The organism is Paraburkholderia strydomiana, assembly GCF_031456815.1.
Lineage (GTDB): Bacteria > Pseudomonadota > Gammaproteobacteria > Burkholderiales > Burkholderiaceae > Paraburkholderia > Paraburkholderia caledonica.
Genome location: NZ_JAVDVL010000004.1, coordinates 230,686 through 288,356, shown reverse-complemented (window position 1 = coordinate 288,356; position 57,671 = coordinate 230,686). Strand labels below are relative to the sequence as shown.

42 protein-coding genes (2 of these 42 only partly in view) are annotated in these 57,671 nt (G+C 60.2%); 19 read left to right on the top strand and 23 right to left on the bottom strand.

Annotated elements, in window-relative coordinates:
- On the bottom strand, nt 1-331 hold the start of the coding sequence (locus J2W46_RS13725; protein ID WP_310354403.1) for an aspartate aminotransferase family protein. It extends 1,001 nt beyond the left edge of the window; 331 of the gene's 1,332 nt are visible here — the first part of the coding sequence; its start codon is at nt 329-331; its stop codon lies beyond the left edge, outside the window.
- Between the two features lie 405 nt (nt 332-736).
- Here J2W46_RS13725 and urtA point away from each other — a divergent pair, with 405 nt between their 5' ends.
- From urtA to ureG, 13 genes are all read left to right on the top strand, one after another.
- Nucleotides 737-2,035, top strand: a complete 1,299-nt coding sequence (urtA, locus tag J2W46_RS13720; RefSeq protein ID WP_020065123.1) for an urea ABC transporter substrate-binding protein — start codon at nt 737-739, stop codon at nt 2,033-2,035.
- Between the two features lie 356 nt (nt 2,036-2,391).
- Nucleotides 2,392-4,047, top strand: a complete 1,656-nt coding sequence (gene urtB / locus J2W46_RS13715; protein ID WP_310354401.1) for an urea ABC transporter permease subunit UrtB — start codon at nt 2,392-2,394, stop codon at nt 4,045-4,047.
- 1 nt (nt 4,048) lies between these two features.
- Complete coding sequence (urtC, locus tag J2W46_RS13710) at nt 4,049-5,254, top strand: urea ABC transporter permease subunit UrtC (RefSeq protein ID WP_310354399.1); 1,206 nt, start codon at nt 4,049-4,051, stop codon at nt 5,252-5,254.
- Nucleotides 5,251-6,114, top strand: a complete 864-nt coding sequence (urtD, locus tag J2W46_RS13705) for an urea ABC transporter ATP-binding protein UrtD (RefSeq protein ID WP_088172980.1) — start codon at nt 5,251-5,253, stop codon at nt 6,112-6,114. The genes urtC and urtD overlap by 4 nt, the downstream gene beginning before the upstream one ends.
- 31 nt (nt 6,115-6,145) lie before the next feature.
- Nucleotides 6,146-6,838 carry an urea ABC transporter ATP-binding subunit UrtE gene (urtE, locus tag J2W46_RS13700; RefSeq protein WP_128585061.1) on the top strand — a complete coding sequence of 231 codons (693 nt, stop codon included), beginning with the start codon at nt 6,146-6,148 and terminating at the stop codon, nt 6,836-6,838.
- A gap of 124 nt (nt 6,839-6,962) precedes the next feature.
- The gene (locus tag J2W46_RS13695) at nt 6,963-7,856 is read left to right on the top strand and encodes an urease accessory protein UreD (RefSeq protein WP_310354397.1); all 894 of its coding nucleotides are present in this window, start codon (nt 6,963-6,965) and stop codon (nt 7,854-7,856) included.
- A 271-nt stretch (nt 7,857-8,127) separates the two neighbouring features.
- A complete protein-coding gene (locus J2W46_RS13690; RefSeq protein ID WP_020065117.1) occupies nt 8,128-8,931 on the top strand; it encodes a transporter substrate-binding domain-containing protein in 804 nt (267 codons plus the stop codon).
- Between the two features lie 133 nt (nt 8,932-9,064).
- Entirely contained in the window at nt 9,065-9,367 is a 303-nt protein-coding gene (gene ureA / locus J2W46_RS13685; RefSeq protein WP_006048588.1) for an urease subunit gamma, read from the top strand.
- Between the two features lie 36 nt (nt 9,368-9,403).
- Nucleotides 9,404-9,709, top strand: coding sequence for an urease subunit beta (locus J2W46_RS13680; protein ID WP_020065115.1), 306 nt, complete (start codon nt 9,404-9,406; stop codon nt 9,707-9,709).
- Nucleotides 9,710-9,764: 55 nt separating this feature from the next.
- Nucleotides 9,765-11,471, top strand: coding sequence for an urease subunit alpha (gene ureC / locus J2W46_RS13675; RefSeq protein WP_020065114.1), 1,707 nt, complete (start codon nt 9,765-9,767; stop codon nt 11,469-11,471).
- Between the two features lie 2 nt (nt 11,472-11,473).
- Entirely contained in the window at nt 11,474-12,118 is a 645-nt protein-coding gene (ureE, locus tag J2W46_RS13670) for an urease accessory protein UreE (protein ID WP_310354396.1), read from the top strand.
- Complete coding sequence (locus J2W46_RS13665) at nt 12,105-12,785, top strand: urease accessory protein UreF (RefSeq protein ID WP_310354699.1); 681 nt, start codon at nt 12,105-12,107, stop codon at nt 12,783-12,785. The genes ureE and J2W46_RS13665 overlap by 14 nt, the downstream gene beginning before the upstream one ends.
- A gap of 11 nt (nt 12,786-12,796) precedes the next feature.
- Entirely contained in the window at nt 12,797-13,450 is a 654-nt protein-coding gene (ureG, locus tag J2W46_RS13660; RefSeq protein WP_020065111.1) for an urease accessory protein UreG, read from the top strand.
- A 36-nt stretch (nt 13,451-13,486) separates the two neighbouring features.
- Here the strand turns inward: ureG and waaA are convergent, their stop codons facing one another.
- The 4 genes from waaA to J2W46_RS13640 all read right to left on the bottom strand — a co-directional run bounded on the left by waaA (nt 13,487) and on the right by J2W46_RS13640 (nt 18,520).
- Nucleotides 13,487-14,794: a lipid IV(A) 3-deoxy-D-manno-octulosonic acid transferase gene (gene waaA, locus J2W46_RS13655; RefSeq protein ID WP_310354394.1), complete on the bottom strand. Its 1,308-nt coding sequence runs from the start codon at nt 14,792-14,794 to the stop codon at nt 13,487-13,489.
- Nucleotides 14,795-14,933: 139 nt separating this feature from the next.
- The gene (locus tag J2W46_RS13650; RefSeq protein ID WP_020065109.1) at nt 14,934-15,818 is read right to left on the bottom strand and encodes a Kdo hydroxylase family protein; all 885 of its coding nucleotides are present in this window, start codon (nt 15,816-15,818) and stop codon (nt 14,934-14,936) included.
- 49 nt (nt 15,819-15,867) lie between these two features.
- Nucleotides 15,868-16,869 carry a lipopolysaccharide heptosyltransferase I gene (gene waaC / locus J2W46_RS13645; RefSeq protein WP_020065108.1) on the bottom strand — a complete coding sequence of 334 codons (1,002 nt, stop codon included), beginning with the start codon at nt 16,867-16,869 and terminating at the stop codon, nt 15,868-15,870.
- Between the two features lie 256 nt (nt 16,870-17,125).
- Nucleotides 17,126-18,520, bottom strand: coding sequence for a phosphomannomutase/phosphoglucomutase (locus J2W46_RS13640; RefSeq protein ID WP_020065107.1), 1,395 nt, complete (start codon nt 18,518-18,520; stop codon nt 17,126-17,128).
- 260 nt (nt 18,521-18,780) lie between these two features.
- On the opposite strand from J2W46_RS13640, the gene J2W46_RS13635 reads away from it, so the two are divergent.
- The 4 genes from J2W46_RS13635 to galE are packed head-to-tail and all read left to right on the top strand — an operon-like array spanning nt 18,781 to nt 23,110.
- The gene (locus J2W46_RS13635) at nt 18,781-20,043 is read left to right on the top strand and encodes an oligosaccharide flippase family protein (RefSeq protein WP_087751399.1); all 1,263 of its coding nucleotides are present in this window, start codon (nt 18,781-18,783) and stop codon (nt 20,041-20,043) included.
- Nucleotides 20,040-20,873, top strand: a complete 834-nt coding sequence (locus J2W46_RS13630) for a glycosyltransferase (protein WP_131318428.1) — start codon at nt 20,040-20,042, stop codon at nt 20,871-20,873. Before J2W46_RS13635 ends, J2W46_RS13630 begins: the two co-directional genes overlap by 4 nt.
- A 53-nt stretch (nt 20,874-20,926) precedes the next feature.
- On the top strand, nt 20,927-22,075 hold the full coding sequence (locus J2W46_RS13625) for a glycosyltransferase family 4 protein (protein ID WP_310354391.1): 1,149 nt from the start codon (nt 20,927-20,929) through the stop codon (nt 22,073-22,075).
- 12 nt (nt 22,076-22,087) lie between these two features.
- Complete coding sequence (galE, locus tag J2W46_RS13620; RefSeq protein ID WP_310354389.1) at nt 22,088-23,110, top strand: UDP-glucose 4-epimerase GalE; 1,023 nt, start codon at nt 22,088-22,090, stop codon at nt 23,108-23,110.
- Between the two features lie 789 nt (nt 23,111-23,899).
- On the opposite strand, the gene J2W46_RS13615 is transcribed toward galE, so the two are convergent.
- The 4 genes from J2W46_RS13615 to J2W46_RS13600 form a co-directional block, all read right to left on the bottom strand.
- Nucleotides 23,900-25,576 (bottom strand): hypothetical protein, encoded by a 1,677-nt coding sequence (locus tag J2W46_RS13615; protein WP_310354387.1) that lies wholly within the window; start codon nt 25,574-25,576, stop codon nt 23,900-23,902.
- A gap of 20 nt (nt 25,577-25,596) precedes the next feature.
- Nucleotides 25,597-25,983, bottom strand: a complete 387-nt coding sequence (locus J2W46_RS13610) for a GtrA family protein (RefSeq protein WP_310354385.1) — start codon at nt 25,981-25,983, stop codon at nt 25,597-25,599.
- The gene (locus J2W46_RS13605) at nt 25,980-26,918 is read right to left on the bottom strand and encodes a glycosyltransferase family 2 protein (protein WP_310354384.1); all 939 of its coding nucleotides are present in this window, start codon (nt 26,916-26,918) and stop codon (nt 25,980-25,982) included. The genes J2W46_RS13610 and J2W46_RS13605 overlap by 4 nt, the downstream gene beginning before the upstream one ends.
- Before the next feature lie 800 nt (nt 26,919-27,718).
- Nucleotides 27,719-29,350, bottom strand: a complete 1,632-nt coding sequence (locus tag J2W46_RS13600) for a methyl-accepting chemotaxis protein (protein ID WP_310354382.1) — start codon at nt 29,348-29,350, stop codon at nt 27,719-27,721.
- 252 nt (nt 29,351-29,602) lie between these two features.
- Here J2W46_RS13600 and J2W46_RS13595 point away from each other — a divergent pair, with 252 nt between their 5' ends.
- Nucleotides 29,603-30,700 (top strand): MraY family glycosyltransferase, encoded by a 1,098-nt coding sequence (locus tag J2W46_RS13595; RefSeq protein WP_310354380.1) that lies wholly within the window; start codon nt 29,603-29,605, stop codon nt 30,698-30,700.
- A 1,673-nt stretch (nt 30,701-32,373) separates the two neighbouring features.
- On the opposite strand, the gene J2W46_RS13590 is transcribed toward J2W46_RS13595, so the two are convergent.
- The 9 genes from J2W46_RS13590 to J2W46_RS13550 all read right to left on the bottom strand — a co-directional run bounded on the left by J2W46_RS13590 (nt 32,374) and on the right by J2W46_RS13550 (nt 47,753).
- Entirely contained in the window at nt 32,374-33,249 is an 876-nt protein-coding gene (locus tag J2W46_RS13590) for a T6SS immunity protein Tli4 family protein (protein WP_310354378.1), read from the bottom strand.
- An 83-nt stretch (nt 33,250-33,332) separates the two neighbouring features.
- Nucleotides 33,333-35,045, bottom strand: a complete 1,713-nt coding sequence (locus J2W46_RS13585; protein WP_310354377.1) for an esterase/lipase family protein — start codon at nt 35,043-35,045, stop codon at nt 33,333-33,335.
- Nucleotides 35,045-37,726 (bottom strand): type VI secretion system Vgr family protein, encoded by a 2,682-nt coding sequence (locus J2W46_RS13580; RefSeq protein WP_310354375.1) that lies wholly within the window; start codon nt 37,724-37,726, stop codon nt 35,045-35,047. The genes J2W46_RS13585 and J2W46_RS13580 overlap by 1 nt, the downstream gene beginning before the upstream one ends.
- Nucleotides 37,727-39,241: 1,515 nt before the next feature.
- A complete protein-coding gene (locus J2W46_RS13575; protein WP_310354374.1) occupies nt 39,242-39,637 on the bottom strand; it encodes a hypothetical protein in 396 nt (131 codons plus the stop codon).
- A gap of 162 nt (nt 39,638-39,799) precedes the next feature.
- On the bottom strand, nt 39,800-40,981 hold the full coding sequence (locus J2W46_RS13570; protein ID WP_374726833.1) for an integrase domain-containing protein: 1,182 nt from the start codon (nt 40,979-40,981) through the stop codon (nt 39,800-39,802).
- 1,036 nt (nt 40,982-42,017) lie between these two features.
- Nucleotides 42,018-42,398 (bottom strand): hypothetical protein, encoded by a 381-nt coding sequence (locus J2W46_RS13565; protein WP_310354372.1) that lies wholly within the window; start codon nt 42,396-42,398, stop codon nt 42,018-42,020.
- Between the two features lie 2,248 nt (nt 42,399-44,646).
- The gene (locus J2W46_RS13560) at nt 44,647-44,865 is read right to left on the bottom strand and encodes a hypothetical protein (protein WP_310354370.1); all 219 of its coding nucleotides are present in this window, start codon (nt 44,863-44,865) and stop codon (nt 44,647-44,649) included.
- A 688-nt stretch (nt 44,866-45,553) separates the two neighbouring features.
- Entirely contained in the window at nt 45,554-46,216 is a 663-nt protein-coding gene (locus J2W46_RS13555; RefSeq protein ID WP_310354368.1) for an NERD domain-containing protein, read from the bottom strand.
- A 598-nt stretch (nt 46,217-46,814) separates the two neighbouring features.
- Nucleotides 46,815-47,753: a hypothetical protein gene (locus J2W46_RS13550; protein WP_310354367.1), complete on the bottom strand. Its 939-nt coding sequence runs from the start codon at nt 47,751-47,753 to the stop codon at nt 46,815-46,817.
- A gap of 1,619 nt (nt 47,754-49,372) precedes the next feature.
- Between J2W46_RS13550 and J2W46_RS13545 the strand changes: the two genes are divergently transcribed.
- The gene (locus J2W46_RS13545) at nt 49,373-50,389 is read left to right on the top strand and encodes a PRTRC system protein D (protein WP_310354366.1); all 1,017 of its coding nucleotides are present in this window, start codon (nt 49,373-49,375) and stop codon (nt 50,387-50,389) included.
- Nucleotides 50,390-52,417: 2,028 nt separating this feature from the next.
- Here J2W46_RS13545 and J2W46_RS13540 read toward each other — a convergent pair.
- The 5 genes from J2W46_RS13540 to J2W46_RS13520 all read right to left on the bottom strand — a co-directional run.
- Nucleotides 52,418-54,301, bottom strand: a complete 1,884-nt coding sequence (locus J2W46_RS13540) for a polysaccharide biosynthesis protein (protein ID WP_310354364.1) — start codon at nt 54,299-54,301, stop codon at nt 52,418-52,420.
- Nucleotides 54,302-54,313: 12 nt separating this feature from the next.
- A complete protein-coding gene (locus J2W46_RS13535; RefSeq protein ID WP_310354363.1) occupies nt 54,314-55,336 on the bottom strand; it encodes an MraY family glycosyltransferase in 1,023 nt (340 codons plus the stop codon).
- Complete coding sequence (locus J2W46_RS13530; RefSeq protein WP_310354361.1) at nt 55,330-56,301, bottom strand: UDP-glucose 4-epimerase family protein; 972 nt, start codon at nt 56,299-56,301, stop codon at nt 55,330-55,332. Before J2W46_RS13530 ends, J2W46_RS13535 begins: the two co-directional genes overlap by 7 nt.
- The gene (locus tag J2W46_RS13525) at nt 56,298-57,143 is read right to left on the bottom strand and encodes a glycosyltransferase family 2 protein (protein ID WP_310354359.1); all 846 of its coding nucleotides are present in this window, start codon (nt 57,141-57,143) and stop codon (nt 56,298-56,300) included. Before J2W46_RS13525 ends, J2W46_RS13530 begins: the two co-directional genes overlap by 4 nt.
- 223 nt (nt 57,144-57,366) lie before the next feature.
- A protein-coding gene (locus J2W46_RS13520; RefSeq protein WP_310354357.1) for an FAD/NAD(P)-binding protein crosses the window boundary here: on the bottom strand, nt 57,367-57,671 show its final stretch. It continues 1,111 nt past the right edge of the window; 305 of the gene's 1,416 nt are visible here — the last part of the coding sequence; its start codon lies beyond the right edge, outside the window; it ends in the stop codon at nt 57,367-57,369.

The window sequence follows — 57,671 nt, the reverse complement described above, 5'->3', positions numbered from 1 at the left end:
AGAAGATGTGCTTCAGATCGCCCGGCGTGTGTCGCGCGATTTTCGTCGCGGCTTCGAATGCTTTCGGGTGGCCCATCTGGAACGTGGGCGCGAAATCCATCTCAGCAGCCTGAGCCTGCACGGCGGCCACGATTTCATCGCGGCAGTGCCCTGCGTTCACGCACCACAGGCCCGCGGTGCCGTCGAGAATGCGCCGCCCATCATGCGAGGTGTAGTACATGCCCTTCGCGCTCGCGAGCAGACGCGGCGCGCTCTTGAACTGGCGATTGGCGGTGAAGGGCATCCAGAACGCGGACATATCGGGTTGATTGGCGCCGGCGGATTCAGTCATCTCATATCTCCATGCAGAACTGTCGACAGGAATTAGCGCTTCAGCGCTTAGTCCCGTCCCATGCAAAGGCCAGTAAGCGGTCTTTCAGTGTAGGCACAACACAGCGCATGCACAAAGCAGCGGCGCATGTGCACCGCCAAAGCCCGCTGGCCGATCGTCACGCTTCGTCGCGGCGCGGCGCGCACCTGAACGAGGCGCATCGAAGCCATGTGCACCAGATTCGTACGCCAAGCAGCATAAGCCCGCTCGCATGGAGGCGCGCCGCAGCGCGCGAAGCCGCGGAGCGCCCCGCATCCCTCACATGGCATGTGCCTTGCAGTACACGAGCGGCAAGTCATGCGGGGCAAGCCCCGTGGCTGAAATCGACGCCCATAAACATTCATCATCAATGGCAAGGGGATACACATGAAACGTCGCAGTCTGTTGAAGTTCGGCTCCATGTCCGGCGCGCTCGCGCTTGCAGGTCGCGCGCCGTTCGCGCACGCACAGTCCGCGAGCGGCCCGATCAAGGTTGGCATCCTGCATTCCCTGTCCGGCACGATGGCGATCTCCGAGACATCGCTGAAAGACACCGCGCTGATGACGATCGCTGACATCAACAAGAACGGCGGCGTGATGGGCCGTCAGCTTCAGCCGGTGGTGGTCGACCCCGCTTCGAACTGGCCGCTCTTCGCCGAAAAAGCGCGTCAATTGATCACGCAGGAAAAGTGCGCGGTGGTGTTCGGCTGCTGGACGTCGGTGTCGCGCAAGTCGGTGCTGCCGGTGTTCGAGGAACTCAACGGGCTGCTCTTCTACCCGGTCCAGTACGAAGGTGAAGAGATGTCGCGCAACGTGTTTTACACGGGCGCTGCGCCGAACCAGCAGGCGATCCCTGCAACCGAATATCTGATGAGCGCGGAAGGCGGCGGCGCGAAGCGCTTCTTCCTGCTCGGCACCGACTACGTGTATCCGCGCACGACCAACAAGATTCTGCGCGCGTTCCTGAAGTCGAAGGGCGTGCAGGAGGCCGACATCCAGGAGGTCTATACGCCGTTCGGCCACAGCGACTACCAGACCATCGTCGCGAACATCAAGACCTTCTCGCAAGGCGGCAAGACGGCTGTGATCTCGACGGTGAACGGCGACTCCAACGTGCCGTTCTATAAGGAACTCGGCAACCAGGGGCTGAAGGCTTCCGATGTGCCGGTCGTCGCGTTCTCGGTCGGCGAGGAAGAACTGCGCGGCATCGACACGAAGCCGCTGGTGGGCAACCTCGCGGCATGGAACTACTTCATGTCCGTGCGCAACCCGGCCAACGAGAAGTTCAAGAAACAATGGGCCGCGTGGGTCAAGGAGAACAATCTGCCTGGCGGCACCAAGCGCGTGACGAACGACCCGATGGAAGCGACTTTCGTCGGCATCCACATGTGGAAGCAGGCTGTCGAGAAGGCGAAGAGCACCGAAGTCGACAAGGTGCGCGTGGCGATGATCGGCCAGCAGTTTGCAGCGCCGTCGGGCTTCACGCTCGAAATGGACGGCAACCACCATCTGCACAAGCCGGTGATGATCGGCGAAGTGCGCGCAGACGGTCAGTTCAACGTGGTGTGGCGCACCAAGACCGCGGTTCGCGCGCAGCCGTGGAGCCCGTTCATCGCAGGCAATGCAGGCAAGCCGGATGTGGTCAGCTCGATCCCGGCGTTTCTGAAGCGCTCGCGGGTCGCTTAACGGCACCGCGTATGACGGCGGCTCGAGTGGCCGCCGTCATGTGTCGAGGCGAACTCGGGCGAACTCGGGCGAACTCGGGCGAATTCCGGGTGAACTCCCGGCGACCGTTAGCGTGTTCCGGCACGCGCAATGGGTTCGCCGCGAATCCGGCATGCGCAGCAATCGCAATCGAAACTCGCGCGCACCTGGCGAGCGATCACGGTCGTAATGCTCGCGACCCGTCCCGCTCGACACTGCCCCATGCGATTCGGCGGCTGAGCGAAGCCGTGCAGCGTGCGGCACAACACCGGCCCGCATTCAACCGGCGCGATGCGAGCATTGCAAAGCGCGTCGCCGGTCATTCTTCAAAGGCCATCATGGCGTTTTCATTCCTCACTTTTGCAGAGCGGTTCGCGCGACGCAGCGTCAGCAGCACCGCTTTTGCGTTGCTCACGTTGATTGCGTTGGGCTCGCTGACGCCGCATGCCGCGTTCGCGTTGACCGCGGCCGATGTCGCGCCGCTTGCCGCCGACGACTTCGACGCGAAGTCCGCAGCCATCGACAAACTCATCGCCAATCACGACAAGGAGTCGGTCGCGGTGCTGAAGGCGTTGTCCGAAGACGGCGTGCTCGCCACCGACTCAGGCGCCGTCCTGCTGCAGGACGGCGACGCGACGCGCGATGCCGTCACCGGCAAGACGGTCGCCGCAAGCGACGCACAACCCGTCACGTTGAATAATCTGCTGCGCTCGAAAGTGGCGGGCGCGCTCTCGGGCTTACAGCTCGACTCGCCGGATAAAGCGACGCGCGAGCAAGCCATCAACGCGCTGCTGAAAAACCCTGACCCGTCGATCAAGCCGCTCGTCGATACGGCCCGCGCAAAAGAAACCGACCCGGCTCTGAAGAAGCGCCTCGACACGCTGTGGGCAATGACCGCGCTGCATGACGCCGACGCGGCTAAGCGTCTCGAAGCAGTGAAGCTCGTCGCCGCGCGGCACGACCTCGACATGAACGAACTGCTGCGACCGCTCGTCGCGAAAAAGCCCGACGGCACATTCGCGGAAGCCGACGCTCGCGTGCGGGCCGCGGCGCAAAGCGGTATCGACGAACTCGACGCAATCCAGCGCCGCGGTGAAATCGCCGGCACGCTGTTCGCGGGTCTCTCGCTCGGCAGCGTGCTGCTGCTCGCTGCACTCGGGCTTGCCATCACGTATGGCCTGATCGGCGTCATCAACATGGCGCACGGCGAATTCCTCATGATCGGCGCCTACGCCACGTATGTCGTGCAGAACCTCTTTCAGCGCTTCGCGCCGGGCGGCTTCGACTGGTATCCGCTCGTCGCGGTGCCAGCGTCGTTCGTTGCGGCGGCACTGGTCGGCATCGTGATCGAGCGGCTCGTGCTCAAGCATCTGTATGGCCGTCCGCTCGAAACGCTGCTGACCACCTTCGGCATCAGCCTGATCCTGATTCAGGCGACGCGGATGCTGTTCGGCGCGCAGAACGTGCAGGTCGTCAATCCTTCGTGGATGAGCGGCGGCGTGACCGTCATGGCGAACCTGATCCTGCCGTACAACCGGCTCGCGATTCTCGCGTTTTCGCTGATCGTCGTCGGCATTGCATGGGCCGTGTTGACGAAGACGCGCCTCGGACTCTTCGTGCGCGCCGTCACGCAGAACCGCCGCATGGCTGCATGCGTCGGCGTGAAGACCGCACGGGTCGACTCGTATGCGTTCGCGTTCGGCGCGGGCATTGCGGGACTCGGCGGCTGCGCGTTATCGCAGATCGGCAATGTCGGGCCCGACCTCGGGCAAAGCTACATCATCGATTCGTTCATGGCGGTCGTGCTCGGTGGCGTGGGTCAACTGGCGGGCACGGTGATCGGCGGCTTCGGGCTCGGACTCGTGAGCAAGGCGATCGAGCCGTTCTGGGGCGCCGTGCTCGCGAAGATCGCGGTGCTCGTGCTGATCGTGCTGTTCATCCAGAAGCGTCCGCAGGGCATGTTCGCCCTCAAGGGCCGTAGCGCGGAGGCATGAGATGACATCTGCAACTTCTTCTTCGGCCGCGTCGGCTCATGTGGGTGCAACGGATGGCAACCCGGCCGGCAACTCAGCTGACCGCGTCGCGCAGTCGGGCTTTGCCCTCGGCTTGCCGCCGCGTCCCGCGCTGCTGTCGCGCCGTGCATGGCTTGCGCTGATCGCGCTGATCGTCGTGTTCGGCCTCGGCGTGCCGTTCGCTACGCTAGTGGTGCCGGAAGCGAGTCCGCTGCATCTGTCCGCTTATGCGACGACCATCACCGGCAAGTTCATGTGCTACGCGATCGCGGCGCTCGCACTCGATCTGGTGTGGGGTTACTGCGGCATTCTGAGTCTCGGACACGCGCTCTTCTTCGCACTGGGCGGCTACGCGATCGGCATGTACCTGATGCGCGCAATCGGCCACGACGGCAAATACGGCAGCGATCTGCCCGACTTCATGGTGTTCCTCGACTGGCATCAACTGCCGTGGTATTGGCAAGGCACGCAGCATCTCGGCTATGCGCTCCTGCTCGTGGTGCTGGTGCCGGCCGTGGTGGCATGGGTGTTCGGCTTCTTCACGTTCCGCTCGCGAGTGAAGGGCGTCTATCTGTCGATCATCACGCAGGCGATGACGTTCGCTGCCATGCTGCTCTTCTATCGCAATGAGACGGGCTTTGGCGGCAATAACGGCTTCACCGATTTCAAGCGCATCGGCGGCTTTCCAATCACGCATGCTGGAACGCGCACTGCCCTGCTGCTGATCACGTTTGCGGTGCTGATCGTCGCGTTCCTCGGCGCGCGGGCCATCGTCACCTCGAAGCTCGGCCGCGTCGTGACCGCCGTGCGCGACGGCGAAACGCGCCTGATGTTCCTGGGCTACAGTCCGCTCGCGTACAAACTCTTCGTATGGACCGTGTCCGCCGTGTTGTGCGGCATTGCCGGCGCGTTGTACGTGCCACAGGTCGGCATCATCAATCCGGGTGAGATGTCGCCTGGCAATTCGATCGAAATGGCCATCTGGGTGGCCGTCGGCGGACGCGGCACGTTGATTGGGCCGATTGTCGGCGCCTTCGCGGTGAACGGCGCGAAGAGCTTCTTCACGGCGAACTTTCCTGAATACTGGCTGTTCTTCCTCGGTCTGATTTTCGTGCTGGTCCCGCTGTTTTTGCCGAGCGGCATCATGGGACTGGTCGAACTCGTGACGCGCAAGAGGAACCGCTCATGAACGAAAACCCGATGGTTCCCGACCTGGCTTTGCCCGAACATCCTTCTGAACACGCGTTGAGCGGCGTCGCGAGCATGGGGCACGTCGTCGTTCCCGGCGAGATCGACATTTCCCACGGCACGATCCTGTATCTCGAAGACGTGACCGTGAGCTTCGACGGCTTTCGTGCGTTGAATGCGCTGACGCTTTCTATCGACGCCGGCGAATTGCGCTGCATCATCGGACCGAACGGCGCCGGCAAGACGACGATGATGGACGTGATCACCGGCAAGACCTCGCCCGATTCGGGCAAGGTGTTTCTCGGCCAGTCGATCGACCTCACGCGGATGAACGAGCCGTCCATTGCACGTGCCGGCATTGGACGCAAGTTCCAGAAGCCGACGGTTTTCGAGCAGCATCCCGTGTGGGAAAACCTCGAACTCGCAATGAAGACCGACAAGGGATGGCTTGCGTCGCTGCGCGCGCGGCTCGATCGCGAAGCGCAAGCACGCATCGAAGAAACGCTCGTGCTGATCGGTCTGGAATCCGAGGCGCGGCGTCTTGCCGGCGAACTGTCGCACGGACAGAAGCAGCGGCTGGAAATTGGCATGTTGCTGATGCAGCAACCGGCGCTGCTGCTACTCGACGAACCTGCCGCGGGCATGACCGATGACGAGACGATGCAGTTGGCAGACCTGCTCAACCATCTGCGAGGCACGTGCTCGATGATGGTCGTCGAACACGACATGGAGTTCGTGAAAGCTCTATCGGGCGATACCGGCAAGGTCACGGTGATGGCCGAAGGGCGCGTGCTCGCGCACGGCACGCTCGACGAAGTGAAACGCGACGAGACGGTGATCGAGTCGTATCTTGGCCGCTGAGCGGACAGGCCAGTCAAAGGGTCGAACGGACATGCTAGAAGTAGAAAACCTGAACCAGTACTACGGCGGCAGCCACATTCTTCGCGATGTGAAGCTCACCGTGCCCGATGGCAAACTCACCGTGCTGCTCGGCCGCAATGGCGTGGGCAAGACGACGTTGCTGCGTTGCCTGATGGGCGTCGTGCAGACGAAGAGCGGCTCGATCGCCTGGCGCGGCGCGCCGATCACGAAGCTGCCCACCTATTCTCGCGTCGAGAAAGGGCTTGCCTACGTGCCGCAGGGACGCGATATTTTTCCGCGGCTCACCGTCGAAGAAAATCTGCTGGTGGGTGCCGCCAGCAAGAAGGCACCGAAGAAGGTTCCCGATCGCATCTATGAGTTGTTTCCCGTGCTCAAGGATATGCGCAGCCGTCGCGGCGGCGATCTGTCGGGCGGTCAGCAACAGCAGCTCGCGATCGGCCGCGCGCTAATGAGCGACCCGCAACTGCTGATTCTCGACGAACCCACGGAAGGCATTCAGCCGTCGATCATTCAGGACATTGGGCGCACGCTGCGTCAACTGGTCGAAGAGATGGGCATGACCGTGCTGCTCGTCGAGCAGTACTACGACTTTGCGAAGGACATTGCCGACCGCTATTGGGTGATGAGCCGCGGCGAGATCGTCGCGGGCGGCGAAGGCGCGAACATGGATGCGGATGGCGTGCGTGCGCTGATCGCGGTGTGACGCTCTCGCGTGGGTGAGCGTGCTATGCTCGGCGCGTCTCGGGCCGGGTCTCCACGCCCTTACCCTTGCGGCTTCTCTTCCTGTACCTTCTTGTACCCAACACGTCGATCGCACGTTCATTCGCATGTCGCTTCACGAAAATCACGCCACGCTCGCTACTGTGCAACCCGAAGCGAAAGCCGAGCCGCATGCGCATTGGCGCGCGCGGCTCGAACTTGGGTTCGTCAGGCATGGCGAGCGCAGCGTCCTGCAGCATCGGCTGCACGATGGCCCGCTGCGTGTCCAACGGCCGTTGTATCCGGAAGGTCAGGCTGTTTGTCACGCAGTGATCGTGCATCCGCCGGGCGGGATCGCGGGCGGCGATCAACTGGATATAGAAGTGAATGTGGGTGCTCATGCGCATGCTGTGATCACGACGCCCGGCGCGACCAAGTGGTACAAATCCAACGGACGCTCCGCGCGGCAGCATATCGCTGTCCGCGTCGGCGAAGGTGCGAGGCTCGACTGGCTGCCGCAGAACAATATCGTTTTCGATCACGCAAAAGCAGACCTCGACTTTTCGCTGACACTCGACGAAGGCGCAACGGCGATCGGTTGGGATGCGACGCAGCTCGGGCGGCAAGCGGCCGGCGAGCGGTGGTCCGATGGAAGCCTGCGGGCGGTGTCGCGTATCGCGCGGGCTCACGGCGAGTTGTTATGGCTGGAGCGGGCGAGCCTCGTTGCCGGTGACCCGTTGCGCGACGCGGCTCAGGGGCTTGGCGGCTTTCCTGCGTATGGCACGCTATGGGCCGTTGGCGCGGCTTGCGACGACGCGCTGGCTGAAGCGCTGACCGCGCAGCTTCCCTTCGACGACGCCGTGCGCGCAGCGGCTTCCTGCGTGACCAGTGGCGTATTGCTCGTGCGCGCCGTGTCGCGCTCGATGGAGACGTTGCAGCGCGCGTTGACGCAATGCTGGTTGCAGCTGCGGCCCGTCGTGCATGGCGTCGAGGCGGTGCCTTTGAGAATCTGGACGACGTAGGCTACCTGCGCAAAACCACCACGCCTTAGTCGCACGCGGCAGCGCCGCAGCTTCTTAACCAACCACACCCGCAATCACACCCGCTTTCACCGCGTAAGGCAGGTCCGCACCAACTCGAAGCAATCTCGAGCCCCTATCTGGTGCGTCGTCTGGCAAACCTCCCCAGCAGCCCCCGCCGCACCACGATGGCACACACCTTGCGTTGCTAGCGGCCGATGCTGCCGCTTCCTCGCCGCCAGCCGCCTGCCCGCCACCACCACAGCTACTACAAATGAACCGACCAACGCTTCGTTCCGCCCGCCGCACGCTCCTCGCCGCCCTGCTCGTTTCGCCCGTCCTCGCAATCACCGCCCCTGCGGCCCACGCCGATACGCTCGACAACATCGCCAAGGCAGGCGTGCTCAAGGTCGCCGTGCCGGAAGACTATCCGCCGTTCGGTTCGGTCGGCCCAGACATGAAGCCGCAAGGTTATGACATCGACACCGCCGCGCTGCTCGCGAAGTCGATGAACGTGAAGCTCGAACTGGTGCCCGTGAACAGCGCGAACCGCATTCCCTATCTGCAAACGAACAAGGTCGATCTGGTGATCTCCTCGCTCGGCAAGACGCCCGATCGCGAGAAAGTGATCGACTTCTCCAACGCCTACGCGCCGTACTATCAGGGCGTGTTCGGCCCCGCCGACATCAAGGTCAGCGGCCCCGCCGATCTGACCGGCAAGACGGTCGGCGCGACGCGCGGCGCGCTCGAAGAACTCGGTCTCACGCAAATGGCGCCGAACGCCACGATCAAACGCTTCGAGGACAACAACGCGACCATTGCCGCGTTCCTGTCGGGCCAGGTTCAGTTGATCGCTGCGGGCAACATCGTCGCCGCCGCGATTCTGGCTAAGAATCCGCCGCGCCGTCCTGAGCCTAAGTTCGTCATCAAGAACTCGCCGTGTTTTGTCGGTATGAACAGGAACGAACCGCGCCTGCAGCAGAAGGTGAACGCCGCCATTGCGCAAGCCAAGCAGGACGGTACGCTCAATACGATGTCGAAGAAGTGGTTCGGCGCAGCGCTGCCCGCGGATCTGTAAGCGCGTCGTTAGCCGGGCTTGATAGCGTCACTGTTTTGTCCGGCATTGCATGGGTCGCATCGGCGACCCGCAACGCATATCATTGTCGCAGCCCGATTCCTTCGGATCGGGCGCAACCCACCGCACTCATTCGATGAAGCTGACACCTCGCGAGAAGGACAAGCTGCTGATCTTCACCGCCGCGCTGCTTGCCGAACGGCGCCGCGCACGCGGCCTCAAACTGAATTATCCAGAAGCGGTCGCGTTCATCACCGCCGCGCTGATGGAAGCGGCGCGCGACGGCAAGACCGTCGCCGAGGTCATGCACTACGGCACGACGCTGCTCACTCGTGACGACGTCATGGAAGGCGTGCCCGAGATGATCCCCGACATCCAGGTCGAAGCCACGTTTCCCGACGGCACGAAGCTCGTCACGGTTCATCATCCGATTCCCTGATCCGCTGAATCCCGCTAAACCTATTAAGGCACGCCCATGATTCCCGGCGAACTCATCACCGACGACGGCGAACACGAACTCAACGCGGGCCGCGCCACCGTCACGGTGCTCGTGTCGAATACCGGCGACCGGCCGGTGCAGATCGGCTCGCATTACCACTTCTATGAAGTGAACGACGCACTCGCTTTCGACCGCGAAGCCGCACGCGGCTTCCGGCTGAACATCGCCGCGGGCACCGCCGTGCGTTTCGAGCCCGGCCAGGAGCGCACCGTCGAACTCGTCGAACTGGCGGGTGAGCGCATCGTCTATGGCTTCAACGGCAAGGTGATGGGCAAGCTGTGACGCGCCGCGCGCGCTCATCCGCTTGCACCGCCCTGCTCAATTCCGGACTGACATCATGACCTTACGCATTGGCCGCCGCGCATACGCGGAAATGTTCGGCCCCACCACCGGCGACCGCGTGCGTCTCGCCGACACCGAGTTGCTGATCGAAGTGGAGCGCGACTTCACCACGTACGGCGAAGAAGTGAAGTTCGGCGGCGGCAAGGTGATTCGCGACGGCATGGGCCAGTCGCAACGCGTGCATGCCGACGTCGTCGATACCGTTGTGACCAACGCGGTGATTCTCGACCATTGGGGCATCGTGAAGGCCGACATCGGCATCAAGAACGGCCGCATCGCAGCGATAGGCAAGGCGGGCAATCCCGACATTCAGCCGAACGTGACGATCGCGATCGGCGCATCCACGGAGGTGATCGCCGGTGAAGGGCTGATCGTGACGGCGGGCGGCATCGACACGCATATTCACTTCATCAGTCCGCAGCAGATCGAAGAAGCGCTCGCCAGCGGCGTGACGACGATGCTGGGCGGCGGCACGGGTCCGGCAACGGGCACCAATGCGACCACCTGCACGCCGGGCCCGTGGCATCTCGAACGCATGCTGCAGGCAGCGGACGGCTATCCGATGAACCTCGGCTTCCTCGGCAAGGGCAACGTGAGCCAGCCGGAGCCCGCGCTCGAACAGATCGCGGCGGGCGCGATCGGCCTGAAGCTGCACGAAGACTGGGGCACGACGCCGGCCGCAATCGACAACTGCCTGTCCGTCGCCGACGACACCGACACGCAGGTCGCCATTCACACCGATACGCTGAACGAAGCGGGTTTCGTCGAAGCGACCGTGGCGGCGTTCAAAGGCCGCACGATTCATACGTATCACACGGAAGGCGCAGGCGGCGGCCACGCGCCCGACATCATCAAGGTATGCGGCGAAGCGAACGTGCTGCCTTCGTCGACGAATCCGACGCGGCCCTACACCGTCAACACGCTCGAAGAGCATCTCGACATGCTGATGGTTTGCCACCACCTGGACCCGTCGATTGCAGAAGACATTGCGTTCGCCGAATCGCGCATTCGCCGCGAGACCATCGCCGCGGAAGACATCCTGCACGATCTCGGCGCGCTTTCCATGCTGTCGTCGGATTCGCAGGCGATGGGCCGCGTGGGCGAAGTCATCATCCGGACGTGGCAGACCGCGCACAAGATGAAAGTGCAACGCGGCGCGCTGCCCGAGGACACCGCACGCCACGACAATTTCCGCGCGAAGCGCTATGTCGCGAAGTACACGATCAACCCGGCAATCACGCACGGCATTGCGCATGAAGTCGGTTCGATCGAGCCCGGCAAGTGGGCCGATCTCGTGTTCTGGGAGCCGGCGTTTTTCGGCATCAAACCGTCGTTGATCCTCAAAGGCGGCATGATCGCAATGGCACAAATGGGCGATCCGAACGCGTCGATTCCTACGCCGCAGCCGGTGCATTATCGCGAGATGTTCGCTACGCGCGGCGGGGCACTCGGGCGCACGTCGCTGACTTTCGTTTCGCAACTCGCCGCCGATGCAGGCGTCGCGGAGCGCTATGGCCTGAACAAGCGTATCGTGGCTGTGAAGAACTGCCGCAACATTACGAAGGCGGACATGATTCACAACGCGTGGCGCCCGTCGATCAGCGTCGATCCAGAAACCTATCAGGTGATCGCCGACGGTCAACTGCTGACCTGCGAACCGGCGACTGTCCTGCCGATGGCGCAACGCTATTTTCTGTTCTGACCATGCGCACACTCGACAAACTGGTTGCACCGCATCTCAAACTCGCGCCGGTGCTGGTGAAGCGCGCGCCGACGCTAACGCTTGCTTTCGACGAGCGTCGTAAGAGCAGACTTGCTGCCACGCTCGACACCGGCGAAGAAGTGGCGGTACTGCTGCCGCGCGGCACCGTGCTGCGCGACGGCGATGTGCTCGTTGCCGACGATGGCGGTCTCGTGCGAATAGTCGCCGCGCCGGAAGCCGTGCTGGTGGTCCGTGCGAAAGACGCGTTGACGCTCACGCGCGCGGCGTATCACCTGGGCAATCGTCATACGCCTGTGGAAGTCGGCGCGGATTATCTGAAGCTCGAATACGATCCGGTGCTGGCCGATATGCTGAAGCGTATCGGCGCGACGGTCGATCAGGTTTCGATGCCGTTCCAGCCGGAGTCTGGCGCATACGGCGGCGGCCATAAGCACGGCCACGACGAGACGTTTGCCGAAGACTACGCATTGGCGCAGCAGGTGTTCGGCGAGCATCATGGGCATGAGCATTCTCATGATCACGAGCACGGGCATGGCCACGCGCACGATCACGGGCACGAAGGCCACGTCCACGACGAATCTTGCGGCCACGCGCATCACCATCACCATCACCATGCGCATCGCTGAGCTCACGGCGCTACTGCACCTCGCGTCACCGGCGCTGCCTATCGGCGCCTTCAGCTACTCACAGGGTCTGGAAGCGGCGATCGAAGCGCAACTGATCACCGACGCCGATTCGGCACGCGCCTGGATCGCGAGCGGCCTCACCGATGTGCTCGCGCATGGCGAACTGCCGCTTCTCGCGCACCAGATGGAGCGCTGGCGCACACACGACGCGCCCGGCCTCGCGCAGGCGAATGGCGAGTTCCTCGCGAGCCGCGAGTCGGCCGAGTTGCGGCGTGAGACCGAACAGATGGGCTGGTCGCTGCGGCAATTGTGCACGTCGCTCGAATGGGGCGATGCGGCGCGGCGCGCGACGCTCGCCTCGATGACGCCGCTCGCGCAACCCACCGCGTTCGCTTTTGCAGCCTATGCACACGATGCCGCCGTCGACGCCGCTCTTGCCGCGTACGCGTTCAGCTGGGTCGAGAACCAGGCCGCCGCCGCATTGAAAGCCGTGCCGTTGGGACAACTGGCGGGGCAACGCATCATCGTCGCGTTGCGCGAGCCGATCAATGCGGCGGTCGAGCGCGCTTTAGCCACGTCGCCGGAAAATATCAATACTTTCGCGCCGCAACTCGGCATTCTGTCGGCGCGTCACGAGTCGCAATATTCGCGGCTTTTTCGCTCATAAAACGATCCATCATGAACGCACCTCATCATCCCGCTCACTCGTCCGTCCGCACGAAGAAACTGCCGCCGCTGCGCGTGGGCGTCGGCGGCCCGGTCGGCTCGGGCAAGACCACGTTGCTCGAAATGCTCTGCAAGGCGATGCGCGAACAGTACGACCTCGTCGCGATCACCAACGATATCTATACGAAAGAAGATCAGCGCCTGTTGACCGTGGCGGGCGCGTTGCCGGCCGAGCGGATCATGGGTGTGGAGACGGGCGGCTGTCCGCATACCGCGATTCGCGAGGACGCGTCGATCAACCTCGAAGCTGTCGATCGCATGCTCACGCGTTTTCCGGATGCGGACATTGTCTTTATCGAATCGGGCGGCGATAACCTCGCGGCGACCTTCAGCCCGGAACTGTCGGACCTGACGATTTACGTAATCGACGTGGCAGGCGGCGAGAAGATTCCGCGCAAGGGCGGCCCAGGCATTACGAAGTCGGATCTGCTCGTGATCAACAAGACGGACCTCGCGCCGATGGTCGGTGCGAATCTCGACGTCATGGCGTCCGACGCGAAGAAAATGCGCGGCGAGCGGCCTTTCGTGATGAGTAATCTGAAGGCGCTCGACGGCTTGGACGACGTGGTGCGGTTTATCGAGCGAAAGGGGCTGTTGAAAGTTTGAAGGCAAGCGCTGAGCCTCCTCAGCACTTGCTTGTCCTCACTCCGGCAGCAACGCCATCAACACATCCACGGTGCGCGCGGTTGCCCCGCGATGACGCGCGGCAAACGCCGAGGCCGCGCCGCCCATCATGAGCCGTCGCGCCTTGTCGTTGAAGAGTTCGCGCAGCGCTCGCGCCAGATCGGCCGGATTCTGCACCTGCACCGCCGCACCTGCGGCGACTGCATCGGCCGTGGCCTGCGTGAAGTTGAACACGTGCGGCCCGATCAGCACGGGCACACCCACCGCGCAGGCTTCGATCAGATTCTGTCCGCCGAGCGGCAACAGACTGCCGCCGATAAACGCGAGGTCCGAGGCCGCGTAATAAGCGCCCAGTTCGCCCATCGAGTCGCCGAGCAGCACATTCACGTCCGCCGGCAAAGCGGGCACACCGCCGCTCACAGCCGCTGACGCAACCTTCGCATCGGGTGCCCACGTCGAACGTCGCGCGAGTCGCAGCCCGGCTTTCTCGACGAGCGCTGCAACCTCATTAAAACGCTGTGGATGGCGCGGCACGAGAATCAACAGCGCATTCTCAACGTCGAGGGTCGCGAACGCCTGCAACACGAGTTCCTCTTCGCCTTCGCGTGTACTTGCCGCCACCCACACGGGTCGCGCGCCGATTGCCGCGCGCCACGCATGACCGCGCGCCGCCAGTTCCGGCGGCGTGCTCATGTCGAACTTAAGATTGCCGAGTACCGCGACGTTGCGCGCGCCGAGCGCCGTCAACCGTTCCGCGTCCGATGGGCTCTGCGCCAGCACACGCGCAAAGCCGCCGAACACGTCTTTCGTCGCGCCGCCGAATCTGGCGGCCCGCTTATATGAGCGCGCCGACATCCGCGCGTTGGTCAACACCAATGGAACGTCGGCGCGCCGGCATTCGTCGATCAACGTGGGCCACACTTCGGTTTCCATTACCAGACCGAGCGACGGCCGCCACGCGCGCAGAAAGCGCCGCACCGCGTGCGGCATGTCGTACGGCAGATAGCTGCGCAACACGCGGTCGCCGAAGATCTGCTCGCCGGTCGCGCGACCGCTGGGCGTCATATGAGTCAACAGAATGCGTGCGTCCGGACGCGCTTTGATGAGCGCGTCGATCAGCGGTTGCGCGGCACGCGTCTCACCGACCGACACCGCGTGCACCCAGATCAACGGCGCGTCGTCTTCGGGCAAACGTCCGCGAACATAGCCGAAGCGCTCGCCGATATGTTGCCGATAACCGCGCTCCTTGCGCGAACGGATCAGCAGACGCAGCACCGCAACCGGCGCGATGATCCACCAGAGCGCGTTATAGATTGCCCTTAGCATCGGCGCTCCGCATGATGCAAGCGCACAGCAGGCAGCTCGCAAATACCGTGCGGATGCAACGGAGCAGGCGCAGCCGCATGATCAGCCATCGGCGCGCGACGGTGCACAAAGTCTGGCGAGCCCGAACGAACCGCGGCGCTCAAACCAGCGCCCTGCCCTTCAGGCGTTCAAGTATGCCGAGCGGCGCACATTCGGGTTGCACCATTGCCTTGACCGGCAGGAAGAACGTCTGCTCGAGCATGAACTGACCGGACATCACCGCGTGCGAAGTCTGATCTGAGAAGCACACCCACACGCTGCCCGGCGGAAACGGCATGGTCTCCTGCGGACTTGTCTTCTGATATTCCATGTCGGCCTTCATGCCGTCGTGCAGATGGAGCATCAGATGGTCGTACTCGCTGCGCGGCGATTTCGTTACGTGCAACAGATTCAGCAGCCACGCCGCGCCCGGCATTTGCGGCTTGATGCGCGGCAGAAAGCGTTTGGCCATGTCCTCGAACGGTTCGCCGACTCGCCATACGCGCGGCACGCCGTTCGGATTGACGTTGGTGAACACACGCAGAATGCGTTCGCCGTAATTGGGCCGCGACGGAAAGGCGTCCACATGCAAGCGGCTATCGTCCTTGCGCCATGACGTTTGCCGTGTTTCGACCTGATGCAGCCGCAAACTCGTGGGCGCGACGCGCAGCTTGCCGTTGTATTCGGGAAAGAGCCCGTCGACGAGCGTGCGCGCATTCGTTTGATAACGCGCGATCAATGCGCGCACCGCAGACTGCGTGACCGCGTTGCCGGCCACGCCATGCAATGCGCCGCCATTCGGTTCGAGGCTGATGTTCTTGCGGTTCGGATCGGCCAGCGCGGGGTCGAGCAGCGCCTGCTCGCCGCCTTCAATCGCGAAACGCAGGTTCGGGAAATACAGCACCTTGCCGCGTTCGACTCCGGCGAGCAGCGTCTCTCGCGGCACGGACAGGTTGCGCGCGTGCCAGTCGGCATTCGCTACTTCGATGATCTGGGTTTCGTTCATGATCGCCCTTGGAAACGGATGACGCGTGAGGCGAAGCGCACCGGACGAATCACAACAGTCCGAAGCCGGCAAGCGCGGACTTCACCTGTTGCAGCGTGGGCGGTTGCCCTGCCGTGCCGAGATTGACGACGTTCGGCGACCAGTAGCCGCCGGTGCGCCACGCGGTCGCGAAATTGTACAACTCGACCGTGGGCCGCTTAAGCGCCGCCGCGATGTGAACCAGACCTGTGTCAACACCGACCGTTGCAGCCGCGCCTTCAATCAGACCGACCACCGCCGGCAACGACAGCCTGGGCGGCACGATGGCCGCCGCGCCGAACTCTTTCGCGAGACGCTCGCTCGTCTCGCGCTCCGCCTCGCTGCCCCAGGGCAAGACGATCGACGCGCCGCGCCGCACAAGCGACTGCCCCAACTCGATCCACGCGGTGTCGGGCCATTGCTTGTCGGCACGCGAGGTTGCATGCACGAACACCACGTAAGGCACCGGAAGATTGAGATTCGCCGCGGACAACGCCAACGCGGCCCGCCGCGTGTCGATGCCGAAATCGATTTCGTCGGTAGGTTGCGGCTTCGGGTCGTTCAGCGCCGCCGCCACCAGTTGCCGCGTGCGCTCGACCACATGCGTGCGCGGCTCGATCGGCACGCGCTTGTCGTAAAAGAAGCGCACCGGCCATTCGAAGCCCGCGCCGTCAGTGCGATTTGCAAGGCCGACGAGCGGTCCGCGCGCCATCTTCGCGACCCACGCGGTCTTGATGAGCCCCTGGCAGTCGATCACCAGATCGTAGTTCTCTGCGGCGAGCGCACGTCGGAATGCACTTATCTCGCGCCAGTTGCCGATCGACAAGATGCGCTTGCGCCAACGGCGCAGCGACACGGGAATCGCGCGCCGCACGCCGGTCACGAGTTCGACGAGCCCCACGAAGCTTTCCTCGACGAGCCAGTCGATCTGCGCCTCGGGATGACGGCGCCGGATGTCGGCGATCACCGGCATGTTGTGAACGACGTCGCCCAACGACGACACCCTCACGATCAATATCTTTTGCACGCTCAAGAGTGGGAAAACCGGTTATCCGGCCCGAAGATGCATTGAAAGAAGTCCAACGAAACCTAGCGCTTCGCGTGAGACTTCCAGCGAGAGACGACAGAACGTAGACGTTATGTCACCAGGACGGCAATTCTAGCGCGACCTGGCAGACCGGCATGAAAAAACGCGGCGCGGTAAGTGAAACCCGCGCCGCGTTCTGGCCGATGACCACGGCTCGCCAGCAATGCCAGCAATGCCAGCGCAAGCCCCGCCGTTCGAACCTTTAGAACGGCAGCTTTGCGTCGGCCTTCTCCGCGAGAATCACGCGGCGGAAGTCTTCCTGAATGCGCTTGAGTGCCGCGTCGTTATCGGCTTCAAAACGCATGACCACGACCGGCGTGGTGTTCGACGAACGCGCGAGGCCGAAGCCATCGGGGTACTCGACGCGCAGGCCGTCGATCTTCACGACGTCGTCGGCGCCGGTGAATTTCGCGTTCTGCTGCAAGCGTGCGATGAGTTCGAAGTTCTCGCCTTCCTCCAGTTTCAGTTGCAGTTCGGGCGTGGAGTTCGAGTTGGGCAGCGAGTTGAGCAGCTTGCTCGGGTCTTCCACACGCGTGAGGATTTCCAGCAGACGCGCGCCCGTGTACAGGCCGTCGTCGAAACCGTACCAGCGGTCCTTGAAGAACACGTGACCGCTCATTTCACCCGCGAGCGGCGCGCCGGTTTCGCGCAGCTTCGCCTTCACGAGCGAGTGGCCGGTCTTCCACATGAGCGGCTCGCCGCCCTTGTCCTTCACCCACTTCGCGAGATTGCGGGTGCACTTCACGTCGTAAATGATCTGCGCGCCCTTGTTGCGCGACAGCACTTCTTCGGCGAACAGCATCAGTTGGCGGTCCGGATAAATGATCTGACCGTCTTTGGTGACGACGCCGAGGCGGTCGCCGTCGCCGTCGAACGCAAAGCCGATTTCCGCGTCCGTTTCCTTCAGTGCGCGAATCACGTCCTGAAGATTTTCCGGATGCGCCGGATCGGGGTGATGGTTCGGAAAGTTGCCGTCGATTTCCGTGAAGAGTTCGACGAGTTCGCAGCCGAGCTTTTTGAAGAGCTTCGGCGCGAGGCCGCCGGCGACGCCGTTGCCGGTGTCCACGACGATCTTGATCGGGCGCGTGAGCTTGACGTCGCTCGCAATGCGCTCGAGATACGCATCGGCAATGTCGTACTCGGCGTAGGTGCCGCTGCCTTCGGAGAAGTTTTCGTCGACGATGCGCTGATGCAGCGCGAGGATCTGGTCGCCGTAAATCGCGGAGCCGCGCAGCACCATCTTGAAGCCGTTGTAGTCCGGCGGATTATGACTACCGGTCACGACGATGCACGAATCGATACGCCGTTCGCCGCCTTCGAGTTGCAACGGCACGCTCGCCGCAAAGTAGCCGACCGGGGTTGGCACCATGCCGACATTGACCACGTCGACGCCGGCCGCACGCAGCCCGTCCGACAATGCCTGGATCAATTCCGGGCCCGACAGGCGACCGTCACGCGCGACCACCACGGCGTCGCCGCCTTGTGCACGCACTTCGCTGCCGAACGCACGGCCGATCGAACGCGCTGCATCGGCATCGAGCGTCTTGCCGATTACGCCGCGAATGTCATATGCCTTGAAAATAGATTTGGAGATCATGTTGGCTCACTTGCGTGCAATGGAAAATTTTGACCGGCGCAGTCATGCTGAATCGGTAAATCATAGCGATCGGACATGATGCTGCGCCCTTGCCGGAAGCAATCCGGTTCCAACTTATAATTGCGCTTTTAGGACCAGCCTGGTAACACCATTCTAATGCTTAGACGCCCTCCATTTGTAAAGTTGCCAAGGCCGCCCGTGCCTCGACGGCCAGCCAGGTGGGCAGAATCGCGCCGAACGCATTGGCAGGCACTTACCGGATGCTGACGCTCAAGCGCTTTGCCAATCCCGACGTCACGCGCGCCTTCACGAACATTGTCTGGCTTGGCCTCGAACGGCTCACGCAAATCGGCGTGGCCATTGCAATCAGCGGCATGCTCGCGCGTTACTTCGGGCCGGACACGTTCGGCAAATGGCAATACGCCAATACACTGCTGCTGGTGCTCTCGCCTGTCACCTGGGTATGCGGCGCAGAGATTCTCGTGCCCACCATCGTCGAGCGGCCGCCCGCGCAGCTCGGCACCGTGCTCGGCAGCGCGTTCGCACTGCGCTTTTCGGTGTCGGTCGCAGCATTGCTGCTGACGTGGCTCGGCATTGCGCTCAATCTGTTCGATCCGCTCGTCGGCGCGATGCTCGCGGGACTCGCCGTCACGATGCTGTTTCGCGAACCGTTCGTCGGCGTGATCAATGCGTGGCTGCAGAGCATGACGTACAGCAAGCCGCAATTGCTCACCAGCATGAGTACGGCGGTTATCAAGGCTGGCTTCGTCTATCTGCTCGTGCGCGCCGCTGCGCAACCGGCGCGCTTCGGCTGGCTGTGGGCGCTCGAGTCTGCGGCCATCGGCAGTGTACTGGTGGTCTATTACATTCGTCGGCATGGCGGCAAGCTGCGGTTACATTTCGACCGCTCTCTCTTCAAGCACTTCGCGAGCGCGGGCACGGTGTTCTGGCTCGGCCTGATCTGTATGTATCTGTTCCTGAAACTGGATCGGCTCATGTTGGAGCGGGCCATTTCGTTCGCCGATCTCGGCCGCTATTCGGCAGCGCAGCAGTTGAACGAAAACTGGATCACGCTCGCGCTGATGCTCGCGCAGACCATCGCGCCGGCGTTCGTCTACCGTGTGCAGCAGGCCGCACAGTTGCGCCGCAACGTCTGGCGCCTTACCGCAATGACCGCCGCGTTGATGGTCGCGGGCGCCGCGGTGCTCGATCTGCTCGCCGGCTTTATCATTCGCCGCGTGTTCGGGCCGGGCTTCGAAGGCGCGATCGAAATTTTCCGCTGGGCGGTTTGGCTCTCCGTGCCCGCCGGCATCGAGGCAATCGGCAATCTGGTCGTTCTCAAATATCAGGCGAAGTTCGTGTTGCTGTTCAAATGGCTGCTCGCGCTCGCCGTTGCGTTCGTCGTCAATCTGCTGGCCATTCCGCGGCTCGGCGCTTATGGCGCGCTCGTGGGCCTTGCATGCGGTTATCTCGCGGCGGCGTCGGTTAATCTTTATTACATCCGTTTCAAATTGCACCCATGACGCTTACCGCCGTCGACACGCCGCCGCACTGCCTCGATGACGTCGCGGTGCTGATGCCCGCCTACAACGGCCAGGCCGACGTCGATCTTACGCTCGCGTCGTTCAATGAAAGTGCGCTGGTGCACGTTCTGATCGTCGATGACGGCAGCACGCCGCCCATCGTCGCGCCAACGCTTGCGAACCTGCAAATCGAAGTGTTGCGCATGCCGCAGAACGGCGGCATCGAGCGTGCGTTGCAAACCGGTATCGACGCGCTCGCGCAGCGCGGCTTTCGCTATGCCGCTCGTATAGACGCGGGCGACCGCAGCGTGCCGCAACGGCTTGCGAAGCAGCGCGCATACATGGAAGCGCATCCGCAAGTGGCCGGGCTCGGCATGTGGACGCAGGTGGTCACGCGTGCGGGCGCACCCCTTTTCATGCTGACGCCGCCCGCCGAGCCTGCGGCAATTCGCCGACTGCGGTTCTTCCGCTCATGCCTCGCGCATCCTTCCATGATGCTGCGTATCGACGCCGTGCGCGCCGTCGGCAATTACCGCGCGGCCTATCCGTCGGCGGAAGACCTCGATCTGTTCGTGCGTCTGATGGAACGTTACGACTGCGCGAACCTGCCGGAACTGGGTCTTTACTACGAACTGAACGAAGGCGGCATCAGCGCGACGAGACGCCGCCGCCAGGTGCTCTCGACACTGCGGCTGCAACTGCGCTACTTCAACGTCGCGAATCCCTACGACTGGTTTGGCCTCGCCAAAAATCTGCTGCATCTCGTGACACCGTACCGCGCGTTGCAGCGGGTCAAACGCAGCCTGCTCGCGCCGCGCGCGAGTCATTGATCCGCCTTGTCACGTCCGTTCGTCCTTTCATTCACCGCCGAGCACGTTCCCGCATGAAGCCAGCCTTGAAGTCGACGCCCGCGTTGCGCATTACACTCGTGTGTAACACCGCCTGGGCAATCTACACGTATCGGCAAGGGCTGATTCGCATGCTGGTGGGACGCGGCGTCGACGTGACGGTGCTCGCGCCGCGCGACCGCACGTTCGAGTTGCTCACGGCCATGGGCTGCCGCTGCATCGAATTGCCGGTCGCCTCCAAAGGCACCGATCCGCGCGACGACCTGCGCACGTTGTACACGCTGTACCGGCGCTATCGCGCGATTCGCCCGCACGTGGTGTTTCATTACACAATCAAGCCGAATATCTATGGCTCGATAGCGGCCAAACTGGCGGGCGTGCAGTCGGTTGCGGTGACGACGGGGCTCGGTTATGTGTTCATCCAGCGAAGCCGCGCCGCGCTGGTGGCCAAAAAGCTGTATCGTTTCGCGTTCCGTTTTCCGCGCGAAATCTGGTTTTTGAATCGCGACGATCAGACAGCGTTTGTCGAACAGAATTTGTTAGTGCATCCTGAACGCGCCCGGCTGTTGCACGGTGAAGGCGTCGATCTCGAACAGTTCGGCTTTACACCTCTGCCCGAGCGCGCGGAATTCAAGTTCGTTCTGATTGGCCGTTTGCTGTGGGACAAAGGCGTCGGCGAATACGTGGAGGCTGCACGGCAGCTTCGCCAACGTTATCCGCAAGCGCGTTTTCAGCTACTCGGTCCGGTCGGCGTCGACAACCCGAGCGCGATCACGCGCGACGAAGTGGCGGCCTGGGAACGGGAAGGCATCATCGACTATCTCGGCGAGGCGCATGACGTACGGCCTTTTATCGCCGATGCGGATTGCGTCGTCTTGCCGTCGTATCGCGAAGGCGTGCCGCGCACGCTGATGGAAGCATCGGCGATGGGCCGGCCGATTGTCACGACCGACGTGCCGGGCTGCCGCGAGGTGGTAGCACACGGGGTCAATGGACTGCTTTGCGAAGCGCGCAGCGCAGAAAGCCTCGCCGCGGCGCTCGCCGGAATGCTCGATATGAGCGTCGCCGAGCGCCGCGCCTTGGCAGAACGCGGCCGGCAGAAAGTCGCGCAGGAGTTCGACGAACGCGTCGTCGTCGAAACGTATAAGGACCTGGTGCAAAAAATGACAGGCGTTTTACTTTAACGGAGCAACAGCATGACCACGAAGGGCACGATTCTGGTAACGGGCGGCGCGGGCTTCATCGGTTCGCACACCTGCGTTGAACTGCTGAACGGTGGCTACGACGTCGTGGTAATCGACAATCTTGTGAATAGCAACCGCGAGTCGCTGCAACGCGTGGAGCGAATCGCAGGCCGCGCCGTTGCGTTCTACGAAGCGGACGCGCGCGACGAGGCGGCGCTCAACCGTGTGTTCGACGCGCACCCGATTACCGGCGCCATCCACTTTGCCGCGCTGAAAGCGGTGGGCGAGTCGGTTGCGAAGCCGATCGAGTACTACAGCAACAACGTGGGCAGCCTGCTCGCGCTGCTCGGCGTGATGCGCGATCGCAACGTGAAGCAGTTCGTGTTCAGTTCTTCGGCGACCGTGTACGGTGTGCCGAAAAGCTCGCCCATCGACGAGTCGTTTCCGCTGTCGGCCACGAATCCGTATGGTCAGTCGAAGCTGATTGCCGAACAGGTGTTGCGCGATCTCGAAGTGGCCGATCCCTCTTGGCGCATTGCCACGCTGCGCTATTTCAATCCGGTCGGCGCGCATGAAAGCGGGCTGATCGGCGAAGATCCGGCGGGCGTTCCCAACAACCTGATGCCGTATGTCGCGCAAGTCGCGGTCGGCAAGCTCGCCAAGCTGCGCGTGTTCGGCGGCGACTATGAAACGCCCGACGGCACCGGTGTGCGCGACTATATTCACGTGGTGGATCTCGCGCGCGGGCATCTGGCCGCGCTCGATGCGCTCGTCAAACGCGACGCGAGCTTCGTCGTGAATCTGGGGACGGGCCAGGGTTACAGCGTGATCGACGTCGTGAAGGCGTTCGAGAAGGCGTCGGGGCGGCCGGTGCCGTATGAGATCGTGGCGCGCCGTCCGGGCGATGTGGCGTCATGCTTTGCCGATCCGCGCGCCGCATTGGAACTGCTCGGCTGGCGCGCGGAGTTCGGCATCGAAAGAATGTGTGCGGATCACTGGCGGTGGCAGTCGGCGAATCCGGACGGCTTTAACTGATTCGGTCGCAAGAAGGTTGCGGGCATGCGGTGAAAGACGGCATGTCCGCCTCTTTCCGCTTCACGTCCCGCTTTGCCTACTGGATTCTTCCTCGCCCCAGTTCAACTCCAGCGCTACCTTTTTCCCTACTCCTTCAAATGCGCCGCCGCACTCTGGTTAAGCCGCTATCCGATGGACCGTAGAACAGAGTCAGCCCAAGCCGACCGCCCAGTCATTTTTGGAACGCCGTATGGTCTAATGCGAGCAACCAACTTTCGAATCCTGCACCGCGCGAGGCAGTTACTAATGCGAAACGATGCAACTATCGCTGGAGCCTATCGGTTCGAGCTAACAGCCAGAATAAGACCATTTGGATGAACCCCCTAAGCCGAACTTTGATTCGAGTTCACATCGTCACCGTTGGCGTTGACACGAACGCGTCAACGTTAGGCCAGTGATACAGTTGTCTCGCGTAGGAAGCGACTGTCGGTCAACTGAGCTCATGCTGGATGCCTCCTTGCCAAACTGCGCACCTGGAGCAAAGTTGAGGCAGATCAGACAGCAGACTATCAGTTAGCCAAACAGACGGAAGCGGACCGTTCGAAGCCGAACTCGCTCCAAAGACGAGCCGACTAGGCGCTTCGCCGTCGATGCTGTCTTATAAGGCAGCAGTCGGACCCTTAACAACCGCATACCGCGGTGCGATGTCGGAGACAACATGGGAAGGGCTCTGAGGCCTAGCGCTAAAGACATCGGTCGTACTCCGTCGCCTTGCTTGCCCGATGCGTCGGTCAGCTTTCACCTCGTTGATTATCTTATGCTGGTGACGCGGCACCACTGATAGGGAGAAGTGCCCGCGCCGATGTGGGCTTTATAAAGCTTGCAGGAGCTGGCGTCGAGCACAAATCCATAGTTCGCAAGGACAGCTTTAGAATTAACGATCTCAGTCAAGTTCTTGGCCTGGTCGTACTCTCCATGTGTCCAGTAGCCGGGAATCAGGGCGTACAGCGGTCCTCCCCTTGTGCGAGCCATGGCGTGGACCTTATTGTCGTACGCTGGCCTTGCCTGTGGAAATGCTGACACGACAGCGGCGAACGCAACGTTCTCAGGGAAGAGCGCGACCATCCAACCGAGTGGCGGGTCGCCCGAGGTCAACAGCACCGTCGTGTTCTCCGGCGTTGGAAGCGGCGGCAGGTCAATCGAAAATGTCTTCTTGCTCCATGCCTCGTGGCCCCACGAACGCGCACCGCCAATCAACACGATGAGCGAACATATGACGAGCATCGTTCTCGAGACGCCAATCGCTCTCCGGTACGTAAGCATCTGGCCGACTAACATATAGACGACGAGCGGTAAGCACAGTTCGATTCCAACGAGATACCGTTGAATGCTAAACAGTTTCATCCATACCAGATACCCGATCGCGACGTACGCGACCACGTACCGACCCCGGCCTGGCAATTGAGGCGCTGCGACTCCCTTCGCTTTTCGAACCGCCACGGTCAGGGCCCAGCACCAGAAACACGCGTATGCTACGGCCCATATCGCCTGATGCAGGCGCGCCTGTCCGACACGGTAAGGATTGAGCGAGAAAATGAAAGGAAAGACGATCGCTTCGAGGAAACTCTTCGGAAGCCAGACAGTGTCAACAACTGACACCGGCGAGGTCAGCGCACTAGGGAAAACGGAACTGAATTGCGGATACAACGGGTTGCCGTACCGGTGCCAAAGTTCGGCGAACCAGAAACCGCCGGTCGTTGCAAGGCCAGCTAGCACGCCAACGCCAAATACGAATGCCGCGCGCAGGCGCGAAGGTATCGACACTGGCGCGAACAGGAGGCCGCCGCATAGCGCAACAGAAAAGACAGCTGTCGTCAGTTTGAGTCCGGCACCCGCCCCGGACACGAAACCGGCGAGAAGCAGTGTCGCGATCACGGGTATGCGGAACTGCGCCAGTCGCGGCCAGACGTGCAGCACGATGAGCAAAGCACCGAGACTTGCGAGCGATGTCGTGTTATCGCCCATCGTGTTACCGATCGCTGATAGAAAGTTGGCGGTGACGCAGCCCGCGAGTGCAAGCCAGAATGCCGTTCGATAACGGGTTGCCTCGGGAACATGACTTAGCGTCATAAGGCAGATACCGAGCAGCAGGGGGAAATTCAGCCCGTGAACGACGCCCATCACGAACCCGACAACCATCGCGGGCAGATGCATCGCCATGAAGTAAAACGGAATATCCAACAGCGGATTGAAATAGCTTTGCATCCCGGCGGGAGCAAGATCGATCGATAACTTCCCGTGAACGAATGCAAAGGCGTTGTATAGGTGATAGTTGCGCAGGTCCCAGTTTGAATCAGCGCCCTTACTCAGTGAGTACAGTCCAAAGATGATCGGAACGATCCAACACGCATGCTTTACGGCGCGAGGGCTGTTGATGCTGAGGCCTCGAAGCCAATGCGTTCGGTTCTGCACGGTCGTGGTATTCATTTGGGTGCGTAAGGTACGGCCTAATTTCGGAAGGCCCAAAATTTGGCTGCGAAGAAATTGACGAACATCCCTGCGAGCGATCCGCAGGCGACCCCGATCAGCGGCAGCCATGAACTACGAGGCCCGCTGATGATGATGAGCGAATACACCGCGTAATTGATGCTTGCGCCGCTCAACATGGACAGCAGGTAGCGCCACCATTCCGCCCACGCGGAACGCTGCCCCCGGTCACGGAAGGTGTATTGACGATTGATCCGCCAGGTCACCCACACGGCGGCTAGAAACGACACGACCCGGCCGAAGAATGGACCGGATCGGCACGCAAGCGCGAAGTACAGGACACCAGCGTCCGCTGCGAATCCGATGGCGCCTGCAATGGCGAATCGGATGACCTGCGACTTCATCATGCCCGACGGGGACCAGGGATCGCCAGGTAGGCGAGGCGCTTCGATTCCGCTCGTCCGTGCGTGACGGTATCAAGGACGATACCGCATACCAGCAGGATTGCGCCGAACAGCATCAGGGCGACGCACATCAGTGCTGTCGGCAAGCGCGGTACGAGACCTGTGCGGATGAACGTGTCGAACAACGGTATGGCGAGCAGGATGGAAATGAGGGCGCACAATCCGGATCCGAGCGAGAAAAACGCCAATGGCTTCTCTGTCTTGAAGAGCCTGGCGATCGTCATGAGGATTCGGAAGCCGTCGCGGTAGGTGTTGAGCTTGCTGGCTGACCCTTCGGGACGAGATTTGTATATCGTACCCGTCTCCGCTACGGGCATGCGCAGCTCGAGCGCATGGACCGTCAGTTCCGTTTCTGTCTCGAAGCCCGATGCGTGAGCAGGAAACGACTTCACATATCGACGCGAGAAGACCCGGAACCCCGAGAGCATGTCTGTGAAAGTCCGGCCAAAGATGGACGATACACAGCGTGTCAGGAGGACGTTCCCGAAACGATGCCCGAATCGATAGGCAGCGTGCTCTTCGGAAACCCGAGTGCCAACGACCATATCGAGCCCTTCCGCAAGAAGGGCGTCGATCATTGCCGGCGTTGCACTCGCATCATAGGTGTCATCGCCGTCGACGAGCACGTAGATGTCTGCCTCGACGTCGGCGAACATTCGCCGGATGACGTTTCCTTTGCCGCGCAGCGCCACCGTCCGGACATGAGCGCCAGCATTCTTCGCCACTTCAACCGTTGCGTCGGTCGAGTTGTTGTCGAACACGTGCACTTCACATCCGGACACGACAGCTTTGAAATCCCGCACTACGGCAGCGATCGTTGCGGCTTCGTTAAGGCAAGGGATGAGAATGGCAATGCGATGTGCAGTTTGTGCGGACATTCTGTGATAGAGAAATGCTCGGGTTACGGCACGGGACCACGCGTTCCGCAGCGGCACAGGCAGCCACGGATTGAGCGGATAACTCGCCAAGTAAGTGGTCTATTTTAATAGAGTTTCGTTGAGCGCAACGAACTTGCACCGTGGCGAATGGAGCCACGGTGCCGCTCCCCGCCGCAGAATCGTTCGCAACTCGGCAGGATGGCGTGCCATGTAATTTGGTAAAAGAAGCGGACTGACTGCCACGCCCCGGGTGGTGATAGGCATCGAAGCGATAGATCGGAAGGCATCGAAGCCCAAGCTGCACGTGGTTGGTAGCAAGTACGCCGTAAGTATGCACGGTGTCGACTGCGGGATTGTTGCTGTCCAGACGTTGCAGCATCGCGGCGACGGGTGGATGCTGTTCGCGCTTGATCGAAGCGTCAAACTCGCAGTTATGACGACATACCGGCATAAAAGCGGAATGACTTTTGCGATGTTGGCGAAACCATCGGGAAAGTGGGGCGGCCTTGCAACCGGTCGCGCTAACGCACGAGCGGTACCGCGTTTTCGATTTATGGACGGCTTCGGCGCCTCACTATTGAGAGCAGTTGGCGAGACGCAACAACAATTCGCGGCATCTGGGCGCTTGCGGGCGGACGCATGTTGGAGATGAGCAATCTGCTGCACCGCGAAGTGTCGCGTACCGACTCGGGCGAATATTCCGCGGGCCTCTTATATTCGACAAGTGCGGCGTTGCCGCGCGAAGTCCCCGATCCCTGTAACTTTGTCCGTTTGTTACAGTCGGCCTGCGCTATCGAAACTCAAACAGTCTCCAGTAGCAGCGCACGGCTGGTGATGCTGAAATCCACGTTCGCCCGGACACCAGTACCCGCTCCCGACGGACTTTCTCCCACCCGAAACACCGCAACCGCCTCCCGCAAAACAGCGGCCTGTTCTTCCAGCGATTTCGCCGCCGCAGCCGCTTCCTCTACGAGTGCGGCATTGTGCTGCGTGACTTCGTCGATCTGCGAGACGGCCTTGTTGACCTGCTCGATGCCGTCGCTCTGCTCCAGCGCGGCGGCCTCGATTTCTCCCATGATGCCGGTCACGCGCTCGACCGACTGCATCGCCTCGTTCATCGTGCGGCTCGCCTCGGCCACGAGTGACGCGCCCTGCTCGACCTGAGCCGCCGAATCGCCGATCAGTTCCTTGATCTCCTTCGCCGCCGCGCCCGAGCGCTGCGCGAGGCTGCGCACTTCCGACGCCACGACTGCAAAGCCGCGCCCCTGCTCGCCAGCACGCGCCGCTTCCACGGCCGCGTTCAACGCGAGAATGTTGGTCTGAAACGCAATGCCCTCGATCATGCCGATAATCTCTGTCACTTTGCGCGACGACTCGCTGATGCCGTCCATCGTTTCCGTGACACGCGACACCACCTTGCCGCCGCGCGTAACCGTGTCGAGCGCGCCGTGCGCGAGCCGGTTGGCCTGCTTCGCGTTGTCTGCGTTCTGCTTCACGGTCGCCGAGAGCTGCTCCATGCTCGCGGCCGTCTGCTGAAGCGCCGCGGCTTGCTGCTCCGTGCGTGCGGACAGGTCTGCGTTGCCCGAGGCAATTTCGTTCGCGCCCTGCGTAATGGCCGTTGTGCTGCCGCGCACTTGCGACACCGTGTCGACAAGACCGTCGCGCATCTTCGTTAGCGCGCTCAGCAACTGGCCCATTTCATTGCGCGACTGGCTCTTGATCGCCACGGTCAGATCGCCTGCGGCCATCCGCTCAAAGTGCTTGACGGTGGCATTGACCGGCTTGATGAGCGCCGCCGACAACGCAACGCGCGCCGCCACGCCGATCACGATGGCGAGTGCGCCGATTGCTGCAAAGAGAAGCGTCGCAATCTGGAAGCGTTGCGCGGCGGTCCCGGCCTGGCGGTGCTGGTTCTCGGTCTGCGCATGTTCGAGCGCGTCGATCGCCTTCGAATACGTGGAGTAAAACCCGTTCGCCGTCTCGCCCTGAATATTGCGGAACGTATTGAAGTCGAAGTCGGTGAGCGCTTTGAACTCCGGTTCGATTGCCTTATCGACCAGCGCGTTACGGGCCTGCTCGACGTTCTGCGCGAGCTTCTGCTCCGCGTCGCTCGAGAACGGCCCCGCCATGTAATTGCGAAAGTCCTTGTTCGATTCGACCAGCACCTTGTGCGCGGCGGGCAGCAGGTCGTCGGTTTGCTTGCCGACGCTGAAGAGCGTTTGATAAGAGCCCAGCGCGAGTTGCACCTGCAGCAGCTTTTCGGAGCTTGCCTTCAGATGCGAGAGCGCCGCTGCGCTGCGCTGCGTGTCGTCGAGGCTACTGTTGGCAAGCTTCAGTGCGCCATATCCAACGCCGATTACGGTCAGCAGGAAGACAACGAATACGCTGATCACCAGCGTCAGGCCGCCACGAATTGTGATGTTATTTAGCATTGGGTCTCCGGAACCGTCTTGTCGATCCGCGGCGAGTGTTCTATCCGCCCGCATAGCGCACACGTCGCCGCATCCAGGTTAACGACGCGGCGCGACCCTCGCTACATAGGTGAAATCCATGACTGGCGCTGGTTTGCGCGCGATTTGTGCCTCACTATCTGGGATTCGTTGCGGCTCTCGGGAGCCCGGCGCTTTTCCGGGCGTCTCGCGTTTCGTTTGTATAATTCGGCGTCTTCGCTCAGGCCCACTTTCATGCTTAGTTTTGCGCTCGGCTTTATCGTTTCACTGCTGATCACGCTGTTGATCGTGCGCTATGCGCATCTGCATGAAAAATTTTCGACCGACACCGATCTGGCCGGCGTACAGAAGTTTCATGTGCGCCCGGTGCCGCGCATCGGCGGAACGGGCATTCTCGTCGGGCTGATCGTTTCGGCCGTGCAACTGCGCTATGCCTATCCGGCAGTATCGGGCGGCATCCTCGGGCTCATTGCGTGCGGCATGCCGGCCTTCGGCTCGGGTCTCGTCGAGGACCTGACCAAGCGTGTGTCGCCGCTCGCGCGCCTCGTCTGCACGATGGCGGCAGCGGCGCTTGCGTATTTTCTGCTGGACGTCGCAGTCACGCGCATCAGCGTGCCGCCGCTCGACTTCCTGCTCTCATATACTGTGATCTCGTGCGCGGTCACGGTGCTCGCGGTGGCGGCGCTTGCGAACGCGATCAATATCATCGACGGCTTCAACGGCCTTGCGTCGATGGTGGCGTTCATGATGTTTGCGTCGCTCGCTTATGTCGCTTTCCAGGTGCACGATCCGATCGTGCTGTCGGCGTCGTTCATGATGATGGGCGCGGTGCTCGGCTTCTTCATCTGGAACTTCCCCGCGGGGCTGATTTTTCTCGGCGACGGCGGCGCGTACTTCATCGGCTTCATGCTTGCCGAACTGTCGATCATGCTGGTCATGCGTAACCGCGACGTGTCCGCGTGGTATCCGGTACTGCTTTTCATGTACCCGATCTTCGAGACGTGTTTCTCGATTTATCGAAAGAAGTTTATTCGTGGCATGTCGCCCGGCATTCCGGATGGCGTGCATCTGCACATGCTGGTGTATAAGCGGCTGATGCGTTGGGCGGTCGGCGCGCGTACCGCACGCGAACTGACGCGGCGCAATTCGCTGACGTCGCCTTATTTGTGGCTGCTATGTCTGATCGCGGTGGTGCCGGCCACGTTGTTCTGGCGGCATACGCTGCATCTGTTCTGCTTCGTGGTGGTGTTCGCGGCGACCTACGTGTGGCTCTACGTGAGCATTGTCCGGTTCAAGTCGCCGCGGTGGATGGTGGTGAGGAAAGGGAAGTAATCAAGCCACCTCTAGGAAGCACGAGCAGTGAGGCGTCGACAATTTCGACTGCTGAACCCAGCGCTGCGGAAAAGGCGTCTCAATTGGAAATTCACAGCGGAGAGTGAAAGGCACTATGCCAGCTGACGATTATGGAGTCTGTCATGATCTTGGCGGCTATGTGGGAAATTGAGTGCTGCGGAACGTCTTGCTGCCTTACGTTCGCAACCGGAACGTGAAGATTGCATGATTGAGGACAGCTCCAGCGGACAATGCGGATGCAAGCAGCTCGGATCGCCTGCCGTTTTCCGAGCTGCTTCATGTCGATCATCCCCAGAGATTTGGCGAGGGATTGGCGCAAGGGGATGGTGTTTCCATCGTGGCTACCGAAGCTGGTGATGGAGCTGTAGCAAAATTTCGAGAATGCTGCGACGACTTCAGCATGCCAACGCTTCGGACCGCGATTGGGTTATCACATCGAGCGCAACCCTATCGCTGTGCCGCGCTTGGGTCGTGAGCCATCCTGCAACAGTGCGTTCGGCTCAAGTCTTAAGAGACTCGCTGACCCGACCGTCACATGGAGCCCGGCGACTTCGCTTGGCGGGCACGCCGGCCCGCTATGTTCAGCCTCGCGCCGGTGAGTGTGAATTTTCGCGATGACACGCCGCGATTTGTAGCGTACCCGAAGGCATACCAACGCAAGCAAAATGACTTTTGGGAAGCATCGGCGTCGGACCGAGTTTGCCGAATCGCGTGCCGGCTTGCGTTCGCGATGTTACCTGCAAGATAAAGAGGCTATGCAGGAGAGCAAAGGTATGGCGTCGAGATGGTTTAGGAAATAGCGATATCATTGCGCTCAGATGAGTACGCAATTTGACGTTCCCACGGGAACTTCAAATGTAGAGCGCGCACGGCGTCCACCCTGCACGCCGCTGCGGTGCATCGTCCAGACTGTATGCGACCGCGTGGCGACTCAGCCACGCGGCGGCCAGCATAAAAGCTACACCGCAACCCTGAACCCGTCGGTTTGGTGCGGTTCTCATCCAGATAATTGCCCTTGGGCTATTGCACCTTCGCTACTGCGGACTGAACTGCAGCCAAATGGTCATCCGACGTCCCAGAAGCTTTCGGACATCCTCGCAACGGTTTCCGGATAATCACGAACTGCGGACCTCCTTGCTGCGTCAGTAGCAAATCCTCTCCCAGAGGTGCAATTCGCATCGAACTCAGACCATGACCGCGGCGTGAAATAGCCATGGGAATGGGCTCCATTGAACGTAAGCTTTGTAAACGCCGCAACGAACAGGAAATTGCGAGTGCGGAGCGACTGCATACGTATCTCCAAGCCGGAGGGCACGGCACTCGCCCCACATTATTATTGCTTGCCTTACGACGTTACGCGTTGACGTAGGACGTATCTTGCGACGGCAAGGCGAGGGCTGGGTGTGCAAAAGCGTACACCCAGATTATCACTGAGCGCGGCATGACGTCCATCAGGTGCAGTCATCATCTGGCGAGGGCCGTCGCATTCAATTTTGCGTATCGTGTTGCAGGCCGGGCACGTCACACTGTCATCTTCGTGTGCAACATCCTGCCCGTTCAGTTAAATCGCGGCCGGCGTAGCGTGGACGGTGCCGTTAGCTGTCGTCGTGTCCCCGTTCAAGATGAGATGTCGTTCCATGATATTTGTTCGCTTACCGACGCTTCACAGATTTCAGTACATCATCCCAGACCGCAATCAACATCGGCCGTGCGCTTTCAGGCACTGCAGAGTGCGTATCCATGGAAATCTTTATGGTCGGCTCGGTCGCGTGATCGTTGCCAGTAATCACGCTCCATTCCAGCGAAACGTCTTTTGACTGCTTGACCGCGTAGCCATATTCATCGCCTTCCCGTCCTGCAACGACCTTCCCGCCACGTCGCAAGATTTCTGTGTCATTGGACACCAGGTTAGCAAGGGGCACTGGCAGGTTGCTCATACGGGCAAGAAGATTGCCGCCAGTATTCTTGGCCTCAGTATTGGTGCTCATCATAAGCGACGCATCGGGACCCGATAAATCGACCGAAATCAATGCCGTCTCGCCGCCCGCGTAACCACCCGGAATAAAACCTCGCTCGATGCAAAACCCCTGCTCAGCTGGGACAGCAAATGGATCGCGAAGCCGGACCTGCTGGATGAGCTGTGAGATAGCCACTTTCGCGCCTTGAACAGAATCGTTTGTTACCTCGATACTGAAAAGGAAACCCGTGTCCTGCTTCAGAGTGGTTCCACGCACACTGTAGAGATCATTTCCGCTTTGCCAGACCTGAACTGGGTCGGCCGCATTGTCGCCTTGTAAGACAACCTGCTTGGGCTGGAAGTCGGTTACTTCGGCGTCGCTTGCAATCTTATGCGCCGCTTCGTCATGAAGCTGCTGCTGATTCACAGGGTAGAACACATCGATGTTGATACCCTTAAAGCTTTGTACCAGACGCACATTCGTTGCCGAATGGGGGATATCTATTGTGTACCGTCCCACACACACCGTCCTGAGCGGCGCAGCGTTGGCGGTGGTAGAAGACATACTCATGGCGGGATCCTGACGGTTACTGCAACCCAGCAAAGGGATTAGAAATGATACTGTCAATACTGTGACAACAAGGCTCGTACGATTCATGCATCTCCCCAATCGGCCTTCTGCGCGATCTTGGCAATCGCGTACTTTGACACGGCCATCACGTCATGTATTTCCGTCATGTACGCACCCTGATGATCGAAACCCTTGAGCGCAAATTGCTCGATAGCACTGCCGTTTTTTCCGGGCGCGAGCCCGGACTCGTGCGGTACGGTGCCGTCACCGTTCGATCCTGCAGGCTGAATTTCGAATCGCTCGTGAATGTCTCCCATCCACGAGGCATTGGCAGTCGCTTCGACCGTTCCCGCACCGTCGTCGTTTCGGGGTTTGCCATTCAGCGCCAACGTCTTGAGCTCGGCGTCTGTGTCGAACACTGACATCGGACCACGCATGACATAGCGCTCAGTGCCGATGTTCCACTGGATTTTCCCCCACGACTGGTGCGCCGAATCGGCCCCGTAAAATGCATAGGTTTGGGGATGATAGCTATTCTGGAGCGTTGCGTGAAAATCCTCGGCGCTCCGCAGACAATTCATGTATTTCGCCCACGCAACATCGTCGCCGCCGCCGGCTCGTGTTTGCCCCGTTGGCGTAAGTGCGCCACCTATGTCGGCGGGATTTAACCACGCCGGATTCACCAGGCGCCACCATTTATCTCTTTCCGAATAGATTGATTTGTACGGGTTGCCATCGATGCGATAAACGTCGCTATTGACCTTGATCGTCAGCCACCCACCCGGATAATCCTGATTCGGCAATAGCTGCAAACCGCCAGGCGCCTGCGCCAATACCGGCGTCACATCCCAACCATACGCTCCGAGGAAAAGCCACGTTGCGAAGCTAACCGGGGACATGCTAGCGCGTTCATTGCCTGCTTTCATTCGCTTGTAGGCAGCCGGTGCGCCCAGTGCCGGCATCGCGCCATGCAGGATGCCGAGGACACGGTCCTGAGCGTCACCCATTTTCGGATGCACCGCAGCGCGCGCAACGAGGCCTCCCATCGAATGCGTAACGAGAATGACCTTTTTAACGGCCTTACTTCCCCATTTACTACGATAGTGAGCGAGGATATTGTCAATCTCGCGGGCGAGGTACTTTCCGGACTGCTCGTTCGATTGCAGCCAGTTGTATCCGACCGCGTGCACGGGATACCAGTATTTTCCGACCTGTTTCAATTCGTCGGTGCCGAGCTTCAACGGATGGGCTTTATCGTCGCTTTGGACATTGATGCCGTCCCCCTGAAAAGGCAACCAGCTGGCTTCAGGAAGCACCTGCTTGAACGCGGGATTCCACTTCACCACGTTGTTCAACTCGCGTTCGAGATATTCCAGGAATGGCCCATAGCTGCTCCAGTAAACCGTGCCCCACCCGCGAGTCTTTAGCAGTGCATCGCTGAACCCATTGGTGGGCTTAACGACTCTGGTCCCGTTCACAACCAGATCGTCATCAACCTTGGTGTTTCGGGGATCAAACACAATCTGACGGTCGGCAGGGCTGAGCTTGATGATCTTGAGGACCGCGCTCGTGGCATCTGGCCTCCATATGTTCGAAACCTGCTGTGCTTTCGACGCGTCAATGGCTTTGAGGTTGGACCCCATGATACCGGGCACGAACACAACCGGGATTATCCGGTCGGGAGGTACCAGACATTCTGCGCGCGCGGTCATGCTGACCGGCGAGGTCTCAGATAACCAGCAAGGCAAGCCGTCGTCGTCGTGATAGTGAACCAGAGTTCGATTCTGATCGGCCATTAGTCCACCTCAGGAAGATACTTAAGGACGAGTTGCTCGTAGGACGAGCTTTTCTGTATGCCCGTCCGTCCCTCCGCATCGGTGCGACCGGTAATAAGAGTCCCATCACCACGCGTAATCTGGAATTTTCGGTTCGCCATGGGTTCGCCTGTGCCCCGATGACGAAGAATAAACTGCTCATCGTTGGGCATATCTGGCCAGGTGTTCATTTGTTCAGCATGTGACGTAGGCCCGCTAAACGAGTGCCCGGCACCCTTTATATCGATCTTGCCGGGCGCGTGAATCTCGATGTTGCCGTCCCTGACGCGAATATAGGCACCTCCTGACGTCAGCAAGATCTCCTGCTTTGCGGCGGCTTCGATCTTTTCCGTTGCCGAAAGCAGCTTCAACGTCTTCTGCGAGGTTAATTCGATGTTGTCCGAGTTCGCCTGAATTTCGACCCTGCCCTTAGCCGCGAAGAGCTTCATCCCGGCGTTCTGTACGTACAGGCTCAGTTTTTCCGCGATGCTCGCGATCAACGATTTGCCAGTCGCGATGTGCGTGCTCTGACCGCTCACGAAGTTAATGTGCTGGTCCGCGGACACATGGGCCGATTTCTGCGTGGACAGGGCAACACCAGACGGACTCGCAAACAGCATGACGGGCTCCTTGAATGCATTGGCATTGCCCGTGCCGCCGCCTGCGGTCTTGCCGCCCGACGCTGATCCTGCAACGCTGCCTTGTATCGCGTCGGTGAATGACTTGAGCGAGTCGTAGCCCTCCTTGAGGCTTTCCGCCCGGTGCGTTGTGCTCGCATCAGACAGCGCTTCAAGCATACTTTCCGAATTCACCAGTTGCGCGTTCGCTTCGCGCACGTCGAGTTGCTGGCTCGTTGCTGATTTCGCATGCGTGGAAACATACAGGCCCTGCCCCGCACGCACTGCGCCGTATGCGTCGGACTTCAGGTCAAAGCCGGTGCCCAGATACGGCCCGCGTGTGTTGGCCGTCTGATCAATCAGGTAGCCCAGGTGCAAATGCGCATTCGTGCTGCTGCTGTAGAGATGGACGCGGTTCTGGCCCGTCGAGTCATCCATCACAATCTGGTTGTAGCCGCTGCCCTGATATTCCTTGGACTTGTAGCCAGAGAGCAACCCGTTGGAATGCCAGTGCGGTCGTGTCGCGCCGTTATAGACGCGGCCGGTGACTAGCGGCCTATCGCAATCGCCGTCCACCCAGTTGATCAGAACCTCTTCGCCGACTCTTGGGACATGCACGCCTCCGTATCCGCCACCGGTATCGGACATGGCAACCCGCACCCAGCATGATGCTTTTTCGTCGCCGTCATTGAGCCGGTCCCAATGAAAGCGGACCTTGATGCGATTGAGTTGGTCGGTATAGACTTCTTCGTTTGCCGGTCCGACGACAATCGCCGACTGCAAGTGCATTACCGGCTTGTGATGTTCAAACGGGCTACGATACGGCACAACCTTGCGCTGCGCTTCTACTTCAACGAGGAAAAAGCCTTCACTGCCATCGGCATGCCTGACCTTCAACCCCTCTTCAGAGGCGTGACTCGATCTGACCGTCGCCAGTTCGCCTTTCAGGCTGTGCGGGAAATCGGCGGCCTGACTGGACACCGGCAGGTTGTTTTCAATGAACCACGCTACCTCAATGATTGCGAATTGCCTGTTCTGCCCGCTATCCGTGGCGTGATCCGGGTGGTCATCCAGTTCAAACCAGCGACCGGCGTCCATCCGCCGCACACCGCCGGCACCGTAAAAGCGCTTCGCCCGCGATTCCCATTCTTCCATGCGGATTTTTGAGAGGGCAACACCCCGGTCCTGATTGCCGTAGGTATAAGCGCCCGTATATTCATATACCTCGGCTTGCTGAGGCAGGTTTCCCTGCGTGGGAAGCGTCGGAATATTTGTGCCTTTCGGGCTCGCGGACGAAGCCGGCGCCTTGTAATCGAAGGTGCGGGTCGTGAGTGTTGTGCTTTGGAGTGTTCTCGTGCCCGACCACTGCACCAGGGCATCAGTTTCGCTATTCGTGCCCGCGCGATAGAACTCGACGGTTTGGGGCGAAAGCGGCTGCAATGTATCCAGATTGTCTGTGACGACAAGGGTATGCGATTTGCCGTCGCTGCCCTGTTCGAAGTAGCCGAACAAGCCTTCGCTTTCCATCAGCCGGTGGACGAAGTTCCAGTCGTCCTCGTATTGCATGCAGAACGAGCGCGACGGGAGCGGCTTGCTCAACACAAAACGAAATGCTCCCTGGGCCTGCGGATGCATGTTGAAGACTTCGGTCAATATTTCGTCCGCGGGCTTGTCTTGCCAAATCCGCGCATCCTTGCGAAAGCGCAGAAAGTGCATCCACGATGCGAAGCCAATCTGATAACTCGTGAGACCGCTATCCGATCCAAGACGGCGGGCGGTGTGTACATAGCCGTGGTAAGGCAGATAGGACCGGTCAGTCTGCTGCATCCAAAGCGTGACAGGCTGGGCGATCAGGATTTTAAGTTCGATCGCTGCATATGTGGAAACGACATCGGCGGTGAAATCGAAATGGCGGCCAATCCGCGAATAACCGACAGCCCGCTGCGGGAGCAGAATACTATTACCCAGCGAGCTATCCAGTCTAAGGAGGCGGTCACTCTGGACGAGTCCGCTGGTTACTGCCCCGATTATGTCCTGCGCTCCCATACTGCCTCTTTTTTAATGGCTGATCGAGCGACCGCGCTCTGCGCGATTTTACGAAACTTCAGATGAATCGACCAGTCATTCAATGTCAGCAATTGTAAAGCGGCATGAATTTGAATCTAATATGCGAGTGGCATATCTGTAGCTTGCGTTAAATTAATTCGCGGATACGGTGTCGGCGTAGTAGGTCGATTACGATTCCGATATTTAAAAAACGGCAACTAGACTGCGCAATCCATGCAACAGAATCGCAAAAAACGGCTAGTAATCGGACGACCAGCTAGAAAACCGCTTGGCAAGACCATGCTGTTACCTCACTCAGCGATTTATGTGCGCATAGTCGCAATGTGCAATCATATTGGGCCGGCAGCATTCCGGACGGGCAAAGGCAAACGGCGATTTACTGGCGCAGGTGGTCAAGGCGCTATGAAGCTCCCTTGACCCCGCTTGAGCGAGTTCGGCGGGCAGCATCTATTCCCGCGGGAGCCAAGCGTCGCCTTCATGCGCGATTTCATACGTTCCATCCGTTGGACCTGCTGCATCCAATGCGCCAAGTCCAACCACGCGTTGCGCAATGTGGCGCATCTGATACTCCACAAGACTCGAGGAAGACAACGATTGAAGTATCACGCCCGAATGTCCTATCAAGTCTTGGAACAGCGTGGCAGGAAGGAAAAATCCGACGAACACCCACCACAAAGCTCGCGGTCCACACGACTAGCGCACTCGCGAACATCCGTTCCAACATACCTGGCCAAAGATACAGGAAATGGCTTGAAATCGAGCCAAGCATCACGGCAAAGCAGCTATACGAACGCCTCACCACGGTAGCTCCCGCCCTGTATTCGGGCACACGACAGCGCCACCTTGCGGATCCGCGTCCATCAAACCAGCGAAGCGGCCGTCAGTTACCGCAGCCGGGGACCCGCGTGCAATGGCCAGTCATTGATACGCATCAACAGCTCAACGCATCCTCGGTGTGGAGCAGATTTTGTCTTCATTCTCAATGTCGCGTGAAGGAGGCGATCGATGTCAGCGTCACGACTTTAAGGTACACGTCCCCATTCGCTGGAAATACGATTCAGTGACATCAGGTGCAAGCAAACGCAGTCGTTGCGCCTTCCATGATGGATCGCAGATCTTGCATGGTGCCGGCAAGCAACGATATACGACCGGGGCATCACAGCAAGGCGCCGTTTCTGCAACACCTGTATTGCAGTCGTCTGCGGTCCAATCAATACCAAACTCGACTTGCGCTGCGAATGGCGACGGAAGAACGCAATGAAAACACCGTCTTTCAAAAAACGAGATGCAAAGCCGTCGAGCTCTTCGCACGTTTCGCGAGCGACCTGCGCAGCGTCCGAAAGGCCGCACTGCCGTCCCTCATGCGAAAGGAAGCGCACGAATCCCACATCTCGCGTCCGGCGAGTCGGCAGTAAGTCCGCTTTGCGCCGCATCGTTGCAGACGTTCGCGTGCCAAAACATCTGCCGCCGGTTAGCCGGATCAGGCTCGTGCGTTCATAACCTGCCCGCCCGCATGGTCCTGATTTGGTTGGCAAAACGGACTGATTTGCGAAAAACGCAATAACCGACCCAACACACAAAGTTCGCAAAACCGGCGGCGCTCATGGTGCTCAAGGCATTGGAGCTGGGCTTGGACGGCCGCGTACCGGGGAAGACATGCGTCATGTCGAATCCATCCGCGCCGTGCACCGCCACCGCGGAAGAGCCGTTACCTAAACTGCTCACTTTGCTCGCCCCGGCGTCATCGTCACGTACCACACACTGACAAGTCCGCTGGTCGAATGGCTTTTCAGAAGCTGTGTTTCCGTTCCCTGCTGCACGCGTTAAAAGCAGGGGCTCTGCCCGCGGTCGGCCACTCTTTTGTTTTTCCAACGCTTTTTCCATTTTCATCGAGCCACCAATTGTGGAGAGTCGCTAAATGGGCGGCATTTGACCGAATCGGTCGGGTCAACGCGCCGATAAAGAGCACGTCTCGAGATACCCAAGGCGCCCGCTCCGTTGATTTTTCCCGCCGGCTGTCACGGTCGCCTCGCCGACTGTTGCCGACCTGAGTCAACGCTGGAGGTCGGCCTGTGAATCGCCCAAGACGATCAAGCCCCCACACGAAAGCGGCGCAGTGGGCAGATGGGCGCACTTCGCCAGGATCCGGTAGAGTGCCTGCCGGGAGATGTTGAGGTTTTTGGCCGCCTCTGACTTGTTACCGTTTGCCGCGGTAAGGGCCGCTATCGCCTGTTCCGCGGAAATGACGGGCCGCGACAGACGTTCGACCATGGCAAAAGTCGAAATGTAGGCAGTCGCCTTCGCGGCGAGGCTATGTCCTGCCGCCTCGACGAGCCGCTGCATCGCCGCCTGGTGAAGCGCTGGATCAGGGCGGTGATCGGGCCGTTTGATCGGCGCGGGTACGCCGGTTGCCCGTTCGTACATCTTTTGCAGGTACGCGTGGCGAAGCCCATGAACCGTGACGCCCTGGGCGCTGCGGGTGATCCCCTCTTTCTGCAAGACGTGGTAGAAGTGGCGATACCACTTTTTCAATGACCACGGCTCCGGAATCATTGACCCCGTGCGGGGGTTCGAGAGCCTTGCGGCGCGGATAAGCACCTCGTATTGCCACTCAGCATCGATGGGAACAGCTCGCGGACGTCCGCCTTTGGTGCCATCGATTACCTGGAGGTGGCCTGAAATTCGAAGACACTGCAGCGGACGCAGGAGCATGCTTTCCTGTGCACGTAAGCCAAATGTCGCTTGAAGCTCAACCTGCATGGCGACCCACCGGTCGCGCTCGCATAGTCGGGCGATCACGTCATCGAGCTCGACTCCCGCCGCCTCCCATGACTTGTCCTCCCGCGCAACGTAATAGCGACGATACCCTTCGGGACGCTGGATGTAGTCGTCCATTGTGCCGACGAGCTGGTGCTTTTTCATCCACGCGGCTAGCGTACGCCAGTAGGTGAGCTTGTTTTCGACCGTCCCGGGCGATTGTTTCTTTTCGTTGATCCAGAGGGTCACGAGATAGCCGATGTGTTTCTCTGCGAGGTTCCACGGCGACTGGATGGCGAAGCCTCCTTTTCGAAGTTCGCGGAAGCCGGCGACCAGACTCTGGACGCGATACTTTTGGGTCTTGATTGATATGGCGTTCGATGTAACGCGGGTTTTGCTGTGCGCTTTTGTTAAATGTCGTTGAAAAAGCTCCGCCAGTTCGTTCGTAAGCCGTTGCGGAAGCCCCGCGTTTTCCATCAGCGCCGAGAAGTTCAGTTGGATCTTCACAGTCGTTTTCGTGAAAGGCGGCATCCTCCCCTATCAAGAGGACGCCGCGGGTTGATGAGGACCTGCACGCTTTGCTTTCCGGGATCTTAGAGATCAGAGAGTTGATTCACCCGGCGCAGGGAAGCACTGCCGCCTGATGATCCTCGAGCCGGCATCGGCCGGCACGAGGCTACCCGACCGCAGACTCACGTCTGTCGAGCCAGGCAATTCCTGTTGCGCTTTTCTTTTTCGGCTGCGCGGGCCGAGAGGAATGGGATTAGAAATCCGCACATAACGTGCAAGTGATTTCCCGTTCGGAGAGCCTGCTCACCACGGTCGCATTGATATCGGATCGCGTGAGTCAGGCATGGCTTTACGCCGTTGACGGAAAGCAGGTCTGGACGTTCGCGATGTCCGCACGAACGTGTTCTCAGTCAGTACAGAATTGCAATCTGGTCAGGAGACCAGCCGCCATGCGGGTCGCGGAGAACTCAGTTTCCCCAACGCGACCTGCGACGCCGGCTCTGGCTTAACTGCCATGCAGAAGGTGGACGCCCCACCGGGCGACTAGCTCAGGAAATGGAGTGCGCTGCACTCAGGTCGATGCGTCACTGACGCAGATAGGTGTAGTCATATTAAGTTTCTCGACGCGAGAGTTCGGGCGAAAAGGTCGCGATTTTGCGGTAGCTTTCGGCCAAGGCGTTGCGCTCAGTGAAGATGGCTCGTCTCTGGCGAAAACTAGCAGGTGCTGCCGAATTTCGGACCAAGGAGAACAACGCGCTGCAGCGCGTGTTCGCGGCGAGAAGCGAGCAAATCAGCGGATGGCAACTGGACATCTTCGGTCAGCAACGTCAAGCGCCGCTGCCGTCCCAGGAGTCAGATCTGTCCATTCCGGTAAAGGAGGACAGGCGCAAGCGCGCGGCAAGGGGCGTCCGCCTCTATCGGACGATGTGCCGCTCGGGCACGCTATGGATGCGATGCCGGCCGCAACATGATCGGATGACGAGCGAAACGGTCATCGGCAAGCTCAGGTACCGCGGAGCAGGATCGAATCGTCGAGCATGTAGGGCCGCCACATGCCCTGATCATGGACAGACTTGACGAAGCGCGGGGGGAGGTTCCGGGCGGCGCCACTGATATAAAGGAATGTCACCACGTCGTCGTGCGCCTTGTTCGCGAACAGGCGCCGCCGGCCACAGCCCGGCCTGAGGTCCACGTTTTTGGCAGGACCCAGACGGACGAGGTCGGGCACGCGCGCCTTCGATTGTGTCGTTTCTTCCACGGAATTTGAGCGTTCGTTGTCGCGCAATCGCGTGGAATTCATTAAGGAAAGTCGTTTCAAATTATCGCGGTGCCACCGAAGCGATGACATTCTTTTTACAAGCAATAAGCTGCGCACCGCTTCCATGAGTGCTTCATTTCGCCGGACTTTCCCGCACGCTGACTTTTCGGCAAAGGCCGTGAGCGACAGGATTGCGCCGTGGAGCGCAGACTGGTCAAGCGGTTGGAGATGCCGATATTTTGCCGCGCCGTTCCAGACAAATGATGTCCGAAGCGTTGGTCATCACCGGTGACATCGAACGCTTCAAAACGTCACACGACGGAAGGACCAACTCTGGAAATCCGCACCGTGCTCTTCGCCGCAGATGCCTTGAGTAAAGGATCTTCGATTCAATTTATTGGCCTTGACGCTCAGACTGCGTTCGACCAGCGGACAGGGAGGCACGAAATGCGGCAGCCTTCGCGTGCTGCGTACCCCGCTGGCGAACTATAGCCTGCCAAGGCTGTGCCGTAATCAGAGGATCAGACAATCCGGCCTGGAGCTTGAGCCAGCCGTGAGCAAGGTTTTCATGGATATACATCCGACGCCCCTCGCAAGCCCGTGGTGATGACCGGAAATGGTCTGCATACATGAATCCGGCTTGCTCATGGTTAGTTGCGGAAGCATTCCCGCTGGCTGTATGAGATCCGGCCCTCCGGTCTGGGATAAATCATGGCTTGAACTACATGGACGGTACAGACAGCAAAACCGGCGATGGGCGATGCGACTGTAAACCAGCATTCCGTCACATTGCCGCTGGCACCTACGATGCCTCGGTGCTAGCTCGACCCCAAGAATAGTTACGTTCTATTTGAGCGAGTGCTACTTCGACAGCTCGGACCCGCACAGTCAACTGCGCGGCATAAGACGGTCTGCCCACGGCGCCCCCGCAAAACTCGAACTCGCGTAAGAGCCAGCACGTTGAAGATCCGGCGTAGATCGCGCCGGCGGCCCGGTACGTGTCGTCTTACCGCCAGACAAAACATCTCATGGGCGCAAGCAAGACTGAAGGGCGACTACCCCAGCGGAAGCCTACACTCGATGACTAGTGAGTATTGCGCAGACGACGTCGTTGCCGCTTGGCCTTGCGCGCGTTATGCTCCATCAGCGCGCTAAGTCCACACATGGCAACTGCGGCACCTAGTATTACAAAGCTGATATCCATGCTCATTCCTTTTCGCTCGAAATCACTTCATGAGTGAACGTTAGCACGAAACTGTTGACAACACCTCGTCTTGTCGTGTGATGCGGCGCAGGCCAGCGTCAAATGGCCTCCATACTGTGCCTTCAGGGAAAAAAGCAGCAGGACGTGCGCGGCAGAAACGGCCCACTGCTGGCGGCGCTGTTTCCCGCCTGGTTGTGCATGACATTCAATCAAAAAGCGGCGCCCCGACGCAACGGGCCTCTTCATGGAGTAGAACCGGCAAGGTCATTCAGTTTAACGAACAGCGCGCACGCCGAGATTATTCGGCATCGAGGACGTCGGTATTGCAGACGTAGCGTACTACCGTTTCAGGGCGCCGCATTCGGCGCCGGGTTATGACGCCGGCGATATGAGCGATTGGCGTATTGGATCGCCGATGATCTGTACTTCACCGTATGCCCCCGACCGCCTAGCGGTGTCAAGCACCAGGTCGCAAAAGTCGGTTCCTTGAGCGCAGACCCGCGACGGCAAAAACGCTAGCGATGACGAGTGCAGGATGAGATTTTTCTGTTAGTTCATCATACACACGGCAGGCGGAAGTCAAGGAAGCGCTGCACAACTGAGCCGCGCGCGAATGACAGGATGTTTGACGCAGTCCGTTGCCTACCGTGGTACGAAATGGTCGACGGACATTATCAGTACACTGTCGGCGCGAACGCGATGTGCGCGTCAGGAGGGCAACGAAGACCTTAGCTCGGCAACGTACTCGATCTTGGGCTAAGGGAGCCGAGCGAGATCATGATCCGCTTTCGCGTTGAAACAACGAGCCCTTCTCGATGCGCACAGTGCGCACGTCGCCTCCCCGAATCCAGACCCGTGGACGAGCCGGCTCACGGCCTTAACCCGAAAAGCTTCGCAAAACCGCATAGCTTTTCGTCCAGCATAGCGTTGCATCCGGCAATTGATCACGTTAGGTACGCTAGGGACATGCCTGATGACGCCGCAATCCCGGGCGATGTTGGCTTGGCGCCTCGCCTGGACCAGCCTGAGGTTTCCGAGAGACACAGACGTTAATGCCTCGTCACGCCTACACGGCCTCCAACTCGGGACGGCTCTATGGGAGAATCTCATAAAGGCATGAAACTCGCGCAAACGTTTCGACCTAATGAATGCAACGGGACCGTTAGCCGGCTAACGGTCCTCGCGACGCGCAAAAACCCGCCGCCCTTTGCCCAGCAAGGCTTTCAAGCCCAACGCTTGCTCGCACTGACCTTGTAATTTATGGAACCGCCTTGTATTGCGCGTATCGATCCGTCGGGACAAAAGAACCGGCTGCGGCAACCGGGTTGAGTTCATGAGAATGCGCGAATACAAAGCCGGCGCGGCCGGCAAATCAAGGGTTTCGGACATAGAGGGGCCATAAAAAGCAAAAGGCCACACCCGAAGGTGCAGCCTTTCAAGAAAAGAAGGACCGGTTGAAGCCGGTCCGCATCAACAATCAGCGGGGAACGCGCGGATGCCGGCGTTCGCGGTCGGCCTTGCGGCCGAGGTCGCTCATGTACTTGCCATACGCACAAATCGCGATCGTCAGGATTAGCGCAACTACACCGAAGCCCATAGTCATTCTCCGTTCATGGAATCCATGCCCTCAGTAAAGGTTAGCACAATGATCGCCGCGAGCGCGGCCTCGTTCAGAATAGCGCTCCACGTCCAACTGCTGGTTGAGTGCCAATACCCAACGAAACTCACCAGCGAAGCGACAGAGAGCGCGTGACAGAAGCGACCGAACTGCTGCCTCTGATCCTTACTCCACGCCTTTGCGACCGGGATGATTGACAGCTTCGCTCGACATTCGTGACCGGGACGATGACCGAAAAAGTACCGTCCACGCGATGATCGAGCAGCGCATTCAGGCCATCGATCAGAGCAACTACTGAGGTCGGTCGCAATCGGTGGAGGCCAACGCGCCGCTTGCGATAGAAACGGCCATCGATGCTGGCTCTGGGTTTTCTGTTCGCGCCTGAGATCGCGGCGGCGCATCGGAGGGCTGCGTAGCACGCTCTTCTTCCGACGGCTCAGCAACCACCGTTTGCCTGTGTCAACTCTCGCCCCAATCCACACATCGCAGTTCCAAATGGGCGGCGAGTCTCACGGCATCGAGATGCTGAAGATGGCTCGCGCGAAAGCGGTTCAATCGTGTGCGCATAAAATGGTGAAGTTCAGATGGATACAGGATCGCTTCGGGCAGCGCAGGATCGAGCACGCACTGCGAGGAGGCGAAAATTGCAATGGACTCAACCGGGCATCCATATTCAGCGAGTAACGCACGCAGGTGTCGCAAAGCGGGCTTTGCCCTGCGTAGTGGAGACGTCTGGACAGAAACGACACCGACCTTGTCATGGACGAGGAGTTCGTCGTCGTTTAAAGAGCGCTTTACAATGCCCGTCCAATCGTACCGGCCAATGACAAATGATCCGAACCCAGTCACAGCAAGACAATCCACCCACGTCATCGGATTACGCGTTCCGGGTGCGTGCTCAAGCATCACGCCGCGGCGTACGACGAATGCGCGGTCGGACATTGTCCGCAGTAGCGCTGCAACGCTTTTTGACAAGGAAAGGGACAAACGGCGTCGATGCGCCATCCAGCCATCGCGATCGTCGGCCAGTCGCCCGAAGTCCGGCGCAAGTTCATGGGAGCACGCGGCAACACCGTATGCATCTATATTCCCAACAGAAAACAACGTCTTGCCCTGTTTCATTTGTTCTCCTTTCGTGGACTGAAGAGGGTTATCGGACGGCGACTCACTCACGACTTCGACGGCCGACGAATACAACCGTCAATGCACCAGCAGATTGGCGTGATGCTGCGTCGCAGATCAAAAGGATTGCCGATAACTCCAGCTTGTCATCTGCAGTCCGAAGTCAAGGCAACACTTTTAGACAAGAACAAGAAGCAACTGGAGAGCGTCGGTCATGAGCCCTAGTGCCTGCCATCCAGTCAGGGCCGTTAGCGCTTAGCACGTGACAGAGAAGGGAGTTGACCTATTGGCATCCCGAAACAACAGGGGCGTGAGGCCTGCGAAGAGGACAGAATCAGGCAGGAGCGAACTGGACAGTGTCTGAAAACAGCACTTTGCCGGACACGTCACGCCGTCGAAAAAACTGGCGACGAAACGCTGTCGGCATTGCACACTGGCCAGCAAGCGCTACAACCCGGTCGAAACCATGGCGCGCCCTAGGCAGGAATAGATTCGCTATGTGTTGTAGTTTTCAGCTGCTGTCATCCGCTGATACGCGAGGGTAAGGGCTGAGATGGAAGTTGCCTTTGTTATGATAGATCTTTGGTGGAACATCACTTTAAAGTTCGCGATCATTGAAGATCGAGCGTATCACCTCGATCTCCTCCGGACTAACGGTAACTCTCTTCACCACCTTTCGGATCGCACGCTCGATGTCGCGTCGGTATGGCAAGAGAGCACCGGCATCAATGCACTCGATGATGAGTCGCCGGGTTCCTCTACCCTTCCTGATGCGAATGCGATAATGGTCCGATGTCAGCACATTCACGCCGTTTAACTCCCTAAGAACAGTTTCGGGCGTTGCCTCGCTCCCTCCAGGGCTTAGATTTCTCACACGCTGCAATAGCGTTTGCCTGCCCAACTCCTTGTCTAGCGCCAGTAGTTTCCGTCCAACAGCAAAAGTCAATTCGGCCTCACTGAAACTAACGGGCAAGCTACCCCGAAGCGCCATCAGATACACCGCATCGCGTATGTTCTTTCGTGAAATGTCAAGTGCGCGGGCGCAGCCACTGTAAGTGGTCCATTCCCCTCTGGTCACACCCAGGTGATATCGATCGGAGATGTTTTTCGGTGAGTCCAGCGTCTTACTCAGTACCTTGTTCTCAGGGTTGCCCAAGTAGCGCAGCGCGCGCCTGGACGCAGCCCCTTGCCCGTTTATCGTTGCAAGCACCGCTCGCGCTGGGAGCGTTCTGCCAGCCGCAACGTGTTCGCCGATTCGCTGAAACACGGTCTGAAGACCATCCCGCGCGATAACCTCGCGTATCACCCGCACGGAATACGGCGTTACCCCGGTGGCCGACTCAAACAAGTTGACTATCGCGGTGGGCAGAGCAGCCACCTTAAGCGCCAGCGAAAGTTCGGCCTGACTAACGCCAAGCGCGTTAAGTGCGCCCTTTTGCGTAGTCCATTTCCCTTTTGCCAGTCCGTCTTTATAGTAATGAGCAATAATGAAGCAATTGCGCTTTTTGAGTTGTCGAAGCAGTCCATCGGGAGTCATGGGTCGTCTCACGCTTGATCCGGTGTTGCGGTCATCTGCAGGCAAAACGTTACGATACGCGACTTGCCGCTCAGATGGCGACCGAATGGCGCATCAAAAATGCCCTCTTTCAAAAAAAGACGACGAGTTGTCGAAACATCGGGCAGTCACATGGCATTGGAGGCATGACCTGCGTAGCCGCCGGATGCCGAGCCTGTTTGGATGCAGGAGGGCACGCATGCGTGGATTGCATACTTGTGGCGCCCAGATGTCATTCCAATGCCGATGCTTCTTTCGTGCTTTCGCGAGGTTGTGCGACAAAGAGCGGAGCGCTTCGGTCCATCTTGTCGGCCCTGCCGAGTCGACGGCAGCGCGACCCGGCAGGCGCCGGTTTTGGGGCGTCTGTCTTATAAATGTACTGCCGCCCCATGAGCCGGCTCACGGTAGCATCGGCAGCGCCCCACGACCGCATCGTTCCGTTTTAATTGATGAAACAGGCTGGTTTGCGAAACCTCGATTGACTGATCAACGGCGCAAGGCTCGCAAATACGGTGCACGCCGCGGATAGCACATAAATGTTAGCGCCGACGCAAAACTGACCCTGACAACCCGGGGCCCTGTGCTAGCAACCGGAGGCCTATGCTCGTCCTAGTTCGCTCGAGATCAATTTTCCGTTGACGCCAGCATGTGCGCCAGTCGACGCCGGCTTGTACTCCGTCGGACATTAAGACGGCGTTTGGTCAAGTGTTGATGTGTGGGGGCGTCAACTGCCATGCCCGCGTGTTGGCTCACATAAGGGTGTCACGCGGGGTAGTCTCCACGGCTGGTTCTTTCTGGCGCGCAGCGCTTGGCCCTGCTCAGCGGCGCCGGTTCAATCGCGTCGGCTCACCAAGTTGGACGGACCAGGAACGTGTGCTTTGCAAGAGCGTCCACCCGGTGCGAAGCGCCGTCGTTGGGGTCTACTGTCGGGTACGGTGCGTCGGCGGAGCGTGATCCTTTCTGTGTAAGACGCGGCGTGCGCGGCTCCCGATTTGGGAGTTCTGTGCTGTTGATCGAGTAATAGAAATTTCGCAAATTGGCTCGTTTAACGAATAAAATCAATAGGTTGCGGTAACGGCCGCATGGCTGCCGCTACCGTTAGCCAGCTGCCGGTAGCACGACATTTGAGTGACCGACAGCCTGAAACGAAGCATGCGCCAAACGGCTGTCGACTGGGCACGGTCGAGGAGATAGCCCGGGGTGCTCGGCCCATCTTCTCAGAAGCTGTCTTGGATGCTTAGCGGCCGGCTACCGACATCGGGCACCCGAAGCATTTATCCCGCGCAAGCGTCCGGTTTGCAGTGTACGCAGCCGGACGACAACGAAGGAACGTCGTCGATTTGAAACCGTTGGCCAAGTCTTGATTGAAGGAACACAACTGGAAGGCGCCTACATTTAATCGCACTCTCTCATCGAAAGCTACGCCGAATATGTCGCCATTTGCCTGCACGGCAGGCTGATCGACCAGATACAGTTGGTTGAACACAGACGGTTGACTTCGACAAACAGTAGGCAACGGTAGCGCGAGAACGGGCCGAGGAGCATCGTGTGCACCGTCAGCCTCCGAAATCAGCAGGGTTTCATCGAAACGGAGAGCGTTAATGAAGGTTTCAGCATTTGGCGTCGACATCGGTTACGGCCACACCAAAGGGGCGTTCCGCACAGGAACCGATATCTCAACTGTGAGCTTTCCATCGCTCGCGCCTCTTGTATCCGAACTTGAGTTACCGCCAATCAGAAAACGCGTGGGCAACGAGTCGAGCGTTGTTTTGATGGAGGTGCAAGGCTCTCATTATGCAGTCGGCCCCGGAGTAGAGTCGTTGTCAGTTTGTTCACGCATAACGCGAACGTTGTTCGACAGTTTCTGTTTGACGCCCATGTTCGCGGCGCTGCTCGGCGGAGCACTGCACTCCGCCGGTGTAACCGACATCGAATGCATGGTGCTTGGCCTGCCGGCCCACTTAAGCTGGAAATACTCTCGATATCTTCGCGATGCATTTACAGGCGCCCTCGATTTCGGCCAAGGTTCGATCCACGTCCGCTCGGCAAAGGTCGTTCCCCCGCTGCTCGGATCGCTCAGAATCTTCTATGATTCTGGCGATGCCCGCTTTGATCCCGAGCACGACCATCTCCTCATCGATGTAGGCTACTCCGAGACTAACTGGCTGCTGTACCATGACCACAGGGTAGATGACCACTGTTCGGGCAGCGTCCGGGGCGGTGCATGGCAGGTCTATAGAACCATTGGATCGTTGATCGCGAACCAGGAACGCTGCCCTGTAGACAATATGGAACGCATTGGCCGATGCCTTGGCGACAAGAGGCCACTTCTGCACTACGGTAAGGACATCGACCTCGCTTCGTTTCTTGAAAGGTTACAAGCCGTCGTGAACGCTGCAGTGGCAAAAATCCGTGATCGCATCCACTATCCCTCCAGGCTGAGATCGGTCGTATTGACAGGAGGCGGAGCAAACCTCTACGAGACAGCGGTTCGCGCCGCCTTCCCCCGGACACGCATCGACGTCCTAGACACGCCCTCACACGCAAATGCGAAGGGCTTCGTTCTGATTGGTGAGGCGGTGCTCGCTGGAAGGGGAATTGTGCCAATGTCTGCATGAACTCACGAAACGACGTGGCATCGTGGACCAACAACTGCAGCGCGTTGCTTCGAGGAGCACGAAAGAGGAGTTGGCCCTTCGCGTGACTGTTTGGCGAGCGGTACAGATTGTCAATTGAGATGTCCACCCATGTTGCCTCACGGGATGAAGGTTATTTTGGAGTACTTATTGCACTTCGGTATTTTTTTTCGGTGAAGACAGCTGCTGCTTAGCAACGTCCGCCTTCACCGCGCCGGCGTCGCCAAATACGCGGTCACGACGTAGGAACGCAGAGTCCCAACGCTTCACCGTTAACTGCGTCGCGTCTTCCGCCGCGTCGGATCAGCCTAACTCAACAAACGACAAGGCCCCGTGGCTGCCCCGCCCGCTAGGCATCGCTCACTGGGCGTAACAGATGTTGAGCTGACGATGGAGGATTAAGCGAAGGAAAAAGAAACCTTGCATATTTGGCGACTGTCAGGCGAAAGCAAAAACTCGGTTTCGTCGCAGCATTACAGATCTCGCACGGCTGGGAAAACGCGGCGCAAAAACGTGCCCACGATTATGCTTTGCGCAAGACATGCGATGCCGGCTAGTGCAAAGGATCTGACAGGTTCAAATGACGCAATCCCGGTCAGCGAGCATCATTGACCGCACGCTGCGGTACTTCTTCAGGCGCACACCGACTCGATTGCGCCAGGCTCACGAACATCGCGAGCAACGCGGTTAGCCGTCGCCGCTGAGGTAAAACGAGCTCGAACTGCTCCCCGATCGATACGGCGCGAGCAATCCAATATGCAGGTCCCAGATAGCCGGGCAGCTCTCGATACTCAGTGTTCAACAAGTAAGATGCGACGGTTTCCAGATGAGCGAGTTCTGAGTCGGCGAGCATGGCGGGAAGTTTGCGACAAGCAGTCGCTGAGGCGCCGTTCCTCTGTGGTTCTTGATCTCTATTGGGTTTGGGATAACGCTTCGTGAAAGGGTCCATGTTTCAATGAGATCGGCTGATGTGATTCCATGTTGCCGACGTCATTGAAAAGTCAAGGCAGTACCAAGGTGAGAGTGCGGCGAGGAGTGTCCGGATCGTGGTGTGCCGGGGTCCCACCAAGAGCGCAGCGGAGCCCCCGACTGCGTAAGCGGTTAGAGACGCATTGAAAAAAGGTGGCGCGCCACTCCAGGCACGTAGGATGGTAGACGCCGACGGGCTACCGCGGACAACAGGACACGCCATTGCGGCACTGCTGTGGCTTGCACACCCTCGCAGAGTCGTAAGCGCTCTTTAAACCACACTGGATAGTGAGATGTTTTGGAGAGCAGGGCTTCAGGTTTGTTTACTTTTGGCCCAGCTGCTCAACGCCATGCCCATCAGCATCGGGTTGGCGGCCCCTCGGTCAAGCAGTTGGGGCATCAAAGTCATCGCCTAATCACGTTTCATAACGCTTCGCTGTATGGCTCGCGGTCCGTTTGAGTGACCTCTTTCACGTAAAAGCAATGATGCCAGTCATCGCCGAGGGGATACTGATAGACGAACCGGTGTCGCGCATATGAATCCGGCATAAGCTCGCCGTGCGGTCATTCACCATTTCGCGATCTTCAGAAAAAAGATGGAGCACGGTGTCGTTATTGGCAGCCCCGCATCAGGGGCAGTACGCACGCCTTGTTACACGCGCCAGCGTCAACGTCGTCGCGTTCGGTGCCGGTGATATGTTCGGCCTCGACGAAGACGCGATCCTTGAACTTATCCCTGCTCGGAGGAAAGCACCTCCTCTGCGCGAGACAAAACTGCTCTTCTCGCTGGGTAATCCGTTCGCAGAGTTGCCGGCTGCATGTCTCTTGCTTGCGGATGCAGGTCTGAGCGGCGGGCGGCACTCGGAAAAAGTCGTCGTCGTTTCTGGCTCCCCGATAGCGAAGCGCCCCCAATGGGTTTGCGGGAATCGTGACAGGCCGACCGCTTCTTGCTGACGGGCGGACGCCCGACGCTCGAGCGGCAGCCCCTCGCCGAGCGATTTTGGCGGCCAGAGATCTCCTTTGCACACCGCCGCTCGATGCTTACGAGGCTCGGATACCCGCTGTCTGCACACTGCGCAACGTGGTCGATGTCGCCGGCTGATATTCGGCCACCCAACGGCGCAGGTCGCGGCGAACTTCGTCGTCGGTCGGCACGCGGTGCTGCATCAGCCACGGCAGCAGGTTGTCGATCAGGCTGTCCGGCACTTCGCGCGCCCGCGCGATACGCAGCTTGGGGTGCGGCGTGCGCGTGGTGGTTTCGTCGTCGGCGAGCAGTTCTTCGTAGAGCTTTTCGCCGGGGCGCAGGCCCGTGAACACCACGCGAATCTGCTCGTCGGTGAAGCCGTAAAGCCGGATCAGATCATGCGCGAGATCGGCGATGCGCACCGGCTTGCCCATGTCGAGAATGAAAATCTCGCCGCCGCGCCCCATGCTCGACGCCTGCAACACAAGCTGCGACGCCTCGGGAATCGTCATGAAAAACCGCGTGATTTCCGGATGCGTGACCGTGACAGGACCGCCGCGCGCAATCTGCTCCTGGAACTTCGGAATCACGCTGCCCGCGCTGCCGAGCACATTGCCGAAGCGCACGGTCTCGAACTGCGTGCGCCGCGCGCCCTGCTGTTGCAGCGACGAACACACCATCTCCGCGAGGCGCTTGCTCGCGCCCATCACGTTGGTCGGATTGACGGCCTTGTCGGTGGAAATCAGCACGAAGCGCGCGACGTCGTGACGGATCGCCGCACGCGCCACGCGATAGGTGCCGAGCACGTTGTTGCGCACGGCCTGCCACGCGTTGACCTCTTCCATCAGCGGGACATGCTTGTAGGCCGCGGCGTGGAAAACGATATGCGGGCTGTAGCGCGCCATCACCTGATCGAGCAGCAGCGAGTCCTTCACGTCGCCGATGATCGGCACCACCGACACCTTCGGATACTTGTCGCAAAGCTCCTCGTTCAGCCGATAGATGGAGAACTCCGAGACGTCGAACGCGACCAGTTGCACCGGGCCGAAGCGCAGAATCTGCCGGCACAGTTCGGAGCCGATCGAGCCGCCCGCGCCCGTCACCATGACGACGCGGTTCTTCAGCAATGCTTCGACGTCGTCGGTGTCGATCATGACCGGATCGCGGCCAAGCAGGTCTTCGAGATCGATCTGGCGGACGCGCGACAGGAAGGCCTGGCCTTGCGTGACTGCCGTCAACGCCGGCAACACGAGCGCGCGCACGCCGGCTCGCACGCAAAGCGTTGCGACGCGGCGTTGGACGTCGACCGACGCCGAAGGAATGGCGATGATCGCGTACTCGGTTTTCAACTCCTCGGCCATGCGCGGCAATTCGCTGATCGGCCCGAGCACCTTGTAGCCGTAGATTTCGCGACCGTGCTTGGAAACGTCGTCGTCGAGCAGTCCAACGAGACGCCATTCGCTCGAGCGCGACAACTCACGGGCGAGGCTCGCGCCCGCGTTGCCGGCGCCGAGCACGACCACGGGCTTGCCCTGGGCGACGAGGCCGCCGTACAGGTAGAACTCTTTGGTCGCTCGGTAAAGCGCCCGCGATCCGCCCATGGCGAGGAACAGGAAGAGCGGCGAGACGACGAGCACCGAACGCGGCACGATCGGCGAGGGCTGCACCAGTACGGAAACAACCATCGCGACAAGCGCGCCCGCGATCACGGCTTTCGAAATCCGAACGAGGTCCGGCAGGCTCGCGAACACCCACATGCCGCGATACAGGCCGAAGATGCGGAACATCATGCCGTAGACCGGCAGAACCCAAAGCAGCGACCGCAGAGCGCCGACGCGGAAGTCGTAGGGAATCGAGCCGTTAAAGCGAAGGAGATACGCGACAAGCCACGATCCGGCAACTGCGGAAAGATCGAACAGGAAAGCGCTGAAAGACAGCCAAGCGGCCTTGTTTCGTAACATCAGCGGCATCCCTTACTTGTCTGACCGTGTTGATTGGAAATGACGCCAGCGCATGTCGATGACCACGCCTGCCAGAAAGAGAACAACCACCCAGGCGGCGACGATACACCACTGAAAAACGGTAGCGCGGCCAAGGGCAATTATAGCAAGCGTTATGCCAGTGACCATGAGCGCATACCATGCGAGGGCTGTCCTCGCGTGCCCAATCCCACTACGCACCATACGCTGATAGTAGTGCTCGCGGTGCGCTTCCCAAAATTTTTCTCCGCGCAGCAGGCGGCGAGCGAGCGTGACCGACGCGTCGGCGATGAAAGGCGCGAATACCATCACCGGGAACCACACCGGCCAGACGCCGCCGCGCCAGCCCCAATAACCGAAGGCCCCGGCGAGAAAGCCCAGCGATATCGATCCTGCGTCGCCGAGAAAAATGCGCGCCGGGTGAAAGTTGAAAACGAGGAAACCCAGAGCAGCACCGGACACCGCGACGGACGACCACGCCAGTTCCGGCAAGGCACGCTCGCTGAGCAGAGCGGCAACGGCGTAGCCGGCGAAGCCGAACAAGGCCATTCCGCCCGCGAGCCCGTCCGCGCCGTCCATGAAATTGTAGAGGTTGACCAGCCACAACATCAGGAACGCCAGGACTGCAAGCGCCCACCAGGGTACGCTGGCCGGGAACGCCGCGACCAGGCCGACGACGGCCACCAGGTGAGCCGCGAAGCGGACCCGCGCGGGCAGACCGCGGCGGTCGTCGATCTGTGAAACAGCCGCGAGAAACGCCGTGCCCAAGGCCGCGCACCAGAGCCCCGGCGCTAACAGCAACATCGCCGTCACGCTGACGGGAACAATGCCCCAGCCGCCGACTCGCGGCGTGGGCGCGTGGTGAAGCGAACGGTCATTGGGGACGTCCGTGGCGAGACGCCAGGCAAGTCCGGTTCGCAGCAACGTCCAAAGGATCGCGGCGCAAGCGCAAGCGGCTCCCAGCCCAATCAGGACCGCAGCCGACCAGGCCGGTAATGAGGCAAGGTATCTCAGCACCCGCTGCCTCCTCTTGTGCGGCGATACCAGCGGGCGGTCGCGGCCAGCCCTTCGTCGGTGGAATGCGGAGCGTGCCAGTCCAGCACGGTTCGAATCCGCGTGGTGTCCACCTGCAATGCGCCGACGAGCCGGTCTATTTGCGCGGAGCGGCCTGTCAGCCGGCCTGCGAGACGCAGCAGGCTCTCAGGTATTGGAACGAGCCGCGCCGGCTTCTCCAAGTGACGGCCCAGCGCGCGGCACAATTCGGCAACCGTCGGCGCGTCGGTGTCCGCGACATGGAAGCATTGCCCCGCGGCGCGTGGATCGATTGCAGAGCGCATCAGCGCATCGGCGAGATTTTCGACATAGACGAGACTGCGTCGTCCGCGCACGGCCCCGAGCGGCAGTGGCATCCCGCGCCATATGCCGTCCATCAGACGCAGGAAGTTGGCGCGCACCTCCGGCCCATAGACGAGCGGCGGACGCACGATCACCACCTCGAGGCCCGACCCGCGACCGTAACGAACGAGCGCCTGCTCGGCGGCCAGTTTCGAGCGGCCGTAAGCGTCTTCGGGAGCCGGCACATCGTCTTCCGTCAGCGGACGGCCGTTGTCGGCTTCCGCGATCGCCTTGATACTGCTGACAAAGACGAAACGCCGTACGCCATGTCGCCGCGCAGCGCGCGCGACGCGCAGCGCGCCGTCGACATTCGTCGCATGGAAAGCGGCGTCGGGATCTTCCGAAACTTCGTGCATGACATGTACGCGCGCCGCCAGGTGGACGACGCAATCGGCAGCGAGCCCCGCCGGCCATTGCGCTTCGAGCGCCGCGAAGTCCGCGCTCGGCTCGATCCACTCGCTGACACCCGGCTCGACGCCCCCGCCGCGCCGGACGAGACCGGTGACCGTGTGCCCCGCATCGCACAAGGCGCGGCACAGCGCGCGACCGACAAACCCGTTGGCTCCAGTAACGAGTATGTGACTCATAGCCACTTCCATCCGAAGCGGTTGAAGAACTTGTAGGCGGAAGCCACGAACATGCGGATATGAGCGAAGCCTTTGTTCGCCGCGCCACCGCCGTGGTGCAGAACCCGGACCGAGGGCGTGTAGACGACCCGCGTGACGTCGTGGGCGCGAAGGCTTAGATCGTAGTCCTCGAAATAAAGGAAGTATCGGGCGTCGAAGCCCGCCAGTTGCTTCAATACGCTCGTGCGAAACATCATGAAGCAGCCGCTGACGATCGGCGGGTCCCAAACGACGTCCTGCGCGTTGATCATGTCGCGCATCTCATACCGTGCGAGGCGCCGCGCGAACCACCGCCGCAACCGTGCAGGCAGAAAACCGCGCGCGAATAGATCCAGGAGCGTGGGGTATCGTCGGCAAAGGAATAGTTGATGGCCGTGCTCATCGCCTATCCAGGGCGTGATAAGCCCGGCCTGCGCATGGGCGTCGAAGAAATCGAAGGCTTTGCACAATGCGTCGGGCGCAAGATCGATGTCGGGGTTCAGCACAAGGTGATAGCGGTTCGCGCTGCGTTCGATCGCGAGGTTATGGCCGCGGCCGTAGCCCACGTTGCCATGTCCGGAAATGACGGTCGTCGAGACTCCGTGCCGTTCCAGTTCAGCGAGCGTGGCCCGCATGTCAGGCAGGCCGCCGTTGTCCACCAGGTACAGGCTGACCGGCACGCCCGGCCGACCGGCGCGCAAGCTCTCGCTCGCCGCCGCGAGGCCGGCAAGCGTGGCGTTCAGTTGTTCTATATCCGGGCGATAGACCACCACCGACACGGACAGTCCTTCCAGTCCGGAATGCGGCTCTGCTGTAGCTTTCATGAGTTGTAACTGCGTGTCTTGTGGCGGGCACGTCGGTCGAAATGCCGTTGTTTGGCCGAACAAAAGTTTGCTCAAGCTTGCCGGTTCCGGCAAGTCGGCTTTACGTTCGTGATCGGCGGGCCCGCAATTATCTCATTACCAGGCAGGGGCCAAGGCGGCGCGACAAGCCGTCAGCTCGTGACGGGGCGCGGCGCGGCAAATAGAGAGCGGACGGCAGTCCCGGTCAGATTCCGCTGCGCACCGCAGAAGCCAGATCCTGCAGGAGCTGATCGGCCAGTGCTGCCGCGTGTTGCCGCAATTCGGGCACGGCAATCGCCTCCCAATACATGGCCCGAAGCATGGGACCGACGTAGAAGAGATTGTCAGCCGGGTGACCGCTCGCATCGGTCGCGCGGTATCGATCGTCGACATCGAGCCCCAAGCGGAGCTTGTCGCGACGAATCTGGCGCGCGTGAAAGAGCTGCCCGAGCAGAGGAGAACCCACCTTCGCGAGGTCATAGTTCGGTCCCGTGCAATTGATCACGGCGC

Bases quoted from the DNA above. Each gene is read 5' to 3' on its own strand.
- urtE (WP_128585061.1), top strand. From the start codon at position 6,146: ATGCTAGAAGTAGAAAACCTGAACCAGTACTACGGCGGCAGCCACATT.
- J2W46_RS13560 (WP_310354370.1), bottom strand. From the start codon at position 44,865: ATGTCCGAAACCCTTGATTTGCCGGCCGCGCCGGCTTTGTATTCGCGC.
- J2W46_RS13695 (WP_310354397.1), top strand. From the start codon at position 6,963: ATGTCGCTTCACGAAAATCACGCCACGCTCGCTACTGTGCAACCCGAA.
- J2W46_RS13625 (WP_310354391.1), top strand. From the start codon at position 20,927: ATGAAGCCAGCCTTGAAGTCGACGCCCGCGTTGCGCATTACACTCGTG.
- J2W46_RS13630 (WP_131318428.1), top strand. From the start codon at position 20,040: ATGACGCTTACCGCCGTCGACACGCCGCCGCACTGCCTCGATGACGTC.
- waaA (WP_310354394.1), bottom strand. From the start codon at position 14,794: ATGCTAAGGGCAATCTATAACGCGCTCTGGTGGATCATCGCGCCGGTT.
- J2W46_RS13650 (WP_020065109.1), bottom strand. From the start codon at position 15,818: ATGAACGAAACCCAGATCATCGAAGTAGCGAATGCCGACTGGCACGCG.
- ureA (WP_006048588.1), top strand. From the start codon at position 9,065: ATGAAGCTGACACCTCGCGAGAAGGACAAGCTGCTGATCTTCACCGCC.
- J2W46_RS13680 (WP_020065115.1), top strand. From the start codon at position 9,404: ATGATTCCCGGCGAACTCATCACCGACGACGGCGAACACGAACTCAAC.
- ureG (WP_020065111.1), top strand. From the start codon at position 12,797: ATGAACGCACCTCATCATCCCGCTCACTCGTCCGTCCGCACGAAGAAA.
- J2W46_RS13565 (WP_310354372.1), bottom strand. From the start codon at position 42,398: ATGGAAGCGGTGCGCAGCTTATTGCTTGTAAAAAGAATGTCATCGCTT.
- J2W46_RS13585 (WP_310354377.1), bottom strand. From the start codon at position 35,045: ATGGCCGATCAGAATCGAACTCTGGTTCACTATCACGACGACGACGGC.
- J2W46_RS13530 (WP_310354361.1), bottom strand. From the start codon at position 56,301: ATGAGTCACATACTCGTTACTGGAGCCAACGGGTTTGTCGGTCGCGCG.
- J2W46_RS13615 (WP_310354387.1), bottom strand. From the start codon at position 25,576: ATGAATACCACGACCGTGCAGAACCGAACGCATTGGCTTCGAGGCCTC.
- J2W46_RS13610 (WP_310354385.1), bottom strand. From the start codon at position 25,983: ATGATGAAGTCGCAGGTCATCCGATTCGCCATTGCAGGCGCCATCGGA.
- urtC (WP_310354399.1), top strand. From the start codon at position 4,049: ATGACATCTGCAACTTCTTCTTCGGCCGCGTCGGCTCATGTGGGTGCA.
- J2W46_RS13580 (WP_310354375.1), bottom strand. From the start codon at position 37,726: ATGGGAGCGCAGGACATAATCGGGGCAGTAACCAGCGGACTCGTCCAG.
- J2W46_RS13600 (WP_310354382.1), bottom strand. From the start codon at position 29,350: ATGCTAAATAACATCACAATTCGTGGCGGCCTGACGCTGGTGATCAGC.
- J2W46_RS13690 (WP_020065117.1), top strand. From the start codon at position 8,128: ATGAACCGACCAACGCTTCGTTCCGCCCGCCGCACGCTCCTCGCCGCC.
- J2W46_RS13545 (WP_310354366.1), top strand. From the start codon at position 49,373: ATGAAGGTTTCAGCATTTGGCGTCGACATCGGTTACGGCCACACCAAA.
- J2W46_RS13555 (WP_310354368.1), bottom strand. From the start codon at position 46,216: ATGAAACAGGGCAAGACGTTGTTTTCTGTTGGGAATATAGATGCATAC.
- J2W46_RS13635 (WP_087751399.1), top strand. From the start codon at position 18,781: ATGCTGACGCTCAAGCGCTTTGCCAATCCCGACGTCACGCGCGCCTTC.
- J2W46_RS13550 (WP_310354367.1), bottom strand. From the start codon at position 47,753: ATGACTCCCGATGGACTGCTTCGACAACTCAAAAAGCGCAATTGCTTC.
- urtB (WP_310354401.1), top strand. From the start codon at position 2,392: ATGGCGTTTTCATTCCTCACTTTTGCAGAGCGGTTCGCGCGACGCAGC.
- galE (WP_310354389.1), top strand. From the start codon at position 22,088: ATGACCACGAAGGGCACGATTCTGGTAACGGGCGGCGCGGGCTTCATC.
- urtD (WP_088172980.1), top strand. From the start codon at position 5,251: ATGAACGAAAACCCGATGGTTCCCGACCTGGCTTTGCCCGAACATCCT.
- ureC (WP_020065114.1), top strand. From the start codon at position 9,765: ATGACCTTACGCATTGGCCGCCGCGCATACGCGGAAATGTTCGGCCCC.
- J2W46_RS13540 (WP_310354364.1), bottom strand. From the start codon at position 54,301: ATGTTACGAAACAAGGCCGCTTGGCTGTCTTTCAGCGCTTTCCTGTTC.
- J2W46_RS13665 (WP_310354699.1), top strand. From the start codon at position 12,105: ATGCGCATCGCTGAGCTCACGGCGCTACTGCACCTCGCGTCACCGGCG.
- urtA (WP_020065123.1), top strand. From the start codon at position 737: ATGAAACGTCGCAGTCTGTTGAAGTTCGGCTCCATGTCCGGCGCGCTC.
- J2W46_RS13595 (WP_310354380.1), top strand. From the start codon at position 29,603: ATGCTTAGTTTTGCGCTCGGCTTTATCGTTTCACTGCTGATCACGCTG.
- J2W46_RS13570 (WP_374726833.1), bottom strand. From the start codon at position 40,981: ATGGAAAACGCGGGGCTTCCGCAACGGCTTACGAACGAACTGGCGGAG.
- ureE (WP_310354396.1), top strand. From the start codon at position 11,474: ATGCGCACACTCGACAAACTGGTTGCACCGCATCTCAAACTCGCGCCG.
- J2W46_RS13605 (WP_310354384.1), bottom strand. From the start codon at position 26,918: ATGTCCGCACAAACTGCACATCGCATTGCCATTCTCATCCCTTGCCTT.
- J2W46_RS13640 (WP_020065107.1), bottom strand. From the start codon at position 18,520: ATGATCTCCAAATCTATTTTCAAGGCATATGACATTCGCGGCGTAATC.
- J2W46_RS13525 (WP_310354359.1), bottom strand. From the start codon at position 57,143: ATGAAAGCTACAGCAGAGCCGCATTCCGGACTGGAAGGACTGTCCGTG.
- J2W46_RS13575 (WP_310354374.1), bottom strand. From the start codon at position 39,637: ATGAAAATGGAAAAAGCGTTGGAAAAACAAAAGAGTGGCCGACCGCGG.
- J2W46_RS13590 (WP_310354378.1), bottom strand. From the start codon at position 33,249: ATGAGTATGTCTTCTACCACCGCCAACGCTGCGCCGCTCAGGACGGTG.